The organism is Tautonia rosea (genome assembly GCF_012958305.1).
In the GTDB taxonomy this organism is placed as follows: Bacteria; Planctomycetota; Planctomycetia; order Isosphaerales; family Isosphaeraceae; genus Tautonia; species Tautonia rosea.
Genome location: NZ_JABBYO010000025.1, coordinates 1 through 51,089 on the forward strand (window position 1 = coordinate 1; position 51,089 = coordinate 51,089).

At 62.4% G+C, this 51,089-nt stretch carries 26 protein-coding genes and 1 pseudogene; 11 read left to right on the forward strand and 16 right to left on the reverse strand.

Annotated features, from left to right (window positions below; genetic code table 11):
- Positions 1 to 303 precede the first annotated feature (303 nt).
- From HG800_RS25555 to HG800_RS25565, 3 genes are all read right to left on the reverse strand, one after another.
- On the reverse strand, positions 304 to 1,128 hold the full coding sequence (locus tag HG800_RS25555) for a WecB/TagA/CpsF family glycosyltransferase (protein ID WP_169980983.1): 825 nt from the start codon (positions 1,126 to 1,128) through the stop codon (positions 304 to 306).
- Positions 1,129 to 1,165: 37 nt separating this feature from the next.
- Complete coding sequence (locus HG800_RS25560) at positions 1,166 to 2,107, reverse strand: exosortase/archaeosortase family protein (protein ID WP_169980985.1); 942 nt, start codon at positions 2,105 to 2,107, stop codon at positions 1,166 to 1,168.
- 170 nt (positions 2,108 to 2,277) lie between these two features.
- Entirely contained in the window at positions 2,278 to 4,662 is a 2,385-nt protein-coding gene (locus HG800_RS25565; RefSeq protein WP_169980987.1) for an exopolysaccharide transport family protein, read from the reverse strand.
- Between the two features lie 338 nt (positions 4,663 to 5,000).
- On the opposite strand from HG800_RS25565, the gene HG800_RS28345 reads away from it, so the two are divergent.
- Positions 5,001 to 9,377 carry a tetratricopeptide repeat protein gene (locus tag HG800_RS28345; RefSeq protein ID WP_169980989.1) on the forward strand — a complete coding sequence of 1,459 codons (4,377 nt, stop codon included), beginning with the start codon at positions 5,001 to 5,003 and terminating at the stop codon, positions 9,375 to 9,377.
- A 482-nt stretch (positions 9,378 to 9,859) separates the two neighbouring features.
- Here HG800_RS28345 and HG800_RS28350 read toward each other — a convergent pair whose 3' ends face one another.
- The 3 genes from HG800_RS28350 to HG800_RS25585 all read right to left on the reverse strand — a co-directional run bounded on the left by HG800_RS28350 (position 9,860) and on the right by HG800_RS25585 (position 12,918).
- Positions 9,860 to 10,573, reverse strand: a complete 714-nt coding sequence (locus HG800_RS28350) for a PEP-CTERM sorting domain-containing protein (RefSeq protein WP_169980991.1) — start codon at positions 10,571 to 10,573, stop codon at positions 9,860 to 9,862.
- A 712-nt stretch (positions 10,574 to 11,285) separates the two neighbouring features.
- Positions 11,286 to 12,104, reverse strand: a complete 819-nt coding sequence (locus HG800_RS25580; RefSeq protein WP_315852110.1) for an exosortase-associated EpsI family protein — start codon at positions 12,102 to 12,104, stop codon at positions 11,286 to 11,288.
- 76 nt (positions 12,105 to 12,180) lie between these two features.
- Positions 12,181 to 12,918 carry a sugar transferase gene (locus HG800_RS25585; RefSeq protein WP_206352463.1) on the reverse strand — a complete coding sequence of 246 codons (738 nt, stop codon included), beginning with the start codon at positions 12,916 to 12,918 and terminating at the stop codon, positions 12,181 to 12,183.
- 2,607 nt (positions 12,919 to 15,525) lie between these two features.
- On the opposite strand from HG800_RS25585, the gene HG800_RS25590 reads away from it, so the two are divergent.
- From HG800_RS25590 to HG800_RS25600, 3 genes are all read left to right on the forward strand, one after another.
- The gene (locus HG800_RS25590; protein ID WP_169980995.1) at positions 15,526 to 16,416 is read left to right on the forward strand and encodes a ParA family protein; all 891 of its coding nucleotides are present in this window, start codon (positions 15,526 to 15,528) and stop codon (positions 16,414 to 16,416) included.
- A 155-nt stretch (positions 16,417 to 16,571) separates the two neighbouring features.
- Entirely contained in the window at positions 16,572 to 17,039 is a 468-nt protein-coding gene (locus HG800_RS25595; protein ID WP_169980997.1) for a hypothetical protein, read from the forward strand.
- 193 nt (positions 17,040 to 17,232) lie between these two features.
- The gene (locus HG800_RS25600; RefSeq protein WP_169980999.1) at positions 17,233 to 18,381 is read left to right on the forward strand and encodes an acyltransferase family protein; all 1,149 of its coding nucleotides are present in this window, start codon (positions 17,233 to 17,235) and stop codon (positions 18,379 to 18,381) included.
- 39 nt (positions 18,382 to 18,420) lie between these two features.
- On the opposite strand, the gene HG800_RS25605 is transcribed toward HG800_RS25600, so the two are convergent.
- On the reverse strand, positions 18,421 to 19,959 hold the full coding sequence (locus tag HG800_RS25605; protein ID WP_315852111.1) for a replication initiator protein A: 1,539 nt from the start codon (positions 19,957 to 19,959) through the stop codon (positions 18,421 to 18,423).
- Between the two features lie 1,006 nt (positions 19,960 to 20,965).
- A complete protein-coding gene (locus HG800_RS25610; protein ID WP_169981003.1) occupies positions 20,966 to 22,282 on the reverse strand; it encodes an FHA domain-containing protein in 1,317 nt (438 codons plus the stop codon).
- Positions 22,283 to 22,710: 428 nt separating this feature from the next.
- Between HG800_RS25610 and HG800_RS25615 the strand changes: the two genes are divergently transcribed.
- Positions 22,711 to 23,169 carry an Hsp20/alpha crystallin family protein gene (locus tag HG800_RS25615; RefSeq protein ID WP_169981005.1) on the forward strand — a complete coding sequence of 153 codons (459 nt, stop codon included), beginning with the start codon at positions 22,711 to 22,713 and terminating at the stop codon, positions 23,167 to 23,169.
- 129 nt (positions 23,170 to 23,298) lie between these two features.
- Here HG800_RS25615 and HG800_RS25620 read toward each other — a convergent pair whose 3' ends face one another.
- The 7 genes from HG800_RS25620 to galE all read right to left on the reverse strand — a co-directional run bounded on the left by HG800_RS25620 (position 23,299) and on the right by galE (position 36,253).
- A complete protein-coding gene (locus HG800_RS25620) occupies positions 23,299 to 28,095 on the reverse strand; it encodes a LamG-like jellyroll fold domain-containing protein (RefSeq protein ID WP_169981007.1) in 4,797 nt (1,598 codons plus the stop codon).
- A 548-nt stretch (positions 28,096 to 28,643) separates the two neighbouring features.
- Positions 28,644 to 30,908, reverse strand: coding sequence for a tetratricopeptide repeat protein (locus HG800_RS25625; RefSeq protein ID WP_169981009.1), 2,265 nt, complete (start codon positions 30,906 to 30,908; stop codon positions 28,644 to 28,646).
- On the reverse strand, positions 30,905 to 32,119 hold the full coding sequence (locus tag HG800_RS25630) for a glycosyltransferase family 4 protein (RefSeq protein WP_169981011.1): 1,215 nt from the start codon (positions 32,117 to 32,119) through the stop codon (positions 30,905 to 30,907). Before HG800_RS25630 ends, HG800_RS25625 begins: the two co-directional genes overlap by 4 nt.
- Positions 32,120 to 32,214: 95 nt before the next feature.
- Positions 32,215 to 33,147 (reverse strand): glycosyltransferase family 2 protein, encoded by a 933-nt coding sequence (locus tag HG800_RS25635; protein ID WP_169981013.1) that lies wholly within the window; start codon positions 33,145 to 33,147, stop codon positions 32,215 to 32,217.
- Positions 33,148 to 33,262: 115 nt separating this feature from the next.
- Entirely contained in the window at positions 33,263 to 34,093 is an 831-nt protein-coding gene (locus HG800_RS25640; RefSeq protein ID WP_169981015.1) for a hypothetical protein, read from the reverse strand.
- Positions 34,094 to 34,161: 68 nt separating this feature from the next.
- The gene (locus tag HG800_RS25645) at positions 34,162 to 35,226 is read right to left on the reverse strand and encodes a glycosyltransferase family 2 protein (RefSeq protein WP_206352464.1); all 1,065 of its coding nucleotides are present in this window, start codon (positions 35,224 to 35,226) and stop codon (positions 34,162 to 34,164) included.
- Positions 35,227 to 35,254: 28 nt separating this feature from the next.
- Positions 35,255 to 36,253, reverse strand: coding sequence for a UDP-glucose 4-epimerase GalE (gene galE / locus HG800_RS25650; RefSeq protein WP_169981017.1), 999 nt, complete (start codon positions 36,251 to 36,253; stop codon positions 35,255 to 35,257).
- A 915-nt stretch (positions 36,254 to 37,168) separates the two neighbouring features.
- Here galE and HG800_RS28105 point away from each other — a divergent pair.
- Together HG800_RS28105 and HG800_RS25660 are read left to right on the forward strand one after the other, a co-directional pair.
- Positions 37,169 to 40,273 (forward strand): DUF11 domain-containing protein, encoded by a 3,105-nt coding sequence (locus HG800_RS28105; protein WP_169981019.1) that lies wholly within the window; start codon positions 37,169 to 37,171, stop codon positions 40,271 to 40,273.
- A 276-nt stretch (positions 40,274 to 40,549) separates the two neighbouring features.
- Positions 40,550 to 41,011, forward strand: a complete 462-nt coding sequence (locus HG800_RS25660) for a hypothetical protein (protein WP_169981021.1) — start codon at positions 40,550 to 40,552, stop codon at positions 41,009 to 41,011.
- 7 nt (positions 41,012 to 41,018) lie between these two features.
- Here the strand turns inward: HG800_RS25660 and HG800_RS25665 are convergent, their stop codons facing one another.
- On the reverse strand, positions 41,019 to 42,545 hold the full coding sequence (locus tag HG800_RS25665; protein ID WP_169981023.1) for a TolC family protein: 1,527 nt from the start codon (positions 42,543 to 42,545) through the stop codon (positions 41,019 to 41,021).
- Positions 42,546 to 42,826: 281 nt separating this feature from the next.
- On the opposite strand from HG800_RS25665, the gene HG800_RS25670 reads away from it, so the two are divergent.
- The 4 genes and pseudogenes from HG800_RS25670 to HG800_RS25685 all read left to right on the forward strand — a co-directional run.
- A complete protein-coding gene (locus HG800_RS25670) occupies positions 42,827 to 43,324 on the forward strand; it encodes a hypothetical protein (protein WP_169981024.1) in 498 nt (165 codons plus the stop codon).
- A gap of 423 nt (positions 43,325 to 43,747) precedes the next feature.
- A complete protein-coding gene (locus HG800_RS25675) occupies positions 43,748 to 46,693 on the forward strand; it encodes an efflux RND transporter periplasmic adaptor subunit (protein WP_169981025.1) in 2,946 nt (981 codons plus the stop codon).
- Positions 46,686 to 50,684 carry an efflux RND transporter permease subunit gene (locus HG800_RS25680; protein WP_169981026.1) on the forward strand — a complete coding sequence of 1,333 codons (3,999 nt, stop codon included), beginning with the start codon at positions 46,686 to 46,688 and terminating at the stop codon, positions 50,682 to 50,684. Before HG800_RS25675 ends, HG800_RS25680 begins: the two co-directional genes overlap by 8 nt.
- A gap of 34 nt (positions 50,685 to 50,718) precedes the next feature.
- Positions 50,719 to 51,089 (forward strand): annotated as a pseudogene (locus HG800_RS25685) (hypothetical protein); the annotation flags it as partial.

The following is a 51,089-nucleotide window of genomic DNA, read 5'->3' on the forward strand; positions in this document are numbered from 1 at the left end:
GCCCGATCAGTGGCAACCGGGCTGCGATCCGTCCTGAGTCCGTCAAACGCGGCCCCAGTCACCCCCTCGTCACGTCGTTCCCCTCGAAGGCTCGTGAGGCCGCGATCCCATTCGGTCCCCGCCTCGACCAAACCGCCATCGATCGCTCCCTTGTCAAGCATGGGCTCGGCCGAACGTTTACACTTCAAATACAACTGTAGTACTAGCGTGCAGAAAATTCCCTTTCTTGAGTTCTCCCCATGAAAGGGGGGGTCCGATCAGGTTGCTGGGATCGTCAGGAGAGGGGACTGGCCGGAGGGGTGGTCAGGCCGGGGTCGTAGAGCCGGCCTCAGCCATCTGAGAGGGGGTGTTCGGGACCCTGGATACCGGTTCGGGGCCGGGGCCGCGGCGGAGATCGCTCAGGACCATCCGCAGCAGAAAGGCTGCGTTGCGGGCGTACCGAGGGCCAAGCCGCACCGGATCGGTGCCGATCCGCCAGGCCCACTCCATGCCGATCCGCTGGACCCAACGGGGAGCCCGGCGAACACAGCCGGCCACGAACTCAAACGACGCCCCCACCTGCACGCAGGCCGGAACGCCCAATTCCTCAAGGTGCTGGCGGATCCAGCGCTCTCCCTTCGGCTGGCCGAAAGCGACGAAAAGCAGGGCGGGCCTTGCGTCCCGGATCTGGGCGATCAAGTCGGCCTGTTCCGAATCGCTCAAGGGGCGGAACGGGGGGCAGGCGACCCCGGCGACGATCAGGCCGGGGTTGCGTTCCTGGAGGCGATCGGCCGCGATCTGGGCCACTCCGGGAGGCCCGCCGAGGAAGAAGACGCGGTCCCCTCGGGCGGCGGCCTGGGCGCAAAGGTCGTAGATCAGGTCGGAACCGGCAACCCGCTCGGGAAGGGGAGCGCGGCGCCACCGGGAGGCCCAGACCAACGGGGCGCCGTCGGCCAGAAGAAAGGCGGCGTCCTCATTGATGGCTCGCAAGCTCGGGTCGCCGTGCGAGACCATCGCGTAGTGGGCATTGGCCGTGATGAAGTAGGCCGGCTGGTTGGCGTCGATCAGCGCCGCAACCGCCTCGGCGGCCTCGGAACGGGAAAGGGGTACGAGCGGCAGGCCCCAGACGCGGGTCGGCGAGGGTCGCATGGGCTTCTCAGGCTTTTGAACAGGCGGATCAACGGGCTTACCGAGGCGGACGAGCCAGGGAAGCCGTCGTCAGCAGGGTCGGCGAGATCGGCTTGGCTTCCTCTTCCTCGGTGACCAGCCACGAGAGCCAGGCCAGCTCGATCAGGACCAGGACAAGGGCCAGAGGCATCATCAGCCATCCGGCAACGTCGTGGGCGATCTTCTCCCCCTGGGTCGAGCCGAGCAGGTGGTAGGCCCAGGCCGTGCCCGAGATCCGTAAGATGTTGCACAGCAACGCGATCGGCACGACGCTCAGCAGCAGGATCACCCGCTTCCAGTTGGCCATCGGCACAAGGATAATCGTCGCCGTGATCGTGGCCGCGAGGCTCATGAGCATGGCCAGGCCGTTGCAGGCGGCGGCCACCTCCAGAGTCTCTCCTCCGACGATCAGGATGTTCCCCTCATCCATGACCCACAGGCCCAGCAACCGTAACAACCCGGCACTGCTGAGACAGGCCATCCGTTGCAGCGGAAGCGAGACGTTGCTGTTCAGGGCCGGGGGGATCGGGTACATGAAGACCAAGAAGGCCACGGCCGGCCAGGTCCGCTTCAACAGGGGCCAGCCGCCATAGGCCAGCACCAACGCGGCGACTGTCGGGACGAGGGTGAAGCCCTCGATCCAGAACTTGCCGTATTGCAAGGCGGCGTATCGGGCTCCCACAACGCCGACCAACAAGACCCACCCCCAGACGGACGGGCGGAGTCGGTCGACCTCGGCCCCTCGGGGCCAGAGCCACCAGAACATGAAGCCACAGACGGGGATGACCAGGTATCCGTGCGAGTAGTTCGGGTCGTTTTCCCAGGTTTCGACCAGACTGGCAAGCTGGGGGAAATAGGCCCAGACCAGGACCGACAGCACGGCGGCAACCGCGACCAGATGGGTCGCAAGGGCCGCGGGTGCCGGCCCGCCTTCGGGCCGGGAGTCAGTCGGTTGGCTCATGATTCGGGTCGCTCCACAGGCACGATCGACAAGGAATCGAGAATCAAAGGACACAAGGGAGGGGGATCAAAGAGCCGCCGAAGCCGCGATCGGCCCTCGACGAGTCGAGCAGTCTTGAGCGGGGGATCACACGTCATGATCGCCCCGCCCCTGGTCTCAGGATCGAGCGATCAGACGACCGGGGAGTTGCCGGAGTCTCCCGGAACACGGTCGTTTCGCGACATGTAGGCCGCGTAGTAGTCGCCTCCCGTCACGCGAGAACCGGAGGGCCGGGCACCGTTGACCACCACGCCGAGGACCGGGATACCGGCGCCGGTCAGCAGGTTGTTGGCCCGCTCGACGGCCGGGAAACGGCTCTGGTCGTGTCGGGTGGCGATGACGGCTCCGTCAGCCAGGCGGCCGAGGATCAGGGCGTCGGGGACGGGGAGGACCGGCGAGGTGTCGATGATCACCACGTCGAAGGTCCGTCGCAGCCGTTCGAGCATCGGGGCGAAATTCTTGCCCCGCAGGATGCGGTTCGGGTTGGCCTCGGGCGATCCGGCGGGCAAGAGCTGGCAGCCGCCGACCTGGTTGATCGGCACCAGGGCGTCTTCGAGCGTGGCATCACCGCGAAGAACGTCGCTGAGGCCGGGGCAGTCGGGCACCTCGAAGAGGCGGCCGAGGGTCGCCCGGCGGAGGTCGGCGTCGATCAGGACGGTCGAGGCCCCGGCCTCGGCACACCGGACGGCGAGCTGAGCGGCCAGGGTGGTCTTGCCTTCACCACCGACGGCGCTGGTGATCAGGACGCAGCGGCCCCGGCCGTCGTGTCCCCCTTCGCCGCAGAGGGCAACCCGGACGTGGTCAAGCTGCTGGACGAACTGCTCGAACTTCGGATCGCGTCCGGGGGCTTCCAGGCGTCCCTGGGCATCGGATCGCACCGTGGGCAGGGGCGGCACCGAGAAGACATCGGCCCCGAACCGGCCGGAGAGGTCATCGGGCCCGCTGACCCGTCCGCCCCTCATCTCGACCAGGGTCACCAGGCCCAGCACCAGGCCGAGCATCGCCATGGGAGTGATGGCCATGAGCTTGTCGCGCTTGTTGACCTGAAGCTCGGCCTTTTGGGCAGGATTGACCACGGTGAAGGTTTTGGTTGCCTTGATGTCTTCCCCTGGCTTGTTCTGAGCGAAGCGACCGTTCTCAGAGTCGAATTTCAAGGCTTCAAGACGACGATCCACGGTTTCCTGCATCTTACGCTGCTGAGCCAGCTCGATAAGCAAGAAGTTCATCTCAAGGGCTTTTTCCCCCTGACTCTGCTCCTCGAATTTGACGCGGTCGAGCTTTTCCTGGATCAGCTTGCGTTGCAATCCCAGGTTGTTCAAGTTTTGCTCGGCCTGGCGGACGAGGACGGTGGGGTCGTTCTCGTCCATGGAGAGCTGGGCGCGGAGGGTGGGCTCAAGGTCGTCCCAGAGCTGATTGTAACGCTCCATCAGCCGCTGGCGGTCTGCCTGGAGGCGGGTCAGGGCAGGGTCGCCCGGATTGCGGATCCGGCGGCGGGCCTCGTCGTACTGGACGTCGAGATCTCGGAGGGCGTCTCGCAGTGCCCGGACGGTCTCGTTGGAGAGGAAGGCCTGTTCCACCCGGTCTTCGATCCGGGACCGGGGGTTGGCCGTGGCCGCCTGGCGTCGAACGGCCTCCAGTTCGGAACGCGCCTCGATCTCGGCATATTCCAGATTGAGCAGTTCCTGGTGGAGTCTCTTGTACTCGCTCACCTCGACGGTAATCTTCCCGTCCGATTCGCTCTGGGCCTGGGGATCGGTGTCCACGTCGGGCAGGACTCTGGTATCTTTGAAGTTACGCAAAACCGAGGGGAGATCGGATTCCTTGGCAAGCTGCATCACTTCGTTTTCAAGATCGTCGATTGTTTTGGTCAAATCGGCTCGATGTTCTTCCAGAGCTTCAATGGCCCCTTTGGCCCGTTCATTGGCGAGATCATCGTCCAGTGCCAGAAACGCCTGGACGACCGCGTTGACGATTTTTGGAGCTTCTTCTTTCCCCGGTGTCTCAGCCGCGACTTCGAACAGCAGCGCAGAGCTTTTACCAGGGGTCACCGAAATCACTTCGTTCAAAGCGGATTCGGGGCTTTCCGCCTGGCGAATCCAGTCGAACGACACGATCTGACTGTCAAGAAGAACCTGACTCAAAACTCTTGGGCTGTTGACCAGTTGCAGATGGGTCTGCATCCGGGGATCGGCAAGACCGCGGGCAGTGACATCCTGATTTGCATAAGGATTGGAATTGTCGGGGTTGACCAGGACCTGGCTCGACGCGCGGTAGGTCGGCTCATACTTCAGATAGACCAATGATGCCAATGCGGCCGATCCGACGATCCAGAGCAACAGGGCCTGCCACCAGTGGCGGGCCAGGCCGCGGAGGACGAGCCGGGGGCTGATCGGAAGACCGCCGCTGCTGGCCGGAGAGGCCGGCGAGACCGGCGGCAGCGGGGTACGAAGCGCCGGCGGCAACTCGGTGAAACGGGCGAGTTCGTGACGAGGGCGGGGCGTGTCGGCTGTATCCATCGCGGTGTGTTACCTGGGGCGGGACGATCGATCGATGGTGCCGAGACGGTCGGCAGAGTCGGGCCAATCATATGAATGAGAGCGGGGCTCTGGTCAGTCTATCCCCCTGCCTCGAAGACGGTCAAATTGAAATTTCGTGACGGTCGGCATGGTGGGAACCTTCGACGGAATCCGAGGAGCGTTGACACACCAGACAACTCCGACCGTATCATTTGATTGATTTCCAACGAATCGTCTTTTGTGAGCGTTGTGCGTCGAGTCCTTCGAAATCCTCCACCCCGGTTCTGCACGTGGCTGAGACGAATCCTCCGAAGAAGTGGCGGCTGAATCGGCGCGCCGTGATCTCCCTTGTTGTCCTGTCCGTGGTTGTGGGGGGCGTGCTGCTGACCTTGCAGCTCACCCGGCCTGCTCGGCTTGGCAACGAAGCGGCCCGGCAAATCCAGTCGCTGATCGCCGAGAGCGAGAACTTGCTTAAAGAAAGCCGAGAGGCCAAGGACGAGGAAACGGCTGAGACGAATCTTCGTCGGGCGGCCCTTCGATCCGATCAGGCGCTACGGCACCTCAACTCCTATCTGGAACGGAACCCCGACGATCCGGAGATGGCGTTACTTCAGGCCGAATTGATGGCCGATCGTGCCACCGGAGTCGTCGGGCCGTACGAGGAGCGTGTTGCCCAGATTCACCAGCGGATTCTCGTGCGCTTCTCGAATCTGCCGAAGGAGGACCTCGACGAGGTCCGCTTCCGCCTGGCCGATCTCTACATCCGCTTGAGTGACGCGTACCAGACCGATTACCAGCAGGTCGGGTTGGCCGAGCAAGGGGTGGCTCAAGGACGCTATCCCGCGGCGATCGAGCTGGCCCAGGCACTCGACCAGGAGGATCCGCGCACGCAGGCGCTGCTGGGCAAAGCCCATGAGGGTCGAGGGGACATTCAGGACGCCCTCGAGGCCTACCGAAACGCCTGGAACCTCTATCCCGAGGCCCTGGCAAACGCCCCGGATGACGAAAAATTGACCCGGGACATTCTGGAGGTCGCCTGGCGGTGGGCGCGGCTTTATCGGGATGAGCGCGAGGAACCCGAGGAGGCTGATCGGGTCCTGACGGAGCTCGCCGGGCTCCTTCCCGATTCCGCCGAGGCCTTGCTCGTTCGCTATTTCTTCTTCCGAGAGTCGGATGACATCGAACAGGCCAGCAAAGCTCTGGCAGACGCCCAGAAACAGGCCCCTCGCGATCCGAAGGTGCTGATCACCGTCGTTGAACACAGCCTCGAACAGGGTGACACGACAACCGCCAGGGACGTCTTCAAGAGCATCCCCGACGAGTACCGCCGCGAGAATTCCCAGCGCGTCGCCATGCTCGGCGGTCTGATCGAGCACTACGAAAATCGGCCCGCCGAAGCCATGAGGCTGTGGGACGAGGCCCTGAAAATCGCCGGCGGCAACGACGCCGATCTGACCTGGTGGAACGCCTATGTCTCACTCAAGACGGGGGGGAGCGAGGGGGACAGGCAACTGATCGACCAGTTCAAGCGTCTCACTGGCGGCAACGAAAGCGACCCCCGCTACCAGTTGCTCCAGGCCCTCGACTTGATGGCTCGCGGAAAAGTGCAGAACGCGATCACGACTCTCGAAGGTCTGCGAGCGCGAGGAGGCAACCCGCTGCTGGTCCAGAACAAGGCAACCCAGTCTCTGGCCGCTTGCTATGTGCTGGTCGGCCGTCGCGAGGACGCCGAAACGCTTTTCCAGGATCTGGAGGAGGCCGATTCCGACTCGTCGCTGGAGATGGTCATCAACCATGCCAACCTTCTGGAAAGTCTGGACAAAACGGGCGAAGCCATCGAACGGCTTCGGACAGCCCGGACCACCTTTGGCGATGATCCCGCCTTGCTCGTGACCCTCCTTCGGCTCCGGCTCAGCGAGCAGTCGAAACGGCCTCCGAGGACCCGGTCCTGGGCGGCGTTCGATCAGGATGCGGAACGGCTGCAGGAGATGCCGGAAAACGTCCTGCCTCTTGAAAGCCTCCAGCGCCTTGAACTGGAATTGATGCGAGCCGACCGGGATCTTCTGGCCAACCAGCCCGGTCAGGCTGACGATCGGCTCAAGAAGGCTCTGGAGACCTGGCCGACCAACCCCCGCCTCTGGGCCGCCCGGGCCGAATTGCTGAAGCGATCGGGAGACCCCGAAGCAGCCCTTGCACTGCTCGAAGAGGGGCTGAAGGAAGCCGGCGACGGGCCGACACTCCGCTTGACCATGGCCCGCCTGCTGGTCGACCTGGGTCGAGGGCGAGAGGCCCAGAAACGCCTGGTTGATGGGATCGAACAGCTTGGCTCCGACGCGCAACGAGAACTCGTCCAGGCCCTAGGCCGCCTCCGGATGGCCCAGGGGGATTATGACGGAGCCCGCAACGCCTTCCTCTCCTGGAGCAAGCTGGCCCCCGCCGCTCCCGAGCCACTCCTGGAGCTGATCGAGATCGCCTTGCTGGCGAACCGGATTCCCGAGGCGGACCTTTACCTTGATCGCCTCAAGCGATCCAAGGCCGAGGATGCCATCTCCGCTCAGATGGCCGAAGCGTCGATCTTGCTGCACCAGGCCGAACGCGGCGAAACCGCAGCACTGGGCCGAAGCGTCAAACTCATCGAGTCCGTTCTCAAGGAAGCTCCAGGACTGGCCTCGGCTCACATGCTCAACGGGCGAATCCAGGAAGTGAGCGAGAATCCTCAGGCCGCGGCCGATGCCTACCGAACCGCATGGAACCTGGGAGACCGGGAAGCTTTGCTTCGTCTGGCCGATCAATTGGTGAAGCTCGGCCGCGTCGACGAGCTGAAACAGCTCAGGAACGGGTCGGGGTCGGGCTCCTCCGCCGGGATCGGGCTCGTCTCGGCTCAGGCCTTGCTGGCCGTCGGAGCGGGGAGGAACGAGGCCCAACGGCTGCGGGAGTCGGCGGTGGAAGATCCGGAAGCTTTAGCCGTCGCCAATGCCTTGCTCGCTCGGGCGATGTTGCTTGAAGGCCAGTATGATGAGCTGGAACAGTTGCTCGATCAGCAGGCCGAGGATCAGTCGACCCCCACGAACGCGGCGCCGTGGTTCGAATTGATCACCATCCAGGTCCGCCTTGGCCGCGATCAGGCCACTCTGGAGCGGACCATCGATCGCGCCCTCAAAAGCTCAACCGGGATCCCGTCGGAGTTGCTGGAAGCCCGGCTCCGCTGGACTATCGGAGATATCGAGGCAGCCGATCAGATCATGGAAGCCGCCCTGGACAACGAGATCGTCAACCCGGACCTGATGATCGGCGCCGCCTCGTTCTACCAGCAGACCGGCCGACCCGATCGGGCCGAACCGCTGCTCGAACGCCTGATGGAGAACCCGAGCGTCGCCGCCGGCGCGGCCTTGCAACTGGCAATGGTGCTGTCTGAGCGCGCCTCTGGCGATCCGGAAACCTGGCAGCGGGCGCGGGATCTGGCCAGCAACGGCCCGATGATTCCCGAGCGTCGGCTGGCGATCGGCGTGGTTCAGTCTCGGGCACCGAATCCCGAACAACGCCGCGAGGCGATTCCGGTGTTCGAAAACTTGATGGCCGACCTGCCGCTGATGGATGGCCGGGCGGTCCAGGCCCGCAACCAGCTTGCCCGGCTGCTGATCGACCTGGGAGATGCCGACCGCGCGGCCCAGATCACCGAAATCTCGGCCGACTCGCCGACCGCCCCCGCCGAGGCGATCGTGCTCCACGTTCGGGCCTTGCTCCGGGCCGGTCGCCTGGCCGAGGCCGGTTCGCAGCTCAGCCGCCTGGAATTGCTCCGCCCGGGCGATCCGGAGGTGGCCGACCTCCGATCCGATCAGCTGATCCGGGCCAACGCCGGCAACCCGAGCGATCTGGTCGAGCAGGTCAATAATCGATTGACCTCACCCGGCGGCGATCTGTTCGCCCGGGCCGCGGCGTTGCAACTGCTGACCGTCGGCACTCCTGAGGCCATTGAAGCAGCCGATCAGATTGCCCAGGACCTGGCGAAGGTTACCCCGGGTTCCCAGTGGGTTTCCGGCCTGGTGCTGGCGATCCGTGGCCGATCTGAAGAGGCTCTGGAGCAATGTGCCCTGGCTGTTCCGGATCTCGATCTGACCGACCAGACCGCCCGGGTCGGCGTGACGGAGGCCGTGCTTCAGGCGGTTCAGGCCGCCCCCATCGATCAGCGCATCACGCAGGTTGACCGCGCTCGGCCGATCATCGCCACAATGCTCGAGAAGCGACCAGGAGACCCGGACCTGCTGACGGCCTCGGCCATCCTCTGCCATCATGCGGGAGAGTATCAGAAGGAAGCCGAGCTTTACCGCGCGATTCTGGAGCGACGGCCCGGCGATCTGCTGGCGCTGTACAACCTTGGCCTCGTCCTCTCGGAAGGGCTCGAACAGCCGGAGCAAGGCCTGGCGGAGATTGCTCGGATGGAGAGCCGGGTCGGGCCGGTTCCTGCCGTTCTCGGCGCCCGAGGGGTGATCTTGATTCGTCAGGAGCGCTTCGACGAGGCGATCCAGGCACTCGAACAGGCTCTTGCGATCGAGCCCACTGCGGCCCGGCATTATTACCTGGCCCTTGCTTCCTTGAAATCTGGCCGAGACGAGCTCTTCCGCACCCATCTTGCCCAGGCCCGCACCCTCGGCCTGGATCCCAACTCGATCGACCAGTGGCATCAGGACGATCTGCAAGCCATCCTCGCCCGCTGAGCCGCATTGGTCGAGGCGGGCTTGAGTTCAACCGAGCTTCGAATACCCCTCCTTCGACTCATCCTCGGAGGAGGGGTTCGTTCGTTTCGCGCAAGCGATTCAGATGTCACCCACCCCAAAGTCTCACTGAAGAACATCAAGTCTGTTCGACTCTTGATCCAAAAGGAGTGAGTGAGATTCGGAGAAGGTGGTGTGTTTGTGACGGATCACGGTTGCTCTGGTAAGACTCGGCCCCACGGTCGAATCTTCCCGGCCCTGACCTCAAGACCAACCGGCGGCGAAGCCTTCGTGATGGGAAGAGGCAACCAGGGGTAGAAATCCTCAGACGGGCGCTCCCCCCATGGTCCCTCCGCGTGCAGCAAGCGGGCCGATCACTCGGACAGGGACAGCGTAGGGACAACAAAAAACGCCGCACCAGCCAAAAGGCCGGCGCGGCGTTGAGGTGTTGCGTTGAGCGTGACTCAGCTCAGGTCGAGCTCTGATCAGTTGGCGTCAACCGAGCGGCGACGACGAGCGGCCCGAACGGCCAGCGGCAGGGCGAAGATGCCCAGACCAGCCATGGCCAAGGTGGCCGGCTCGGGGATCGCGGAGAAGTCGCCCGAGAGTCGGCTGGCCGTGAAGTCCTGGTACGCGCCGTTGGTGACGACCAGATTGGTGAAGCCACCAATGATGCTGAAGATGAACTCTTCCCTGAACAGGCCCGGGATGAAGATGTCCGACGTGAAGTCGACGGAGCCGGTGTTGAAGGCCGCACGGCCCGAGCCCACCTGCTGCAGCAAGGCCGAGTCGAAGGTGCCGCTCAGGAGGTTTTCGCCACCCGAACCCATGATGGAGAAGGTTCCGAAGAAACCTTCCTGACCAGAAGCCGTGGCCGCCGTGCTGGATTCGGCCGACAGCATGAAGGTTGCACCCGTGTAGCTCGTCGGGCCCAACGGATCGATCATGAAGACCGGATCGTTGATGGTGAACGTCACCTGCGTCGTGGCCGTGAGGTAGGCCGGCAGCGGATTGGCACCTACAGACCGCGTGTAATTGATCGTGTTGATGCCAGCCGACTGCGAGAAGCCCGCAAACCCAATGGTTGCGGTGCCCTGAGCCATTGCACTGGAGGCAAACGAGGCCACCAGCGCGAGCGCGGCCAGGAAGGTAAATCGTTTCGTCATAATGTTGATGACCTCGAAGGGAAAGGGAAACACCCTGGTGTCAATTCGGTGACCACTGCTCGATTCCCACTACGGGCATCGTTCCCACAGTGATACCGTCGCTCGACTACGATCTTGCCGAGTGATTGCTGAAAGATCAACGGTGCGACCGAAGCCATAACCCGCTGTCCGGGTGTCGACCCGCGTCAGCGGAATCCATTTCCGTTTTTTTATGCTGAAAAACGCCATAACACACGATTTTGGAGAGGAATGGCCATGACTTTGGTGTCTTCTTGACGTAGAATTCGTGAAATACGGGGACCACCTTTGCCTGACTCGCATGGCATCATGTTGCGTTTCCGCAACACGGGTCCATTTGTGTCCTATGGTCAGAGAGGGGTCAGGACTGACCCCATGATTCGAGCATGAGGAGTCGGATCCATGACCACGGGTGAGATTCGAGGCATTGAAGACGACGTCCCGCGGAGCAGGGATCCGCTGCGCCGGGTGGTCGTAACGCTTCTTGCCATCTACCTGGCACCAGTTGCGGTTGTCGTGCTGCTGATTGGTGGACTGGGCATGCTGTGTTCTGCAGTGGCGAGGCTGGTTGAATACGAGTTGATGCCGCAACGGGGGGAGTTGCGTCGAGACAGGACAGCGCGAATGCTCTCTGTGCCTCACCTGCACGGTGTGGTTAGAAGTCGATCGCCTGGTTCGTAAGTCCGTCCCGAGGTTCTGCATGGGGTACTCTGTTGCCAGTTCCTGGTCACTCACTCACTTGAAGGTTGGGATTCTTGATCCAATCGTCGATGCGTTGGTTGAGTTCGGTGACGAGGGCTGTCACAAACTCCTCGCTCGCACTTTGGGCAACGTCTCGTTCCCTGGAACTGATTCCACGATCGACCTGTATCTTGAACATCGCTGGCCGGTGCTGGAACTTGCGCTTCGTTTCGTTGGCATCAGGATCCCAGCGCCCATCGTGCCAGAACGAAAAGTAAGATTCGATATACTCTTCCCGTCCCGCTTCGGGACGAGTGAAAATCATTGCCCGGAAAGGAACGGTCGTTGACACCTCGGACTCGTCCTCGGGGGAACTGGTCGCTCCGGCGGTTTTCACTGGCACGTTGACCCGCCGTGTTTTTCCGGTGGCCTGATACCCCTGAGCAGGGAAGCAAATGTCTGGCGAGTGAGGAAAGACCTGGGTGGCTGGCCCAAATGCAACCAGCACCTTGAGCGTCACTCCCGTGTGGTTGTTCGCATAAAAGCGGTACATATAATCCGAGCATCCAGCAATCTGTTGCGTCTCGGCTTCCAGTTCTTCTTCCTTGATCATCTCCCAGTGCCCTCCCAGTGATGTGGGAAGGTCTCGCAGAGGAAACGGAGACTGTTTGACGCTCAGCGAGGCATCGGCAAACAGTTGTTCCTGGCGGATCCGCACCACGCCCGACGCTGCCACCAGCACACAACCCACGATCATCCAGATCCAGGGAGACGGCCCAAGGGAGCGACGCGCAACCGAGGTAGGCTGGTCAAGCTGGGGCTGATCAGGCACGAAACATCTCCTCCGGAGGTTATGTTGGGCCATGCAAGACAAGAACCGAGCAGAGTGAATCCGAAGATCGCACGGGTGGGTGAAGCTCGTGTCAGCTCAATTCAATGCCTCAGCAGGCACCACGAGCACACAGAACCGCAGGGATCGTCAGGATGAGAATTTTCAGATCAGCCGAGAGGGACCAGTTCGCGATGTAGTCGAGATCCTGGTGAACCATCCCCTCGGTCCCATCGCTACGGCCACCAATTTGCCAGGGGCCAGTGATCCCAGGCATCACACTCAAACGACGGTTGAACGCTTCAGAATCGAGGGCTTCGAGCCGGTACGAGTCGCGAAGCTGTAACGGACGAGGACCGACCAGACTCATTTCACCGCGGAGCACATTAATCAGTTGCGGCAGCTCATCGAGACTCGAACGCCTCAAGAAGCGACCCAATGGAGTGACTCTCGGATCGCGCCGAATCTTGAACAGCACGCCACCGGCCGCCTCATTGTGCGATTCAAGGTCGCTGAGCCGACGCTCGGCATCGGCAACCATGGTGCGGAACTTCAGAACGTAGAAGGGTTCACCGCCGCGACCGAGACGAAGCTGACGAAAGAAGACCGGTCCAGGAGAGCTCAGCCGCACTGCCGCGGCAATCACCAGCATCAGCGGTGCCAGCAGCACCAGCCCGAGGGCCGAGGCCGAAAAGTCGATGGCCCGCTTGAAGCGTGAGGCGATCGTCGTCGGGGCTACGGCGAGCGAAGGGCCTGGCAACACCAACGCCTGATCCGTAGACGTCCCTCCCCCAACCATCCGGGCGATCTGCTCGGATAAGAGTACGGATTGGGTCGTCGTAGTGCTCATTGGGCGGTATCTCCAGGGTGAGTGCTCAGGAGTGAGATTCAGCAGGAGGTTCTCATGACCGCAGGCTGAAGATGGCTTCATTGCCGGTCAGAAGAACGCTTGAAGTCAGGAGGAGAGGTGATCGGTTGAGAGATCGCTGCAAGCTAAAAACGTGTGCTGATAATCATGCGATCAGAAAATACCCGAACTGAGGCGTTCCGAGGATAACCGTGACGGCAGCATAGCAACGCGTTCAGGCATCGTCAACTAGCAGCGTTGCACCACCTCTCCCATGTCGCTTCAAGACAACATGCTGTGGCGTCGTGAAGAAACAATGAACTGCCGCAGCATCGTTCATCGGCTTCCAGAACCCAAAATTGCCGGTGACCAGAATTCAGCACTCGCCATGCCAGAGTTGTTCGTCCAAGGCTTTGGAACACCATCTGACTCCTCGACCAGCACTGAAGGTTTGAATCCTCAACATCCGTGTCGAAGCAATGTGCCACGTGGTGGCCTCCCTTCTGATAGACAGTAGTCCCGCGTTCGTGACACCCGTTCTCCGGTTTTTGGTGATTGAAAAACCCATGAGGGTCAATGCTGCACCATGAATGGGCTCCTGCCGAAGGCGACCAAGCGTTCCGATCTGCCCATCTCAATTGCACCACTGCACACCAAAAGCACAGCGAATCCTCTCCGTGACAGCACCTCGGCGTCCCTCAAACCGCAGCAACCAGGCCCAGGAGTTCCGCGCCGAAGCGACGAGGTTCTCCGCAATCGAGCATCGTTACGCGACGACCCCCATTGCCGTTTCCAGCAGGTGATGATCGCAGACACAACCCAACCACCAAGAAAGGGCACGTTCAGGCAAGGCAACCCGGGATGGGAACGGCAGCGCACCTCCGCCACAATCGTTTCAAATGCACAACTTTGAGCATAAATCTCATTATCAGACACTAAGGCCACGACCCGAAAGACCGGACGCGGCATCCCCTTTCGATTCCCAAAACAACTCCCCCAAGACACAATTTGCACTCATGGATGAATGGATAAAGTGTCCGAAGATACTGAGGGAAAACAACGGGGGACGAGCAGAACGCTCAACACGGCAAGCCTCGCCGGTGGCCCTGACCGTGTTCCGCTTAGTCTGCGACCAGGGCCGCGCGTTCCGATCGGGTCCGGACCGGCAACGACCTGATCAGGATCGTCGAGGGATGGCTCAAAGTCTCTGGTCTTGCCCGACTTCAAAGGATCCCGACGTCGCTCCAGCGTTGGGGTCAACACCGCGACGAACCTGTTGGAGCGGGACGTGACCAGCAACCCGGTCCACGATTTCCATAGCAAGGCCGACCTCCCTTCGTCCAACCAACCCTGACCATTGGACCGCCAAGGAGATTCGCGGCGCTCTCGTTGAGCCGAGTTCCTGGTGAACCTCGGGGATGGATCTCCGGGACGCCCTGACCGATCCCCCCCTGCCCTTGCTGTTCCACCTCCGTGCTTCAATGACCTTATATCTGATCGAATTTCCGCTCGATGTCCGTTGGATCCGAACTTGGGGGCCCACTCCCCTGCCCTGCGATTGCCGCCGATAACTGATGGTTCGGCCTCGGTTTCACAACCGAATCGGCCCAACAACAGACCAGGAATCCAGGGTCACTCGATCCCTTGACACCCTGGCAACGTGTCTCCTTGATCCCTTGATCAATGACTGACCAGGGTCACTCAGTCCCTTTTGCCAGTCTTGGCGCCTTGAAACCAAGGCGCCTTGAAAACCTGGCTCATTGAATTTCCAGGTTTGCCACGCAGATGGCAAACCATGATGCTCAAAACACCAAGAAGCCAATTGACCAAGGAATCCCAACTCCGTTGAACTCTAAGGGTTCTTGCTTTCTTGTTATCAATGATTCGTTTTTACCAGGGATTCCCAGTAACCTTGGCTTTATTGAGACCAAGGACCTCAGAGTGACAACTTCCCTTGGATTCAAGGTGTTTTAGCGATCATTGTAACTGCGTTGTTGAGATACCTTGGCTCCCAGGGATCCTGAGAACCTTGATGACTTGGTGAATTGGTCCTTGGCTTTCAATGGTTCGAGAAACCATGACAACCTTGGGACATTAGCCATCAAGGGATTTCAGGTTTCTTGAGCAACTTGATGACCGAGAGAGTGTCATGACCAGGGAACACTGAAAACCTTGGAACCTTGAACAAGAAGCAACCCAGAAAACGACAGGGCTTACGAAATCAAGGAACCCTGCCATACACGTTGCCAAGTTCACAAAAGAGCCCAGCTTCCCTGAAGAATGATTGAACCAAGGTGCTTGATCCAACTTGCGGATCAAGGAATCGAGGCGAACCGTTTGCCTTGATTCCCGGGAACATTGGAGTCGATGGGAATTGCAAGCCGATACGCACAAGGACAATGGTTCCCAGGAACCAGGATGCCTTGAACGTTGGGTTGCCTGATTCAAAAGGCTCCAGGAAGCCTCGGAACCAGGCAACCAATAAGCCGAGATCTTGTCGCAACACGATTTTTGATCGCATGTTGCGACTGACCCTTGATCGCTTTCGGTCGGCGAGGTCTGCCGATCGAGAAGACGGGCAGGGGACTACCGATCGGGGAGGAACGGTCGATGCGGAGCGTCGCCGTGACCAACGCAAAAGGAGGGGTCGGCAAGAGCACGACCGCCATCAACCTGGCAGCCAGCCTGGCTGACCTGGGACGGCGAGTGCTTCTGATCGACGCCGACCCGTCGGGCAATGCGTCGCTCGGCCTCTTCCCGGCAGGGTTGCCGTCGGAAGGGTTGGCCGACCTCTTGCTCGACGACGCAGAGATGGCCGATGTGGTCTTGCCCAGCAGTGTCGAGGGGCTCGACGTGATCCCTCCCGGGGATCGTCTCGGCTCCTGCTCCGATCAGATGGGAGGCAGCCAGGGGCTTGGCCAGGGCAGAGAGTTCCGGGTCCGCCGCGTGCTGCGTCGGGTCTGCGATCACGATGTCGTGATCCTCGATACCAGCCCCGTGCAAACGCCCCTCAACGTGGCCATCCTTTATGCCGTTGGCGAGGTCGTCATCCCGATCGACCCGTGCATCGCCGCCCTGGCTGGGGTCAAGACACTCGAAACCTTGATCCGGGAGGTCGGCTCACTTCGCCAGGAATTTACCGACGCCGGGCCTCTGATGCTCACCGGCGTCCTGATCACCCGGGTCGATCGGACCCTGGTGGCTCGCCAGATCGAAGCCGAAGTGCGTGACTACTTCGGCGACCTGGCCTTCGAACGGTCGGTGCCGACCTCGGTCCGCTTCCGGGAAGCCTATGCCCGGGGCGTCCCTCTGGTCCGTTACGATCCTTACGGAGCCGGGAGCCGCGCCTATCAGGCCGCGGCCGAAGCGTTCCTGATCCGGGGCGGCGAGTTGGTTGATTCGGCTCGCACCAAGCCCGATGGGAACACGTTGCACGAAGCACCCTCCGAGGATGACGCACCGATCGAGGAGCAGGGCGGCGCTTCCGGCGCCGCTGCGTGAGAGCCGTCGACCCGGCGCGACGGCCGGCCACCGGGCGAGGGTGCCTGGCCGTCGCGGCGACGGTTTGACCAACGCGCCACATCCAATCAAAACCAGACGCCGAGCCAGGCCAGGCGCTCAACGAAACATCACAAAGGGCAGGGGGGGCGACTCGAATGAGTACAACCAGACGCGGGGGAATTCCGGGCCCTGAGAGCCGAACCGGACTGGTCCGACCCGCGATGACCGAAGCCGAGTTCGAGCGCCGGATGGCCGCCGCTGAGGCCACAGCCGCTCCTCGATCTTCCTCCTCCGCGAGTGATGGCGACGACCGGCCATCGGTCGATCCGGAACCGGCTGCCGAGGTCGAGTCGGCTCCGAAGTCGTCAGGGTCATCCCCCTCGACAGGATCATCGCGATCGAAAAGTCGGGGCAGGGGGGCTGCCAAGCTCCGACGCGTTCAGCGCATGTTCGCCATCGAGGAAGAGCTGGACAAGAAGCTCTGGCTCTACGCGATCCACGTGGGCAAGGACCGTTCTGAGGTCGTCAACGACCTGCTCCGGCCACTCGTCGGATCGATGGTCCTCTACGACTCTCGCGACCGACGCTCCAGCCGCCAAGGAGATGGCGACTCGGAAAATTGACCTCGTCCCCCCATGACGAAGCTGTCAACGAGGGGGGATCGGGAATCACTCTGCCGGACCTGCTCGAGATGGGACGTGGCCAGAACCCAGGATCATCCGGTAAGCTGCTTCCCGATCTTGATTGCCCCATCGGTGACGACGACACGTCCCGAAGCTTGTTCTCGATCGTGCCACCCCTCCGGATTGACCTCGCATGCTCGACACCCAGGCACCGCCGGCCACGGCGCCGACCCCTCGATCCGATCGCCTGCTCTCGATCGACGCCCTCCGAGGGCTCGACATGCTCTGCATCGTCGGCGGCGATCGCCTGGTCCTGGCCTGGGCGGCCTGGTCGGGCTCCGTGACCGCCTCGACCGTCGCCCAGCAGTTCGAGCACATCGACTGGGAAGGATTCCGCTTTTACGACCTGATCTTTCCGCTCTTCCTCTTTCTTGTCGGAGCCGTCTTGCCGTTCTCTCTCAGCAAGGCGGCCGAGCAGGGCAAGGGAGCAGTCTCCCGTCGGATCGGCCGCCGGGTGATTCTGCTGTTTGCCCTTGGCCTGCTTTGTAATGGGGTGTTGCAGTTTGACTGGGAGAACCTACGGATCACGGGGGTCCTGCAGCGGATCGCCATCTGCTACGGAATCGCTGCGGTGATCGTGATGAACACCTCCACGCGTACCCAAATTCTCACTGGTGCGGCTATCCTGCTTGGCTACTGGGCCTTGCTGGCGGGAGTCGCTCCCCCAGGAGGGACGGCGGGCGATTTCTCCAAGGAGGGAAACCTTGCCGGATGGGTCGATCGCCACTATCTGCCCGGGAAGATCCTCGAACCGTATTACGGGTTTGGCGACAATGAAGGGTTACTCTCAACAATCCCGGCTGTCGCCACGGTCTTGATGGGTGCGTTGAGCGGTGCCTGGCTGCGATCGAAACGACAGACCCCCTGGCAGAAGGCACTCGGCCTGCTCCTGGCCGGCATCCTGAGCGTGATCATTGGCACGCTCTGGGGAGCCTGGTTTCCCATCATCAAAAATTTATGGACAAGCTCGTTCGTGCTCGTCGCTGGCGGTTGGAGTCTGATCCTGCTGGCCGCCTTCTACACCTTGATCGATGTCTTGCGGTGGCGGCGATGGGCGTTCGTTCTCGTGGTCGTTGGCGTCAACGCCATCACGATCTACGTCGTACCACGGTTCCTTGACTTTGACCGGATCGCCCAGTTCTTTCTGGGAGGGGTCTACACCCTCTCCGACCGCCTGATCCCCGGCGACTTCCTTCCCGTGGCCGCGGCAATCGGAACTCTGCTGGTCCAATGGCTCTTCCTGCTGTATCTCTACAAGCGTCGCCTCTTCCTTCGCGTCTGATCCTCACGGCCCCCAACCCGCCGCCCCAAAACCGCCAGATCAGGCATCATCGTCCGCGAAGAGCGACGGCTGATCGGGAGGATTCTGCCCCTTGAGGCGGGCGTCAAGCGCCTCAAGGCAAAACCGTTCCAGGGCGTTCCGGGAGCGACGAAGCCCGGGATGTGCCGCCTTGACCTGGGCCTTGATCGTCTCTCGATCGGCCGAAGACAGGGCTTCCCAGCGAGCTTTGAGTTCGGCAATGCGAGCCACCTCGGCCGCCTCTTCTGCCCGAAGTCGCTCCTCAGCTTCGAGTTCCTCTTCTCGACGCCGTCGCTCCTCCTCGGCGACAGATGCTTCGGCGCGGGCGAGCTGCTCGGCATCGTCGGGGGGGATGTATCCTTCGGGAGCCTGATAATCGTCTCGGATCGAGGATACAAGATACCCTGCCGGGTTCTTGGCCAATCGCTTATCGTCCTGCCTCGCCATCCAGTCAAAAATGGCGACTTTCGAACGGATCATCTCCGGGGGGTATCGCTCAACCAGTTCGACGGCAATCCGAGGGGTGACCCCCCGATCCGTCAGCACCGCCATTAGCTCCACGCGTTCCTCGGCGGTCGGCTCAATCGTCGATCGCCCCCGCGGACCTCGGAGAAAAACGATCTGCCAGGATCCTCGTGTCTTACGCAGGTAGCGGGCCTCCTCGCTCATCGGTTCCAGAAACCCTTGTTGCTCCAGCTCGGCAATCGCAGGACGCAGGCGGCGTTTTAATTCGGTCGGCTTGTACGATCGGCTCAGGCCTATGTGCTCGCAGGCAAACGTGCGCAGATCGAATTCAAGCCGTTCACATCGATAAAATCGCTTATCGAGGAATCTGAAAACGCGTTTTGTTGTCGGAAGTCTTAATTTTAAATAAAACTCAAGATCGATCTGTTTCAAATTTCCGCTTTGAAAACTTCGGAAAATCACCTCATTCCACTTAAAACTTGAGAGCGGAGGAGGGGCGTTTCCTCGTTTACCTCGCTTTTGAGTCCCCCCTCCCTGGGATGCCCCAACATTCCGGGAAGGACGACGACGTTCACGATCAAAAAGCGTAACATTATCCAACACGTGAAAGTTTTCATCAACCCAGCTTTTTTCTGTGTTATCCCACCATGCATTTTCATATGAGAGGACAATTCCCACCCAGCGATGCAGGGCCTCCTCGATCCTCCGGTAGCTCTGTCCCGTCTGAGGCCAGCCCAGCAGTTCAATCAATTCGTAGCGAGAAAAATTGACTTTTGGCTCGGTGAAGTTGTTCCATCGCTTGGTCAACTGGATGAGGCCAACGAGGATCTCGTCGTCCATCGACGTTGGCAATCCGTGTTTGGCTGTCCCCATGATGGTCAGTCGGCGCACGATGGGAGGTCCGTCGCGGCGATCGAGCCGGTCCTCGAACACCAGCGTGGTCTGGCCGTCGGGAACCCGATCCGCGAGCGAGGCGATCGGGAACTCGGCCAGGTTCAGCTCGTCCTTGAAGGCAGGCTCCGCCGCGTTCTCGTCGGTGGGAATCTGGTCGTCCAGATCGTCGAAAAGTGAGGCGTCTCGATCGGGCTTGTCCACGGCGGCGGTCCTGTTCCAGGGGCGTTCCGGGAGCCGAAAGTCCGGAACGGTCTCTTTCCGTCCCCGTGCAGAAATCATGCAACAACAACGGGGAAATCTCCAAAGAATTGCTCTCCCCTCGCGCGCTCTCACGCACGCGAGCGCGCGTTGTTGTTGTTCTAAAACAAAAGTCTTAAAAACAAAAGTCTAGGGAAACGTAAATCCTTATAAGAAAAGGGTTTACGGAACCAAAGTATGCTCGGTTAATCGTTAGGTGCACGCCAAAGGGTGTCCGGTTAATCGGTAGGTGGACCGCAAAGTATGCTCGGTTAATCGGTAAAGGCGCCCAAAATTTTAAGAGGTTCAGGCGAATGGCGCCCAGAATCTTTTCTGGCGATCTGTTCTCTATGGGCGGTTAATCGTGAGTGCACGGGGGTCGTTGTGGAAAACATCTGAGCGGATCATCAAGGGTGTCCGGTGAATCTGTAGCACAAGCGTTCACTGCTCGTGGAATCGTCGATCTACAACACCAGCCCTTTGGATCGAAGCAAGCCGATAGAGTCATGATCACATTCATGTTTGGCTGCATGGTCGGAGAGCGGAGGACCTGCTGGCGGAGGGTGTCCGGTGAATCTGTAGTACAGGCGTTCACAAACGGAAGGATTCCGTGACGGTCAAGCAGGCGGCTGGTGCTCGGGAAGAGTCGGGGCTGCACCGACCGGAATCCGCACCGTGGGCAACTTTCGGATGAGGGGCGAAGGGTGTCCGGTTAATCGGTAATAGACCTTTGGAATCCGAGCAACGCGGGGAAGGCCTTTAGGGTGTCCGGTTAATCGGTAGTGCAGGGCAGTTCGAGTCCTGTTTCACTGACTTTCGGTCTGAATCGTCGCAACAATCGGCGAGGCAATGGCCGCGAGACGCTCCAGAATGCCCTCAGAGGCGATCCTGGAGCGTCTGTCGACGTTCTGGACGTTTCGGTCTGAAAGGCCGTCCTGGCGCGTTCTGAGAGCTTGGCGTTTCGACGGAATCAGAGGCCGTCTCGTGCACGCAAGGGGGTTCCGAGCCGCGAGAGCAGGTCGCGCCACCCCGATCGTGATTCCTGTTCGACTTGCTCTTCCAGCTCACCGAGGCGATCGATCAGCCAGGAGGTCGCTCGCTCTGAGCCGGGAGCGAGCGAGGGGCGAGGGACGTCTCGAGGGGCCGATGCAGGGGGAGGCAAGACGTTCGAACGATCGGGAGCAGGAGGGAGCAACGGGGAGGGGTCGAGGCGTTCCCGAAGCTCGGCCCGGAGTTCAGCCACCTCGTGCTGAAGGCGGTCGAGTCGGTCGAGATGCTGCTCGAACAGGGCATTCTGTTCCTGGTAGAGCTGTCGGACGGCGGCCACCAGAGCATGCTGAAACTGGTCGTTGGTCCGGATCAAGTCGTCCTGGCCGTCTCGGACGGCCTGGAGTGCTCGCGTCACGTCGTCGCTTTCCGGTTGATTGGAGAGTGCAGGGGACGCCAGAGACCGGTTTGAAGAGACGACGGGAGACGAAAGCCCTCGAGGCGCCGGTGGGGAGGCAAGGCCCGCTTGAGGTCCCGAAGGCAGTTGCACCAGAAACCGACGTCGGCCCAGACCCAGCTGATCCCCATCGCGCATCGCGACGACAAGAGGGGACGGCTCGCCATTGATCGTCAGACCAGACCCGGCGAGGTTGACGAGAAAGCTCCCCGAAGCCGACCGAACGAGGACGGCATGGACCCGGGCAACCATTTCCCCTTCGACTCGCAGAGCGCAGGCGCGGCTCCGTCCCAGAAACGACAGCTCCGAAAGCATCGAGGCTGCCTGATCGGGATCATCCTCGGGCCGCAGCACCAGCGGGGCAAAGGAATTGCCTGCAGCCAGCGGGTCGATCTCAGGTAGAACCAACGGGTGGCGGTTCCTCGCCGAGCCGGGTTCGAGCAGCTCGACACGGTGTCCGGCCAACTCCAGGCCACTTCCAGGCCGGAGCCAGGAGGCTCGGGAACCGGGTGCCGCATCATCGAACCGCGTTCCCGTCCGGGAAACTAGATCAACCGCGAAGACCCCGTGAGCATTTCGGTGCAGGTAGACATGCCTGAGGCTCGCGTCCCGGCTCAAGACCGGAATGTCAGCCGTCGAGGCTCGTCCAATCAGGGCAAACGGACGGTTGATAATCGCAATGGTTCCCTGGCCATCGGGTCCTATCAGTCGCAGGCGGAGCCCTCCCGTAGCCCAGAGCGTGGACTGCAGGGCCGGGATGTTTGAGCCAGCCGGTTCAGGGTGACCATCGGGACGAGTGATGAGGGTCCTCCCTCGCTCATCTTTGGAGGATTCAAGGGCCAATCAGTGCCCACGACGCAGTGTAGCAATCGCTGTACCGAATGAAAGCATGTTAGGTGACGCTCATGGAACGGTGTCAAGTTCAAGTTAGTCTTGCCAAAATGGCATGAATAACCGGGCAGAGCCTCCAGGACGACGGCCGGATTGGTGTCATTATGGCAGTATTGTTCGGGAAACTCAAGACGAGAGCCGAACACAACCTGTTTCTGGTTATTGCTTTAGAGGAATATTTCTGCAATTGGTACGCTGGTTGCATCCCAAAGATGGATGCCATTCGGGCCGTGTGGGATCGAGTAGCAGTGGTTTCGTCTCACTGGCGACCCGTATTGAGCCAGCGAGTGTTGTTTTCACGAGACGTCCGGGTTCCGGGGACCGTCCCCCGTGCGCGCTGGGCGTGTTCAAAACAAACAAAGGATCGGGGAGGGAGAACGATGGCGATCGAACGTTGGGATCCGTTCCGCGAGATGGTGAGCCTCCGCGATGCGTTCAACTCGCTCTTGCAAGAGAGCTTTGTGAGGCCTGATAGCCTGCCCTCGGGAGGATCAGCCTTGGTGTTGCCTCTGGACATTTCGGAAACGCCAGAGGCCTTCGTGGTCCGAGCGTCCTTGCCTGGAATCAAGCCTGAAGACGTTCAGGTAACCATTCATGGCGATACCTTGACGATTCAGGCCGAGACGCAAACCGAGCAGGAGCAAGAGCAAGAAACGTGGCACCTCCGCGAGCGGCGGCACGGGACCTTCCGCCGGACGGTAACCCTCGCGGTCCCTGTCGACGCGGATCGCGCAACGGCTGAGCACGATCATGGAGTTTTGCGGCTCACGCTGCCGAAGGCCGAATCGGCTCGTCCCAAGCAAATCAAGGTGGGGCCGGCTGCCTCTCGGTCCTCCTGAGAGGGGACAACGCATTACCCCCCAACCATTTCACCGAGAACCAGCACTTTGGCATAAGCCCTGACCGATTGTCGGTGCTCCTCAAGGGAGCATTCGGACAATCGGCCAGGGTTCTCAAGAACCGTGCCGTTACCCTCTACGCTTGCGGAACCATGGGATCAGAGGTCGGCTCTTTGGAGCAGGATCTTCCCGGTTTGGCCGAATCGATTCACGGTTTCCGGTTGGTGGCGAAAGGGGTTGGTGACCCGGAACACTCTGAGGAGGAGTTTCTTCTGAAGGGGTTGTCGTTGTCCTCAAGGGAAAACCCGACAGGCCCCGACCACTGTTCCCGACTGGAGGAGTCACGTCGGGGAGCATTCGGAGGCGAAAGGGTCTTGGCTGGGGCGGCGTCGGGGAATCGTTCGGATCGGTGGGTTCGTTCGGATCGGTCGGCGGATCGGTGGGTTCGTTCGGATCGGTGGGTTCGTTCGGATCGGTCGGCGGATCGGTGGGTTCATTCGGATCGGTGAGACGCTCCAAGACGGTGAATGGTTCGGGAGCAGGATCAATCAGGCCGCCATCATTGGTTGTCGAGATCAACCACGTCCCAACACCTTCCGGTGCCGGATCCGGGAAGAACTGAAACTGAGCCGAAGGCGTTTCAGCTGAGAGAACAACGGACGCGGGATCAAAGTGTCCCGGTCCATTGCTACTGGGAGTGATTGTGACCGGACTGACCGGAGGATCTCCCTGAAGCGAGACACTAAACGAGGTTGAGGACTCGCCCGCGAAACATTCGACCGGAGTCGGAACATCGAACCGATAACCGGATTGAGTGTCCGGAATCTCGATGGTCACCACGTCCGATCCGATGGCCTCAAGACCCGAAACCGTGACCAGATCCATCCGATACTCGTAGGTCCCGGGCGAGGGACTGAGATCGACGATACTCGCGCTCTTGTGACCGACCAGCGGCTCAAACGGATCGTCTCCACCCGCAGGACGCCGCATCCAGCGAAGCGACCAGGGCTCCGGTCCTCCCGAACCATAACCCGAAGTGGTCAGAATTGCCCCGCCCGGAATCTCCGCAACCGGGAGAATGGTTGGGGGTACCAATGCGACTCCTGGGTCAAAATGAAAGTTCGACTCATTCACAAGAAGAGTCCGATCTGCGAGCCAGTGACGCACCGTCATATTAGGAAGCATTTGATTGCCGTACCCGCGCCCATCCTCGGCGCGTTTGCTGCGTGCTGCCCCTTCATCACGCCAGTAGATGTGCTTGTTGATGTGGTCCGGCTGGTTCAAATTGACCATCACGTTACCGCGAACCGTGGTCGAGCTGCTGCTGTGCAGATCGATAAAGCGAAGGTGATTCCGTTCGATAAGCCCCCACTGGGGGCCGGTTTCAGTCTGATTGACGCTGCTGATCACCGTTTGCAAATTGTCGCCTGAGGAGTCGGTTACCACGAAATAACGAGTCTGGTGCCGCGGAGAGAACCAGGTTTTCGGCATTGGGTAAGGACTTTCCTGGCGATAGCAGTGCGAAACCTGAGAACGTTGCGATTGATTGAGTCGCACAAAGTGCTGAACCGGAAATGATTCCATTGCGCAGCGGGTCAGGCTGATCTCGAACCCTCCTTCGCTGTAAAGGGTGTAATCCGATGCAGACCCGAGATAAGACCGGTCCACAATCACACCGCGATCGCCATTCGTGACATGAAAGCACATGCCTCCTTCTCGAAGATCGAGGTCATGAAAAAGGAGAGCGCGGTTACTTCCCCAGAATCGATATGCCGTTTTCGACCGGGTTGTCAGTTCGCGAGACGCAATCCCCGAAATCCGAAGGTCGAAGTTCCCTTCAAGACTGACGTGGCCGAGGTTGCCTTCGGGATTCGCAGGGGCCAGCAAAATCGGTTTCGCTGCGGCCGAATCACCGTAAGCGCCGAGCATCACTGGACCTCTTCGGTAATTCAGGTCGAGCATGTTGCGAAACGGGAAACTATCTCCACGTCGCAAAAGAATCTGTGTGTATGGGCAATTAAATCGTTTAATTGCCTCCGTGACGCTTTCTAATGGAGCGTCTGGAGACGTTCCCGGCCCGTTGTCGTTGCGATTCGGATGCGTTGATGAAACGTAATAGATCGTTCTGCTTGCCGGCCAGGGTTCGACTGTAATCGTGACCACTTTTCCGGCAAACAGGCACGTTTGCGGTTGCGCTGTTCCTTGCCGATTGTAGCGCGGGGTTAGTACGACCAGATGGGCATCATACTCCCCTTCATGCTCGAAGACCTGAGAAACAAAAAATCCCGTTGCTCGTGCATACGCTTGACCGCTGGCGGGAGAGAGGAACGGGTCATGAAGTTCCTGAGTGTCTGAACGCACGAATCTCCAGAGATAATCGTAATCCTGAGCAGCCATGCGATCGACGTGGGGAAAGAGGGTGGCATCGAACTGAACACCCAGCGGGCCAACCCCACGCGTCTGGCTTGGTCGCACCGAGAACTGAGCCGTCAGCCCGAAGATGGTTGGGTCGTCCAGCGCACTGCCGGTCAAATGCACGTGCTCGATCGACCCATGAGGCGCACCAAGCCGGTTCGAGATCCCGAGCACTCGCGACACCCCTGAGGATGGTCCCAGCAACTCAAGGGGAATGGTTCCCGAACCGATCAACTCTCCATTGCGGAAAAACGAGACATCCGAACCGGATCGGCGAACGGTGAGCACCCAGCGTCGGTACTCCAGCGCAACCCCCGCGTCGGTTGTGAACTCGTCGGCGATCTGAGTGCATCCGGTCCCGAAAACGTGACCCGCCGAGACGGCCGAAACAAACGGAATTCCTCCGCCGAGACCTTCCCCCGACGACACCACACCTCGTTCCTTCAGAGGATGGTTGCCCGAAGCATCCACCGCCGTTCCGGACACCTCGTCGAAGTCATACCAGGCTGTCACACCGGATCTCAGGCTTTCTGGAAGCCCCGCAAACGACACTCCCGTCCCGTTTCCGTGAAGCGTCTCGACCTCGGCCGAGGACAGGGCCTGGCCTAACCAGATCCCCCAGTTGTCCAGCAAGCAAGGCAAGCCCGCGCTCAGCGCGGCATTGCTGCCAAAACTCAGACCCGAGAAGGTCGAGCCAAGCTCAGGATCAGACGAGACATCGAGCGATCCCACTGAGATCCCGTTACGATAGAGCGTGATCACATTTCCAGACCGAACGGCCGCCAAATGAACCCAGCTTTCCAGTGGGGCTTCTCCGAACGTCGCCGACGGACCTCCCGGAAGGGCCAGTTGATACGAACCTGGTGAACCGTCTCCCGCGTGCAGAATCTGGGGATGAGTGCTCAGGACTCGAAGATCCGAACAGTCCTTCGCAGCGAAGAGACCGCTTCCGCCGGTCAGGCTATCAACAACCTCGCTCGTCTTGCGGACCCAGCCCGCCACAGTCCACGCTGTCCCCGACCAATCCGCAGCGAATCGGTGGTCCAACGTTGTCGACACGACCCCTTCCGGAGCAGGGTTCGTGGTTGGAGACCCGCCGGAAAACCGTCGGGCTCCCGCCGTTGTCGGTGGGGCTGCCGGGTTGTCGACGATGTAGTGGACCTCGCTCTCGGTCGCATGGGTCACCCAGTGTTGGCCGTCAAAGGGCGGTCCCAAACCCGTCACCCGGACCACATCCGTGGTGGCAAACGGATGCCCAGGGCCGACCGTTACCTTGCATTTCAGGCGAGGTACAGAGTCACTCTCCAGAGGAATTGCCTCGGTCGCCGCGATCGTGATCGACCGTCGGCCGGTAATGGCATCCGAGGCACGGACTATTACTTCGGGGTTGCCGGCCGATTTGATCGCCAGCTCCGGGACGCTGTCATGATCGACCCGAAGTTCCAGGGAATCGTCCTCCCCGATCGCCTCTGACTCCCCATAAAGGCCAAAGCCGAGTCCCGATCGCGTTGCCCCCGTCAGGGTAGCCGTCCACTCCGATCGACCCGAGAGCAACACCTCGGTGTGCTCGAACCGACGATCTCGAGCGTTCGAGAACATCCGGGCCGAGTCTCCTCGCCACGGGCATCCAGCTGAGGAAAAGCTCCGCCCGTTGACCTGATCCGTCCAACCAGTCACCAGGCTGTCGTGTGCTGCTCGACCACCGAGCGGACCTCCGAGACTTCCAATCCCCGACGGATCCGAAAGATTCCTTCCAGTCGTTGACGTGTAAATGTTTCGACGAGTACCCCCAATCTCATCGAGTGGCCAGTAGGCGATTGTTCCCCAATCGCGCAGGTCTTCCGACCGCAACTGTTCCAGATCGGCCCCCGCTCCCCCGTTGTAGAGCGATGCAATCATTGGGTTGATACGCGTTCCGATTCCGCCCAGCGAGTTTTTGAAGAACGCCGCTCGACAGAGACTGATGGGTGGATAACCAACGGTGTTGTTGGTAGCTCCCAACGTGAAAGACGCCCAACTGTCCAGCGGAGAACCGCTGTAACTGGTCGAGGCAACGGTCACGCCGTCCACGCTGAGATTCAGGGTCCGAGCCGAAGGATTGGTCGTCGCGTCGTGCCAGGCAACCACGAAGTACCAACGCCCCAACTCAATACCGCCAGGAATGGCGGACCGAGGCGAATTAGCGACACTTGCCCCACGGGCCGTGAAGCAGAACTGGTCCGCACCGGTCGGGGAGTTCAGACACAGCAACCATTCCGTGCCGGTTCCCCACTTGCTGGCAATATGGGTGCTGGGTTTCGAGAACCCAACCTCCGAAGGTCGTTTGTTGACACGGACCCAGCAGGCAAACGCAAAATCGATATTGCCGGTTTCCAGGCCGCTCTTGCCAGGACCAACAAGCTGGGTGTGAGACGTACCATTCCAGTGCGCAACGCCGTGTCCGAAAACACCGCGATCGGCACGAAGCCAGAGCAAACGCTCGGGAAGGGCGTCCGGATCGGTAAAAGACATGAGTGGCCCCGATGGGATGGATGCGGGGCCGGCCGCCGGCCGTCCAACGTCGGAAGGCTGGCTTTCGTTCCGTACAATCGTTGCCTCGGTCGTGATCGGCGGCTTGTGACCTTGATTCGATGAGAACAGATCTGAGCAACCGGCAAACACCACCAGCAACGCCCCGACCACCATTAAGGCCGTACCGGAAGGCACAGCCCAACGGCATCGCCGGAGGAGGGAATCGTCAAGGGGGGGAGTCGCGGCAGGCCCGCCCGGCTCTGGCGGCTGATCGTTCATCGTCGAGCAAAACCGGGCTCCAAGGCTCCTCGGCGGGATCATTTTGCCGGGCTCGACGCAACCTGCGGCCGGCCCCGTGACAATGTCCCCCCTGATGGTAGTATCAGAAAAATGAGCCGCCTTAAGCACTTTTTTTGCGGAAAAGGAGGCCATTGCAAACCCCCTCGGAGAGATCCCGTCCGGTCGACCCTCCTGAAGGGAAAAAGAAACCTCAGGAACGCTTCAGCATCGGTTCAAGCCCAACACCGCCCAGACGCATTCCGGGAGCATTATTGGACCACAGCCGGGACGGAGGTCCCCAGCATCTCCGTCGCCTCGGTGCGAAGTCGGAGCAGCGACGCGGAAGCCGGCCGGCCACCTTGTAGGAACTGATCGACCCGGCCAAGCGATTCTCGCGCGCCATCAGGATCTCCGAGCGATGCTAGTGCCATCGCCCGAAGAATCTCGTCAAAGCCGGTCTCGTCGGGACCAAGCTGTAAGGATTGTCTCAGCGCCGCGAGCGCCGCGCTGGGATCGCCCGCCCGAACATAGGCCGCTCCCAGTGTGTTCCAGTACGACTTGCAGCCGGGGTGAATTCGGACCGCCTGCTCGGCCATCGCGACGGCCCGAGGTGGGTCGCTCATGGCGCGGTCTCCGCCGACGGACAGCAGCCAGGCCAGATCGTTCAGATCGTCGGCATAGGCGATCAAGGCACCTTGATCCTCTGGAAAAACGGACGCCACGGCTGCCCGTTGCTCCAGAGCGAGACCACGGATCTCGATCGCCTCGCTCCATCGACCCTGAGTCACCAGAGTCCGCGCCAGACGCTCGCAACACCCCGCCAGGGTTGCCCTCACCGTCGGATCGCTCGATGCCGACGACGCCACGGCGATCCGCAGTTCCAGCGCCTGACGCCGCACCGGCTCCGCCTCCTCGTGCCGATTGAGCGTTTCCAGTAAATCCGCCCGCCGATCGTAGGCATCAGCCAAGGACGCATGTCCCGATCGATCGGCCAACCGGACCGAGATCACCCGACGGCACATGGCCTCGGCCTCCTTGACTCTTCCCATCGCCGCGAATCGATCGACCTGCTCAAGCTCCCGGTCAGACGTTGACTGCGAGACCCAGCTCCGAGCCTGTCCCATAACTGCGGGAAGGCCCATAACAAGCCCCACGATGAGCGGAACCGGAATCATCGAGTATGCATTAAGCATACTGTCGTATGTATACATAAGAATTGCTACAGCAAGCCCAACGACGGCGCCCTGACGCGGGTCCGACCAGGTTTCAACCGGCCGCCGGCGGCTTGTCAACACAACAGGAAGACACAGTAATGCATAAAGGGACGCCAATCCGATAATGCCATAGATTCCCATAAAAATAATCCACATGCTGTCGAGAATCTTGACATCCGGTGCCCGTGCCCGGCCCCCGGCATACGTTGCCCATCCAAATAATGGTCGTTGCATCACATATTTGATCATCCGGTCTTCCATGATGATCCGGAATGCGAATGACCAACCCCGTTGGTTGCCGAGGATTGCATAGATGGTTGACGTCAACGCCTCTCGTGAAACCAGTCGAGAAATGCGCAAGGCAAGATAGATTGGAGGGGCCAGGCTTGCCATCAAGATCAGCAGGCGGTTCCGATGAAGTGACAGGTAACGTACGACACCGATCCCGGTGAGACCCATCAACGCGAACCGGAGCCCCGCCTTGGGAACGACGACCAGCACCGCTCCTGAAGCCAGTAACTCGGGCAATGCGCCAAACCGTGATCGTCCCGCAGTGATCGCGATCAAGAAGATCCCGATGATCAGGAATCCTAGCGCCGCCGTTTCCAGGCAGATGATCGCGCCTCCAATGGCTATTGCCGTCCAGAGGCCAAATGGCACACCGGCAATTTTCGAAACGGCTCGTGTGACCCACAAACTAAAGGCCGAGATTGCTGTCAGGGTGGACCAAAGTGCCAGTTCCAGCGAATTGGCGGCCATCACAACAGGTCGATAAAATCCATACTTGTATCCGTTGAACAGAGGGATGCCGTACAGGAGCCCGCTGATCGATGTTTGTCCGAAAACCTCGAAGAGAATGAGCGGTGTCATCAACACGCCGGCCAAGGTCATCCCCAGTGCCAGATCCCGATCGGCTCCGGGACGCCCGAAGTAAAGCCTGCCGACGAAGTAGGGAATGCCCCAGGCCTGAATCGTGGAGTTGACCGCCGAAATCAGCGGCCAGAGTTCCAGGCCATTACTCAAAAACGATGCAATCGGGACGCTGCAGAGGATCAAGGCCGCCGAGTCATACCAGCGAGGCCGGAACGCTCCGAACCGGCGAAGGTCGAAGATCAAAATGCCGATCAGGACCCCCAGGTTGGCCGCCGTGAACTTGGTGTAGTCGGGCAGCCCAGCCATCGGAACGATGACCTGTCCAGACAAAAATAAGTACGATCCAATATAAGACGTAATCACTCCTCGCCACGGACCGAGGACCGCGAAGAAGAGCAAGCAGATTACGGGCCAGGCCAGCAGGGCGACCATGGCGGTCTGACTCACGGCCGGGTCTCCTTCTGCGCAAGGATGCCTTGAGTCGCGCTCTTGGCCAGCACTCGACGGTAAAAGCGAAGGGTTTGCTCGGCGACAACTTCAGGCGAGTAATTCCTGCGGCAATGCTCCGCCGCGGCCGCTCCCATTGCGGCTGATCGGTCCGGGTTGGCCAGCATCCTCGACAGCGCCGCAGCTAGATCTTCCGAATCGCTTGGTCTAACGTACAAGCCGTGCGTTTCGTGCTCGAACACCTCGCCTGCTCCCCCTGCCCGTGTGGCCACTAGGGGACACCCGGCTGCCATGGCTTCGCAGATGGTGATGGCGAAGGTCTCGTACCTCGATGCGACGACCGTTACGGCTGCCCTACGCCTTAGACCCTCCAGTTCAGATTGAGGTCTTGGCCCCAGCCACTCGATCAGACCAGCGCTCAAAGCGCCCGGCATCCTGTGTTCGATGTATGCTTTCAGTTGCCAGTGCCGGCCGTCGCGGACCAGACCCCGGTCTTGTCCGACAAACGTCAGACGTGCCGCCGGCCGATCTCGCTGCAGAAGGGCGAATGCATCGATCATCGTGTCGCCTCCCTTGTGGAGGTCGAACCGGCCGATGAACAGAAGTCGGTCCGGGTCGCTTTGATCGGGACGCCATCGACGGTCCTCGGGTACGGTCGGTGTAGGGTTCGGGATTACCTCGGCCCCATCCAGAGCTAGACCGTAATAGGCTCGGGTCCGCTCGAGTACGTCACGGCTTGGCGCCGTGACCATGTTGGCTGCGGCGATTCCCAGCCCCTCCTCTCGTACCCGCTGGGCAAATTCACGGCTCTCCGGGTCGGCGCCGTTGTTCGGCCCGTTGAGGAACCAGGGGCCGTGCAGGCGGACGACTATAGGAACCAGGATGTCTCGCCGCACCCGATGGGGCCAGCCGAAGACCTCCTCCAGTTCCAGGATGTGCCCACTTGGGGTGCCACCAGTGATTCGGCGGACTGCTTGGCTGATCGCTCGACATTGGCGATAATTGACTGCCGACCTGGCATCGATCTGACGGCGCACACTATCGGACAATTGCCTGAGCAGACTGGACCGCATGTCCTCATGCCGCAGATCAATAACCCCTTCCGCCTCGGGGCCAATCAAGCCCCCCTCGGCTACCCGGGTCGACAAAATATGTGCCTTGTGGCCCATGTGCCGCAGGGCCGGTACGATCGTGGCGACATAGGTCACCACGCCGTTGGGACACGCATCGAGTGGCCATCCCGGGCTCAAGAAAATGGGTGAGAGGGGGGATTCCTGGTCAGATGTCGCCGTCGGCTCGGCTTCAATTATCGTCCCCGGATCGCGCAAAGCATCAATCTCCACGAACGAGACGACCAGGGGGATCGGACCAGGGCGGCCCAGGCGTGCTTGCGGGCCGTGCGCACATTGCCGGTCCCCAGGGCCCACCATCCCCATAGATGACGATTGTAAGACAGCTTCGTCAGATCCGCCTTTGCCGGATGATCTGGGAGCGGCGGGAGCGGGCCCGGGGGCAATTTCCGTCGCTGGTATGCTTCAGATATTGCCTTGCGCAAGCCGATGACCTGCTCCCGCTTGCGGGCGTGACTGGCGCTGGTCGGCACCATCCGGTAGTGGAGCAACGGTTCGGTAAGGTTCGCTAGCCGACCCCGCTCAGCAAGCCTCAAGTAGAGATCCATGTCCTCCGCCGGTTCCAATTCCGGGCGATACCCCCCCACAGCCCGAACTGCGTCGGCTCGCATAAGGACCGAAGGATGACAGAGAACCGCTCCTCGTCGTCCGTTCAGATGATGTAAGTCGATCTGTTCATGATTCGATACGTCGATATTCCACACGCACAGCGGATCACCGTCGGAATCAACGACTTGGACCGCGCTGCCGACGACCAGACAATCGGGATGAGCCTGTAGATAGGCAACCTGACGTTCGAATCGCTCTGGCAAGGCCACGTCGTCGGCATCCATCCGGGCAAGTAGGGAGGCCCGAGCCATGCCGATCATCTCGTTGAGTGCCGCGACATAGCCTGTATTCGGTCGGCTGACAAGCCTGATCCGCTCGTCCTCCTCGGCGAGCCGTTCGAGAATTGCCCCCGTCTGGTCGGTCGATCCGTCGTTGATGATCAAGAACTCAAAGTCGGTGAACGTCTGACCAAGAACGCTGCGGACGGCCTGCTCGACGTAACGCTCAGCATTGTACGCTGGCATCAGAACCGATATGCAGGGTGGTCTGAATTGACTCATCGCCCCATCTCCCGTGATTGACCGAAGAGGGTGACAGTTGACGTATCCTCTCCAAACCAAGAGGGGGAGACAAAAAATCGGGGGCCGCAATCATGCCTTTCAGGAAGTGCAATTTTCATGTGCTGGCCATCTTTGAGTTGTCGCTTATCGACCCAATCGGCGCATACGAGGCCAGACCCCGCACCACGGGCTCACTGTCAGGATTGTTGCATGTAAGCCGGATCCCCGCCTGGTTAAGGTGCTCCCTCATGTAGGGGAAGCCGTCGAAGACCGTCGCCCCGTTGTATTCGATCGAGGCCGAATGGGTCCCGTGCTGAGACTGCATGGACGCCGTCCAATCGTCCCATGGCAGGGCCAGACGCAGCATTTCCTCATCAAAGAAATAGCCCCGCGTATTGAAGTCCGTCCCAACCAGACGGATCGTCGAGCCCGGATACTGGATTGCCAGGTAGTTCAACGCCGATGTGAACGCTGTCCGAAGGCTATACAATGGCTCGTCGATCCGGGTTGCCCAGCACCCTCCCTCAAGCCAGTCATGACGCGTCACAAACTCGTACCGACAGCTGGCAGGGGCGAGCATGAGTGGCCAGTTTCGGCTGCGACGGAGCCGAAGCCGGCGGCGTACCCGCGCCGCATGGTAGCGGAACACTCCGACACGCAAACACTTCTGGTAGCACGCGTCAAGCACGAAGGTCAGGCCCCTGAGACCATCCCGTCGGCAGGCGGCAAAGATGTCGCCAAGGATCCGGGGCGATGGCGGGTGGTAGTCCGTAAACCAGACGTGCGTCGGCAGAATATTAGCGATTTTGTGAAAATAAATAAACTTGTTCAATCCCATCACGCAGCGTGCCCGGTTGATCCTCGCACACTCGGCTGGTGTCAGATCGAGGACTGACCGGCTACAGCCAATCAGATAGATCTCGTCGGAACCATCAATCCGATCCATTCAGAGTGCTCCTTGGGAACTGTTCAAAGACGCCTGAGTCCGCGAATGCCAGCGGCGAGTGGGGAAGGTCATGCTCGAGGTGGGATGATGGGTTTGGCAGTTGCCCCTTTATATTCGATCAAAGCCCCGCGTCGTCCGCGTAACCGATTGGCCACGAACCGAAGTTCCCCGACTGCCTGCGGGAACTTCGACACAGCACATGAGACACCGAAGAGCGCCGACTGCCCCGCCGGCGTGCCTCGCTTCCGCTGCCTTCGGGTCGCCCGGAAGGCGATCAAAGGGTAGCCGAGCAGGCCGAGCAGGCTCACCCCCCCGGTTGGCCAGGCAAGACCCAGGCTGGCGAGCGGCACCGCCAGGCCCCAGACGCCGTTGCTGACCGCCTGGCGAAACCAGGGGCGGCCGGGCGTCTGGAAGTGACGGAAGGCCCCCTCGGCATAGGCGTGCCCGGCCCGGACATGACGACGCCACCACTGGCTGAACCGGGTCATCGCCAGGTCGTGCCGGGTCATCTCGGCATCGAGACGCACCACCTTCCAACCGTGATTCCGGAGCCGGAAGCAAAGGTCCGGCTCCTCTCCGGCAATCAAGGTCGGATCGAACCCACCGACACTTCGGAGCGCTTCGACCCGCATCAAGGCATCGCCGCCGCAGGCGTCGGCGTCGCCGACCGGCGTATCCCACTCCAGGTCGGCCAGACGATTGTAAACCGATGCTTCCGGATACCGCTCGCGACGTCTCCCACAGGCCACCGCCAATTCGGGCCGCGATTCCAGTGCCGAACGCGCCCGATCAATCCAGCCGTCGACCACCTCGCAATCGCCGTCCACGAACTGAACAAACTGCAATCCCGGTTCCAGCTCCAGGAGCCGATCCAGCCCAGCGTTCCTTGCCCTTGCGGCCGTGAACGGGATGCTCGTGTCCAGTTCGACAACCTCGACACCCCGCGCCCTCGCCTCCGCAACGCTCCCATCCTGAGATCCCGAATCGACATAGACGATCCGGCCCACCCGACCGACCATCGAATCGAGGCAAGCGATCAGTCGATCCCCCTCATTGCGGCCAATCGCCACCGCGCCAAGCGCATCGAGGGCCTGAAAGGTCGAGGACTCCGGTCGGGGCAGGGGGGCGGTCACGGATGCGAGGTCCTTCGAGGCGAGATGCTCAGGCTCGGGACGGCTTCGGGCCATAGCCGTCAGGGTGGGATTCGAGCCATCGCCAGGCGGTCTCAACGATCGCTCGGATGTCAGTATAACGGGGGCTCCAGCCTAATTCCGAGGCGATTTTCTCCGGGCTGGCGATCAACTCCGGCGGATCTCCTGGTCGTCGGCCGGCCAGGTCTCGGGCAATCGGTCGTCCGACCACCTCTTCACAGGCCTGGATCACCTCCAACACCGTTGCGCCGTGCCCGGAGCCGACGTTGTAAATTCGACCGTCCCCCGGCCCAATCGCCTCGACGGCCTTCTGATGCGCGTCGGCCAGGTCCTCGGTGTGAATATAGTCCCGAACGCAGGTGCCGTCCCGAGTCGGCCAGTCGGTCCCGAACACGGTCAGCTTTGGCCTCAATCCGGCCGCTGCCTGAAGGGTCAACGGAATCAGGTGCGTCTCGTGACGCCGATCTTCCCCGTACGTCCCATCCGGATCGGCTCCGGCGGCATTGAAGTACCGCAGGATTGCATAGCCGAGCCCGTACGCCGCCGCGTAATCCTTGATCAATCGCTCCGCCGCCAGCTTGGTCGTTCCGTACGGATGCTCCGGATTCTGCGGCGTCTCCTCGGTCAACGGCATCTCGGCCCGGTTGCCGTACGTCGCACAGGTGCTGCTGAAGACGATTCGAGGCACCTCCGCCCTCCGCATCGCATCGAGCACGCTCTTGGTCCCGACCACGTTGACCCGGTAGTAATTGTCCGGATCCTTGACCGAGTCCGGCACGATCGCCAACGCCGCGAAGTGCATCACCGCCTCAGCCTGGTGCCGTTTCAAGGCCTCGGTGAGGGCATCCGTATCAAGAATGTCTCCCACCACCAGGCGATCCCCTGGTACGCTCGGCGGGTTCCCTTCCGACAGGTCATCGAAGGCGATCGGGTCGTGCCCGTGCTTTACCAGCCACCTCAGGCAGGCGCTGCCGATATAGCCGGCGCCTCCGGTCAACAAGAGCTTCATCCGATCAGTTCCTCCGAGGGCCAAGCACCTTGACTCAAGCCCAGGATCCGCCGCTTCCGACCGACACCGCTTCCGGGCTGATTACCCAGAGCCTGCATATCATAACCAATAGGTCCCGACGCGCGGACCGGCACCCAACTCTGCCCGCCAGTCAACGAATCCCCCCGTCTCGAACCTCTCTCCTCTCTCCCTCTCATCGCGTCGTCTCGTGAACAGTTGCCGCTCAGGAGGTTTGTGGGACTGGGAGGAATTTTGGCGATTAAGCCGACTCAGCAACTTGCAGTCTCGTTCGAGTCGCACCATAATGAAGTCGGACCATTCGAGAAGGATGGTGCCAGCGCCACGGTGGCCCTGACGATGCATCACACATGATTGCATCGGCGGGGCTTTTTTCGTAAATGTGATCGACTGTTAACCATTCGTCAAGTTACGAGGACAAAGGGCGGGCTTATCCCAACGAGCCCGAGTGCGAGGTTCAACAACACCGATCAGAGGCTGTGCGAGCGGTCTCACCCGTCTCGAAGAGGTGCGTGTCGACACGACGTCGACAGACCGCAACGAGGTCTGTCAGGACGCGACACTCACACCCAACGCCCATCCCATGAATCGTGACGGTCAGGATGAGCCGGACCCGTCTGCGCCCAGCGTCTGCGCGAAGTAAACGATCGACTCGTCGATCACCACCGGGGGGTGATGCCGTTGAGGGCTCCGCCGGGACGTGAACCCTGTTCCGATCTGATCTGATCACCTGATTTCAACACGGGAAACCGGATCGACTCTCTCAAGCGTGAAGAAGTTCCGTTTCATCGAAGGATGCACTTCGTTCCTGAATCACTCTGATCAGGACGAATTTTCATGGATGTGACGCGTGTCGGCCCGGCGATCCGTCCACCACGAACTGAGGCATAGCCAACGATGACGACCACACGATCGCTCCGTGGATCAGGACGCAAGCGCAGCCGTCTCGGCCGTCGGCCGACACTGGAACTTATGGAGTCTCGGACGCTCCTGGCCACCTTCACCGTCACCAGCACGGGCGACAACGGCGGCGTGGATCCGCTCCCCGGCGCGGGAACGGGAACGCTTCGACAGGCCATCGTCGATGCGAACAATGCGGCGGGGGCCGACGATATCGTCTTCAACATCCCCGGGGCCGGCCCCCACGTCATCGCGCCTGCGGCTGCCCTGCCGCTTCTCACCGACGTGGTGACAATCGACGGCTTCACCCAGGCTGGGGCCTCGGCCAACACCCTGAACGTGGGCAACAACGCCGTCTATCAGATCGTTCTCAACGGCAGCGGCGCGGGGGTCGGAAGCACTGGTCTCCAACTGGGCATCGGCTCCGACCAGAGCACGATCCGCGGCCTGGTCATCCAAAACTTCTCCAGCCATGGCATCTGGATCAACAGCTCCAGTCTGAACACGATCGAGGGGAACTTCATTGGCACCACCGTCGATGGAACTGCTGCAGCGCCCAACGGTGACAACGGTGTACTCATCGTCGGCCAAAACGAACGGGCCGATCAGAACACGGTCGGCGGCAGCACGCCAGCCGCTCGCAACCTGATCTCAGGCAATGGGAGACATGGCGTCCATGTCCTCGCCTTCACCGGCCCGACGGCCGACGGCAACCGGATCGCAAACAATTACATCGGCACCAATGCTGCCGGTACCGCGCCGCTGGGTAACACCGCCAACGGCGTCTTCATCGAGAACACCTCGTTCAACCGGATCGGCACCACCGGCGGTGCCGTCTTCCCCGGTGCTCCGAACCTGATCTCCAGCAACGGTGCCAATGGCATCTTGATCCAGGGGTTAATCCTCGATGGCAGGGCGGCCAACAGCAACGAGGTGCGAAGCAACCTGATCGGCACCGATGCCTCGGGCGCCGCACCGCTCGGGAACGCCGTTCACGGCGTCGAGGTGGCCTTCGATGCCAACGACAACTCGATCGGCGGTGCCCCGGCGATCGCCGGTGTCGGCAACACCATTCGCTTCAATGCAGGAGACGGCGTCGCCGTCACCGGCGGGCCGAACGGGGGGAACGCACCCCTCGGCACCATGATCATGACCAATACGATCGACGACAACGGTGGCCTCGGCATCGACCTCGGCGACGACGGTGTCACGCTGAACGACCCGCTCGACCCCGACCTCGGGCCGAACAACTTCCAGAATTTCCCCGTGCTCACCTCGGCGGTCAGCACGGCCACCAATCTGACGATCATCGGCACCCTCAACAGCCTGCCGAACCAGCAATTCGTCGTGCAGTTCTTCTCCAGCCCGGTTGCCGATCCATCCGGATTCGGCGAGGGGCGGACCTTCCTGTTCGAAACCACCGTCAACACCGATGCCGCCGGTAACGCACCGATCAATGCCATTTCCTCAACGCCCATCGCCGCGGGGCTGGCCGTCACCGCAACCGCCTCGCTCGTCACCGCCGCGGCTCCCCGGATCGAGACATCAGAGTTCTCCGAGGTCATTCTCTCCGACCTCCGAGCCGTCGACCTGGCAATCGCCAAGACCGACGCGCCCGATCCCGTTCTGGTCGGCCAGAACCTGACCTACACCCTGACGGTCACCAATATCGGTCTGACCGACGCGACCGGCGTAGTCGTGACCGACACCCTGCCGGCAAACGTCGCCTTCGTTTCGGCCACGCCGAGCCAGGGAACCGCCAGCGAGGCCGCCGGGATCGTGACGGCAAACCTCGGCACCCTGGCCGCAGGGGCCTCGGCGACGATCACCATCGTCGTCACCCCCACTGCCGCCGCCGGTGGCACGACGATCACCAACACCGCCAACGTCGTCGCCAATGAAGACGACTCCGACGACACCAACAACACCGCCATCGCCACGACCGCGGTCCTGGCCGCCGTTGATCTGGCGATCACCAAGGCCGACACGCCTGATCCCGTCGTCGTCGGCCAGAACCTGACCTATACCCTGACGGTGACGAACGCCGGCCCGAGCAACGCGACCGGCGTGGTCGTGACCGACACCTTGCCGGCGAACGTCACCTTCGTCTCGGCCACGCCGAGCCAGGGGACGGCGAGCGAAGCGGCCGGGATCGTGACGGCAAACCTCGGCAACCTGGCCGCGGGCGCCTCGGCCACCGTGACCATCGTCGTCACTCCCACCTCCACCAACGGCGGGACTCGGGCGACGATCACCAACACCGCTGTCGTTGTGGTCAATGAGACCGACACCGACCCCGCGAACAACACCGTGACCGTGACCACCGAGGTCGTGAGGCCCCCGGTCGTCACCGACCTCGACCGGCTTGGCATCCACCATCAGCCGACGGTCCTGGTCGTCACCTTCTCCGACCCGATGGACGTCGGACCCGCCACCAATGTCGAGAACTACCGCCTGATCGTCTCGTCCGGCCCTCACGCCGTCGGTCGAGAGATCGACATCGTCAACGCCGTGATCAGCGCCGATGGCCTTTCGGTCCGGCTCTCCCCGGCCATTCGCCTGCCGATCCACGGCTTCCGCTATCAGCTCACGATCAACGGCATGCCGGAAGACGGCCTGGCGAGCGACGGCGTCTTGCTCGACGGCAACTACGACACCCTGCCCAGCGGCAACTACGTCTCCGACTTCGGCCGCGAGATCCTCGTCCTTCCCACTCCCATTCATACTCCCAGACCCACCCCGATGCCACCCAATGGCGTCCCCCATTACCCGAGGCCGCACGTTCCTTCGTGGTTCCCCCACGAACTGCTTGCGGTCGGCAGCGTCGCGGAGCTTGACCAGTGGCTGGCCGATCGCGGACAGAGCCACCGGGTCGGGTTCCGGAACTACACGATCAACCTGCTCAAGCTGCCGACCGAACCGATCGGCTCGACCGTCGAGGTGCAGGCCGCAGCGCGGACGATCGCGCCTCCCACTCAAACCTCGACCTCCTTCCGAGGCGTCGAACGCCTCGCTGCCCTCGATGCCACGCTCGAGCGCCTCGGTCAGACCGGCAAAACCCGCTTGCGAGCCTTCCTGATCAACGCGCTCAACCTGAATTGACCCGAACCCCGCTTTCCCCCTTCCCGGCCCCGTAAGGGATCACTCCTCAGCGGTGTCGGGAAGGGCTTCCTTGCCTCATGCGACGGGCACTTCGGGATTCGTTCTCCTTTTCTTCTCCAAAGATGAGTGTTGCGAGTGCGAGGTGCTCTGTTCCGATACCATGATGAGAAGGGGACGGGGCGGATGCCGTTACGAGTCCGTACTCCAAGACCCGCCCCCGCGAATCCTGGGCGGAATCGCTCGGGGGACGGTGGTCGATTGATCAGGAGACTTTTGATGCGGACGAGCTGTGCGCTGGTGGCCTCCCTGATGCTCGCGACCTTGATCGGGCTCTGGCCCGACGCTGCTCAGGGACAGATGAGCGTTCAGCGACGGCCGCTCGGCGGCTATGGGGCCGCGACCATTGCCCGGTCCTACCGCATGGACATGGGAGGAGCGTACATCCCTTCTGGCGGCAGCTTCGGCGGCTACATTGCGCAGCGAGCGTTGGAGCCGACGCCGATGGCCGCCTCGGTGACAGCGCCCGAGCCACCGCCTCGCACCCCGATCGGCGGCGCCGGCATGGCCCGGACGCCGATTGGCGGTGCCTCCCGCCTGAGAGGACGCCGCGTCTCGCCGTCCACCGGGGCGATGGGGCTCAATGGCCTGATCCGATCGCCGTCCGTCGGGATGCCGGGTGTGATGCCCCCTCGGCTCAGCTCGCCGTTCGGGGCTCCCTCGGTGCTCGGAGGCGGTTGATCGTCAATCACGAACCGCCCTCGGCCTCCTCCTCGGAGAATGGGCCGCCGATCGGCGGCGGAGGGGGGGGAACCTCGTCGGTTGGTCTGGCATCGGAGACGTCCATCGACGCCTGATCGAGGGGATGATCCCGGAGCTGGATCCCGACGGCTCGCTCGAGCGAGGCAAGGCTCTTGCCCAGCTCGGCCTCGAAGCGAGCGACTTGCAGCTCGATCTGGAGGACCTCGCGCCAGGCGCTGATCAAGGTCAGGAAGTCGACGCGGCCGGCCTGATAGTCGGTCACGGCGATATCCAGCGCGTCCCGGGCTCGCGGCAGGATGCTCTCCTGGAAGAGGTCGAGCGTCTCGCGCTGGGCTTGGGCCCGCGAGAGCAGGTCCTTCAGCTCGCGGTAGATGCCGTCGCGCTCAGCGTCATAGAGCTTGGCGTCGGCCACGGCTCGGGCCTGGGCCTCAAGGATCGCCCCGTCGATCTTCCGGCGGTAGATCGGCAGGTTGAAACCGACGAAGAGGCCGATGTTGTCGTTGCCGTTGGCGACTGGGGAGACCGAGTCCTCCTCCGACACGAGCCCGTAGTTGAAGCCAAGCGTCACGTTCGGGGCCGACCGCTTCTTCGCCAGCTCCACGGCCACCGCGTCTCGGGCGACGGCCGCGAGCCGGCCCTTCAGCTCGGGACGAGAGGCAACGGCCAACCGATAGAGCCGGTCGATCTGACCGGGGACATCGCCGGCCGGAGGAACCAGTGTGGTCTGCAAGGGAGCCTCAGGGGTGATGTGCATCAGCTCGGCCAGGTCGGCGCGGGCCGATTCGATCCCCTGGCGAATGCCGACGAACTCGCGGTCGAGGTCGGCAAGGGCCACCTCGGCGCTAAGCACGTCCTGCTGGCTCGTCTGGCCGCTCTCATACTGAATGCGGGCGATGGCGATGAAGTCCTCGACCAGCTCCCGGTTCTGCTCCAGGATCCGAGCTGATTGTTCATTCGCATAGAGGTCGGCATAGGCCCGCTTGACGGCCTCAACCACGTCGAGCTGCGCCGTTGCCAGCTCAGCGATGGCCACCTGCACATCCTTCTCCGCCGCCTCTCCTCGCAGGGCCAGGGTCCCAAACCAGGGGAACTGCTGGGCAACCAGCACGTTCCAGGGCACAAATCCGGTGGCGGTTTGCAGACCGTTGCTGCCAGACGGATAGACGGTGTTCGAGACGACCGGGTCCTCCAGCGACGTGACCTGTGGGATACGGTGTCCCAACGCCTTCACGTTGAAGTAAGCCGCCTGAACCGCCCGGTTCTCAGCCAAAGCGCGGGCGATGTAGTCGTCGACCGGCCGGGGCCCGGCCAGCTCGGGAGGGGCCGGGTTGGGGTCAAGTGCGATGGCCATCGGGTCGTCCGGGCCGATCGCGTGCGGAGGCCGGATCGCGGCGTTGTGCAGGTTCCTGGCGACCTCGGCATAGTCCGGTGTTGTCCCTGGCAGGGCGCATCCCCATCCAAACCCGCTTGCCAGCAGGGCAGTTCCCATCCCGGCAGACCAGCGTCGTCTCATCGTCCCCTTCGCTCCGGTTCGATGGGAGCCGACGTGTTCCGACGCCGGCAAAATCCGAGATGAGCCCGATTCTCTCCATCGGTCATCCTCGGGTTCGGCTTTTGCCGATTCTCCGGCCTCCCCTCGATCTTCTCGGAAGCGAACCTCCCGGCGACCGACTGCGTAGAAAGGCCGCATGGAAGGCCTTACAACGCGTCTGCCGCTCGCTTCGCCTTGTCGAGGAGGGCAGACTGGTGGTACATTCCGATTTGATGACCTTCTCAAAACGCGATTGATGAACGATGTCGATGGCCTCCTGCAATCATCTCCGTCGAGCGTCCTGGATCGCCGTCGTTGCGATCTTTGGGATGTTTTGCGCGATGGACGGGGCCTCGGCCTGCTCGAATCGCACCGATCCGGCCTCAAAGGTTGCCGGCTCCTGCCGGATGGACCGTGAGCCCGGGGGTTGTGGCTGCTGCTCGGGTCCTGGCTCCACGGCCGAGACGATCCCTGCCCGATCCGCAACGAGCCTTCCTTCGGCCTTCCCTTCGCCTCGCCTCCCGCTCGTCGATTCCTGCGAATCGTGTGTTTGCCGGGCCGGAGAGTCGTCCCCTCCCGCTTCCCGATCAGAATCGCGTCCCGTCGAAGAACGCCCGAGTAGCTCGACCCTGCCCCTCTCGCTGATCGCCGCCATTCTCTCGGGGGATCGCCCCGGTGCGGCCTCATGCTCGGCCCCCTCCGACGCCGCCGGGTTCCCTCGCGTGCCGATCTACCTGCGCACGCTCCACCTCCTGAATTAACCGAGGGACCGGTCCGCGCCGGTCGCTCGCAAGTGGGATGCCTCAATCGGGGTTGATCCCCCGATCGGTGCTTCAGGATCGGCCTGGTCGCTCCCCGGCCCGATTGCATCTCCCGACCGCCCTCGGCGCCACTCCGGGAGAGGCCGGGGATGAGCACGACCACGCAACCCATTACCGGTCGGCCCGGTTGGCCCGGCCGGGGCCCCTCGCTGTGTGTTTGAGCCCCGCACGAGGGGTCCCCGAGTCGTGTCAACCGGGTCGACCGGCAATGGGCCGCCCTGGGGCTGTCCCGATCCTCCCGCATCAAAAGGGTCTGTCATGACGCTCCGACGGAAAATCGCCCACGATGCCCCGTTCTGTTTCGATGCTTCGATGCTTGGCCCGACTGATCAGACGTCTGGCCGGGCGAGCCGGAGGTGACCCATGTCTGACCACGTCTCCAGACCCGAGCCCTCGGCCGATCACGCCGCTCGGACCACGACCACGTCCGTGCCGTCGAGCCCTTCGCAGCCTCAGATTCAATCCCAACGGTCAGGCTGGGCCACCCGGATGGCCGGTGCTCTGGTGACGACCGTCGCCGTACTGGCGGCCCTCGGCATCGGCATCGGCATCGGCCGTTTCCTCCTGGCTCCCGAGGGAACTGGCGACGGACCGACCGCGACGACGTCGGCAGGAGGAACGGCGACGGCCTGGACCTGCTCAATGCACCCTCAGATCCGACAGCCGAACCCCGGCGACTGTCCCCTCTGTGGCATGGACTTGATCCCCTCCTCAAACGAAGGTGGCGAGGAGGCCGAGGGCCTCCGCGAAGTCTCCATCAGCCGAGAAGCCCGAGAGCTGCTCGACCTGAAGGTCGAGCCCGTCGCTCGCCGGTACGTGACGGCGACCGTCCGCATGGTCGGCAAGGTCGATTACGACGAGACCCGGCTCGGCTACATCACTGCCTGGGTCCCCGGCCGGCTCGATCGGTTGTTCGTCGACTACACCGGGGTTGAGGTTCAGGAAGGGGACCATCTGGTCTCCATTTACAGCCCAGAGCTGTACTCCGCCCAGGCCGAGCTGATCCGGGCCCGACAGGCCACTGAGCAGCGCCGCACGTCATCGGGCGTGCTTGGGGCCGAGCGGCTGCTCGAGTCGGCCCGCGAGAAGCTCCGCCTCTGGGGCCTGACCGAGCCGCAGATCCAGGAGATCGAGGCCCAGCAGGAGCCCTCAGACCACCTGACGATCTACGCGCCGATGTCCGGCATCGTCATTCAGAAGAACCTCCAGGAAGGGGCCTACGTCGACACGGGCACCCGCATCTACACAATCTCCGACCTGTCCCTTCTCTGGGTGAAGCTCGACGCCTACGAATCAGACCTCCCGTGGCTCCGCTACGGACAGGAGGTCGAGTTCACCACCGAGGCCTATCCGGGGGAGATCTTCACCGGCACCATCGCCTTCATCGACCCGGTCCTCAACGCCGAGACCCGCACGGTGAAGGTCAGGGTCAACGTGCCGAACCCAAGCGGTAAGCTCAAGCCCGATATGTTCATCCGAGCCATCGTTCGCGCCCAGGTGGCAACGGCCGGGCGGGTGATGGACTCGGCTCTGGTGGGCAAGTGGATCTGCCGGATGCATCCGGGTGTGGTGAAGGAGACCGCCAACGACTGCGACGTCTGCGGCATGCCCCTGGTCCGGACCGAGACGCTCGGCTACGTCTCGGCCGCGGCCGCGGCCGACGAGTCGGCCGAGCCTCTTGTGGTCCCCGCCTCGGCCGTTCTGAAAACCGGCACCCGGGCGGTCGTCTACGTCGAGCGGCCCGACGCCGACAGGCCAACCTACGAGGGCCGCGAGATCGTCCTCGGCCCCCGAGCCGGCGACTCCTACATCGTCCGGGCCGGCCTGGAGGAAGGAGAGCGAGTCGTCACTCAGGGGAACTTCAAGCTCGACAGCGCCCTTCAAATCGCCGCGAAGCCAAGCATGATGAACCCCGAAGGAGCGATGGCCGATGCCGGCTCGGACGGCTCTGGGGATCGGCCGGCGCTGCCCCCCTCCGTCGCCGGGCAGCTCGGCCGGGTCCTCTCGGCCGCTGGTGAGGCCGCCGCCGCAATGGACTCCGGCGACCGCCAGGCGATCCGAGCCGCCCTGCAAGCCGTCGAGCAGGCGGTTGCCGGGGTCGATGCCGAAAAACTCGATGGGCACGCCGCCTTGCTCTGGAAAGAACTGGCAATGCGCCTCCGCAACGACGCCGTCGAGGGCCGTTGGGCCGCCAGCGACCGCCGGATTCGAGACGCCGTCGGGCAATTGATGACCGACATCGGGCGCCTCCGCGACCGCTTCGGCGTGACCGACGACCCCGGCACGCTGCTGGCCAACGGCCCGTTCGATGTCTCCAACACCTTCCGGGAGCAGCTTACCGGCCTCTGGGACGCTTACCAGAACGCCCAGCAAGCCCTGGCCGGCGACGATCCCGACCGCGCCCGATCGGCGGTCGATCAGGCCGAAGAGGCCCTCTCGGCAATCGACATGACCTTGCTGGAGGGGGAAGCGCACGACGCCTGGATGACCGCCCGAGGCGAGCTGCTCTCGGCAATCGAGCACCTCCAGGAGGCCAGCGAACTTGAGACGCTCCGATCGGGCTTCAAGTCGTGGTCCGAAACCATGCCGCCCGTCGTCTCGTCCTTCGGGTTGCCGGAATCCGTTGGGCCGATCTCTCAGCACTTCTGCTCAATGGCCTTCGACAACAAAGGTGCCGCCTGGCTCCAGGCCGATGGAGCGGTGCGGAATCCTTACTTCGGCGCGACGATGTTGACCTGCGCCACCGACACCTCCTTGATCTGGGACGGCCCTCCGGCCGACACCGATCCGGTCCGCCCCCGGCCGGTCGAGGTGCCCCCCGCGTTCCGAGACCAACTGAAGGCGCTTTGGAACGCCTATCTTCAGGCCCAGGAGACCCTGGCTTCAGACGACCCGGCGCGAGCCGGCGAGGCGGCCGTGGCACTCGAACGGGCCTTGGCCGGAATCGATGCCTCGGCGATCGACGGCGAGGCCCGAGAGATCTGGGATCGCGAGCAAGCCAACTTGCGGACGGCCATCGATCGGATGACCAGCGCGGCCGGAATCGAGCCGATGCGGGCCGGCTTCGCCCTCCTGTCCGAGGAGATGCCGGTCATCCTTGAGACCTTCGCCCCTGAGATCGGCGGGGACGTTTACCGGATGCACTGCCCGATGGCCTTCGACGGCCGAGGCGCCGCCTGGCTCCAGGCCGGCGAGCAGCCCCGCAACCCCTACTACGGGGCGACCATGCTCCGCTGCGTCGACGAGGTACAGCGGGTCGCCCTCGGCGAATCGGCCCGGGATTCCGGAGAGGAACACGACCATGACTGATCCTCGGCAACACGCCCCCCCGCAGTCAGCCCCCCGCGTGTCGGTCCTCGACCGGATCATCCGCTTCTGCCTCGAGAACAAGCTCGTCGTCGTCCTGGTCGTCATCGCCGTGACGGCCTGGGGAGCAATGGTCGCCCCCTTCGACTGGGATCTCGGCGGCCTGCCGCGCGACCCGGTGCCGACCGACGCGATCCCCGACATCGGCGAGAACCAGCAGATCGTCTTCACCGAGTGGATGGGCCGATCGCCGCAGGACGTCGAGGACCAGATCACCTATCCGCTGACGGTCAACCTGCTGGGCATCCCCGGTGTCAAAACGATCCGCAGCTACTCGTTCTTCGGCTTCTCATCGATCTACATCATCTTTGATGAGGAGATCGAGTTCTACTGGTCCCGAAGCCGGGTGCTGGAGAAGCTCAATAGCCTGCCTGCCGGCACGCTGCCCGAGGACGTGCAGCCGGCCCTCGGCCCCGACGCAACCGCCCTGGGTCAGATCTTCTGGTACACGCTCGAAGGCCGAGACCCCGACGGCAACCCCGCCGGCGGCTGGGATCGCAATGAGCTGCGCACCGTCCAGGACTGGTACGTCCGCTACGCCTTGCAGGCAGCCGAGGGGATCAGCGAGGTCGCCTCCGTCGGCGGGTTCGTCCAGGAGTACCAGATCGACGTCGACCCCGACGCGATGCGAGCCTACCGGGTGACGCTCGATCAGATCTTCAACGCCGTGCGGATGTCCAACGTCGACGTCGGCGCCCGGACAATCGAGGTGAACAAGGTCGAGTACGTCATCCGAGGGCTCGGCTTCCTGGAGTCGGTCGAAGATATCGAGGGGTCGGTGATCTCACAGACCGAGAACGTCCCGGTCCGCGTGAAGGACGTGGCGACGGTCTCCCTCGGACCGGCCCTCCGCCGAGGGGCGCTGGACAAGGCCGGGGCCGAGGCCGTCGGCGGTGTGGTCGTGGTCCGTTACGGGTACAACCCGCTGGCGGCGATCAAGAACATCAAGGCGAAGATCGCCGAGATTGCCCCGGGCCTGCCGACCACCGCTAACGTCGACTTCAACCAGATCGACCGCGCCTCTGTCGAGTCCTTCGCCGCCGGGCACGGCTTCAAGGCATTCTCCGACGGCGGCGGCCTGAACGATCAGGAGTGGCTGGCCTGGCTCCGAGGGACCCCCCGCGACGACTGGCCCGCGTGGGTGACGACCAGCCAGGTCACGGTCGTCCCCTTCTACGACCGCGCCGGCCTGATCTCCGAGACGCTGGGCACACTGAGCACGGCCCTGGTCGAGGAGATCCTGGTCACGATCATCGTCGTGATCGTGATGGTCATGCACCTGCGCAGTTCCTTCCTGATCAGCGTGTTGCTGCCGCTGGCCGTCCTGATGTGCTTCATCGCCATGAAGACCTTCGGGGTCGATGCCAATGTGGTGGCCCTCTCCGGCATCGCCATCGCCATCGGCACAATGGTGGATATGGGCATCATCATCTGCGAGAACATCCTCAAGCACCTCGACGAGGCTGATCCCGACGAACCCCGCCTGGAAGTCATTTACCGGGCCTCCAGCGAGGTGGCCTCGGCGGTCTTGACAGCCGTCTCGACAACGGTCATCAGCTTCCTGCCCGTGTTCACCATGATCGGCGCCGAGGGAAAGCTGTTCCGGCCACTGGCATTCACGAAGACGTTTGCGTTGATCGCCTCGGTGATCGTCGCCCTGACGATCATCCCCCCGGCGGCCCATGTCCTGTTCACCGGGCGGGGCGGGGCGGGCAAGCTCAAGGGTCTACTCTCGGTCGGTCTGATCGTGGCTGGCGGGATCGTCGGCGTCACGATGGCGTGGTGGGCCGGGGCAATCCTCGCGGGCCTGGGAGCGTACCGGCTCGTTGAGCCGGCGCTGCCCCAGTGGTCGCGCCGGGCGGCCATCTACGCGTCCAATGCCCTGGCCGTGGCGGTCGTGGGAGTCGTGCTGACGCGGCACTGGGAGCCGCTGGGCGTGGAGCAGGGTTTCACCCGCAACCTCGCCTTCGTGGCGACACTTATCGGCGGGCTCCTCGGCGCCTTCGTGCTGTTCCAGAGAGTCGTTTACCGGCCTTTGCTGCGTTGGTGCCTCGATCACAAGCTGCTCTTCCTCTCGGTACCGATGACGGTCGTCCTGCTCGGCGCCTCGGCCTGGCTCGGGTTCGACCGGGTCTTCGGGGTAGTCCCCTGGTCCGTTGGCAAGCTCGGCGGTGATCCGCAGGCGGTCCGCCTCTCGAAGCCCTGGGTCACCATGGCCCACACCTTCCCCGGCCTGGGCAAGGAGTTCATGCCCGACCTGGACGAGGGTTCCTACCTCTGGATGCCCACGACCATGCCTCACGCCTCCATTGGCGAGGCGCTCGACGTGCTCCAGCTCCAGGACATGGCCATCAACGCCATTCCCGAAGTCGATCTCGTCGTCGGCAAGCTCGGCCGCGTGGAGAGCCCGCTCGACCCGGCGCCGATCTCCATGATCGAAACAATCATCACCTACAAGTCCGAGTACATCACCGACGAGTCCGGCCATCGGCTCAACTTCCGCTATGACGAGAAGGCCGGCGACTTTGTCCGGGACGATCGGGGCGAGCTGATCCCCGACCCCTCCGGCCGTCCGTTTCGCCAGTGGCGCGACGAGATCCGAACCACAGACGACATCTGGCAGGCGATCGTCGACGCTGCCACCATCCCCGGCACCACCTCCGCCCCCAAGCTCCAGCCAATCGCCGCCCGGATCGTCATGCTCCAGAGCGGCATGAGGGCACCGATGGGCCTGAAGGTGCGCGGCCCGGACCTCGAAACGATCGAGCGGGTCGCCCTGGAGCTGGAGGGCCTGCTCAAGCAGGTCCCCAGCGTCGAGCCGTCAGCCGTCGTCGCCGACCGCGTCGTGGGCAAGCCTTACCTGGAGATCGACATCGACCGCGACGCCATTGCCCGCCACGGCCTGATGATCCGGCAGGTCCAGGACGTGATCGAGGTCGCCATCGGCGGCAAGCGGATCACGACCACTGTCGAGGGACGCGAGCGCTACCCGGTGCGCGTCCGCTACCTGAGGGAACTCCGCGACCAGATCGAGACGCTCGGCCGCATTCTAGTCCCTGCCCCCGATGGCACCCAGATCCCGCTGGAGCAGCTGGCCGAGATCCGCTACGTCCGGGGGCCCCAGGCAATCAAGAGCGAGGACACGTTCCTTGTTGCCTACGTCCTGCTCGACAAGAAACCCGGCTATGCCGAGGTCGACGTCGTCGAGGACTGCCAGGCCTTCCTGCGGGAGCGGATCGACTCGGGCGAGTTCGTTCTGCCGGCCGGGGTCAGCTACCGGTTCTCCGGAAGCTATGAGAACCAGATCCGGGCGCAGAAGACGCTGTCGGTCGTCCTCCCGCTGGCGTTGTTCCTGATCTTCCTGATCCTGTACTTCCAGTTCAAACAGGTGCCGACAACCCTCCTTGTGTTCTCGGGGATCATCGTTGCCTGGGCGGGCGGATTCCTGATGATCTGGGCCTATGGCCAGGACTGGTTCCTGGATTTCGACCTGTTCGGTGTGAACATGCGAGCGCTCTTCCAGGTCCATACGATCAACCTGAGCGTGGCGATCTGGGTCGGTTTTCTGGCACTCTTCGGCATTGCCTCGGACGACGGAGTGGTCATCACCACCTACCTCGACCAGAGCTTCGGCTCGGCCCGGATCGAGACGGTCGAGGACGCGAGGGCGGCGACGATCGAGGCCGGAATGCGTCGGGTGCGACCGTGCCTGATGACGACGGCGACGACCATCCTCGCCCTGATCCCGGTGCTCACATCCACCGGCCGAGGGTCCGACATCATGGTCCCCATGGCCATCCCCAGCTTCGGCGGCATGCTCATCGAGGTGATGACGATGCTCGTCGTGCCAGTCGTCTACTGCGCCATCAAGGAAGTCAAGCTCCGGGCCGGCATCCGCGATGCGCTGTTCGGCCTTCCCGTAGATAGCATGTAGGCCAGGGAGCCGTTCGGAGGAAAGACTTGAGTAGGTGACACGCTCCTCCTACTCCGGAATACCGGCCATGTCGAACACCAAGGCGCGGAAGCTCACCGTCGTGCGGAAGCCCAACGAACCGCTCCGCCTCGAGGAGGGCGAGGCGGTGCACGTGGGCGTCGATGTCCACAAGGCGTCCTACAGCGTTGCCCTCTTCAGCGACGGCCGCGGGCTGATCGCCACCTGGGTCCAGCCCGCCCGGCTCGAGGTCCTCCTCGAGCGGCTGCGCCCGCTCCGGGAGGAGATCGCCCAGGTCGTCTACGAAGTGGGGCCCACCGGCTTCGCCCTGGCCCGCCGACTCCGCGCCGAGGGCTTCGAGGCGGAGGTCATCGCCCCCTCGAAGCTCCTGGCCCCGGTCGGCCCGGA

Excerpts from the sequence above, each read along its gene's own strand:
- HG800_RS25555 (WP_169980983.1), bottom strand. The coding sequence starts at position 1,128 with ATGCGACCCTCGCCGACCCGCGTCTGGGGCCTGCCGCTCGTACCCCTT.
- HG800_RS25560 (WP_169980985.1), bottom strand. The coding sequence starts at position 2,107 with ATGAGCCAACCGACTGACTCCCGGCCCGAAGGCGGGCCGGCACCCGCG.
- HG800_RS25565 (WP_169980987.1), bottom strand. The coding sequence starts at position 4,662 with ATGGATACAGCCGACACGCCCCGCCCTCGTCACGAACTCGCCCGTTTC.
- HG800_RS25580 (WP_315852110.1), bottom strand. The coding sequence starts at position 12,104 with ATGGCCCAACATAACCTCCGGAGGAGATGTTTCGTGCCTGATCAGCCC.
- HG800_RS25585 (WP_206352463.1), bottom strand. The coding sequence starts at position 12,918 with ATGAGCACTACGACGACCCAATCCGTACTCTTATCCGAGCAGATCGCC.
- HG800_RS25590 (WP_169980995.1), top strand. The coding sequence starts at position 15,526 with ATGCGGAGCGTCGCCGTGACCAACGCAAAAGGAGGGGTCGGCAAGAGC.
- HG800_RS25595 (WP_169980997.1), top strand. The coding sequence starts at position 16,572 with ATGAGTACAACCAGACGCGGGGGAATTCCGGGCCCTGAGAGCCGAACC.
- HG800_RS25600 (WP_169980999.1), top strand. The coding sequence starts at position 17,233 with ATGCTCGACACCCAGGCACCGCCGGCCACGGCGCCGACCCCTCGATCC.
- HG800_RS25615 (WP_169981005.1), top strand. The coding sequence starts at position 22,711 with ATGGCGATCGAACGTTGGGATCCGTTCCGCGAGATGGTGAGCCTCCGC.
- HG800_RS25620 (WP_169981007.1), bottom strand. The coding sequence starts at position 28,095 with ATGTCTTTTACCGATCCGGACGCCCTTCCCGAGCGTTTGCTCTGGCTT.
- HG800_RS25635 (WP_169981013.1), bottom strand. The coding sequence starts at position 33,147 with ATGAGTCAATTCAGACCACCCTGCATATCGGTTCTGATGCCAGCGTAC.
- HG800_RS25640 (WP_169981015.1), bottom strand. The coding sequence starts at position 34,093 with ATGGATCGGATTGATGGTTCCGACGAGATCTATCTGATTGGCTGTAGC.
- galE (WP_169981017.1), bottom strand. The coding sequence starts at position 36,253 with ATGAAGCTCTTGTTGACCGGAGGCGCCGGCTATATCGGCAGCGCCTGC.
- HG800_RS28105 (WP_169981019.1), top strand. The coding sequence starts at position 37,169 with ATGACGACCACACGATCGCTCCGTGGATCAGGACGCAAGCGCAGCCGT.
- HG800_RS25660 (WP_169981021.1), top strand. The coding sequence starts at position 40,550 with ATGCGGACGAGCTGTGCGCTGGTGGCCTCCCTGATGCTCGCGACCTTG.
- HG800_RS25665 (WP_169981023.1), bottom strand. The coding sequence starts at position 42,545 with ATGAGACGACGCTGGTCTGCCGGGATGGGAACTGCCCTGCTGGCAAGC.
- HG800_RS25670 (WP_169981024.1), top strand. The coding sequence starts at position 42,827 with ATGTCGATGGCCTCCTGCAATCATCTCCGTCGAGCGTCCTGGATCGCC.
- HG800_RS25675 (WP_169981025.1), top strand. The coding sequence starts at position 43,748 with ATGTCTGACCACGTCTCCAGACCCGAGCCCTCGGCCGATCACGCCGCT.
- HG800_RS25680 (WP_169981026.1), top strand. The coding sequence starts at position 46,686 with ATGACTGATCCTCGGCAACACGCCCCCCCGCAGTCAGCCCCCCGCGTG.